Genomic DNA, 56,808 nt, shown 5'->3' with positions numbered 1-56,808 from the left:
TTATTCTCAGATTACGGCCAAGTAGTATCAGTGCGTTTATTGAAAGATAAGCAAACCGGTAAACGTCGCGGCTTTGGTTTTGTTGAAATGGCAGCTAAAGATGCACCAAAAGCAGTTGAAGCCCTAAACGAACAGGAGTTTCAACAACGCACTTTAAAGGTTCGTGAAGCGAATGAGCGTAAAGAAGCCTAAGTAAATAGTTGCAAGCTACTTAGTTGGTAAGCTTGTAGCTGTTTTAACAACGAAGAATTAGCGGGATGCATAGTGCAGTAAGCATGAGCTTCCGCTTTTTTTTGGCTTAGATTCAAGGCTTCGTTAGTTGATAGCAAACTGTGTACACGATTGGCTATCGCGGCGCCGGAGTCAACCAAACATACTCGCTCACCCAATACTTGCTGGATTTCATCCTTTAATAAGGGGAAATGTGTGCAACCTAATACCACGCAATCTAGATCATCAAACAATAACCACGATGCTAACGCCTGCTTTACATCTTCAAGCGCTATAGATTCACCTGCTAGTTTTTGTTCTGCCAATTGCACTAATAATGTAGAACCGAGTAACTCAACGCGACAATCTTTAGCAAAGTCTGCAATAAGTTGTTCAGTATAACTGCGCTCTACGGTACCGGGAGTCGCCAAAACACCAAAGTGGCGAGTGATGCTTTTGTTCGCAGCAGATTTTATCGCAGGCACAACGCCAACTATTGGTATGGAGAGAGTTTCGCGCAAAGAAGGAAGGGATAAGGTACTGGCAGAATTACACGCCACAACCACCAGATCGGGGTTAAACTTATTTACTGCCTTAGTAAGCAGTTCGACCACACGGGTAATCAGTTGTTGGTCGTCTAACTCCCCATAGGGAAAATAAAGGTTATCGAACAAGTAGCTGTATTGCATATTAGGATTTCGCTGCTGCAGTTGCTCTAAAACAGATAAACCACCCACACCAGAATCAAAAACAAGAACGTGCATTACTCTACCAATAAGCCTTTAAAATAATTCAGCCCTAGTTTAACCAAAGCTAGGGCTGAGAGCTATGTTAAAGCGTAAACCTTAAAACTGGTAACTTGCGCCCAACTCAAAGGTACGACCTTGTGCTTGGTAGTCGTTTACTGTTGAGTACTGCTTATCAAATACATTTCGTAGTTTCGCATCAACACGTAACCCGCTAGCAAACTTATAGTTAGCACTTAAATCCCAAATTGAATGGCTATCAATGGTTGTAGTATTTGCTGCATCTTCATACGAATCTCCGCGCCATAGAAAATCGACGACAACTTGCAGGCTCTGCCAATACATATCAGCTTTATACTTAACTTGCTCCTCTGGACGGCGAATCAAGTTTTTATCGGTACTACGATCCTTTGGATCTAAAAACTCTACAATTACCCTATGGTTTACCCAAGCTGTAGAAAACTCACCTTGGAACTCGATACCCTGAATGCGCGCATCACTTACATTGTCTGGTGTCCATAATGGCCATGTATCAGGCGTTCCAGTGTAGTCGTTATCACAACGCGCTACACACCCCCAAGCAATAAGATTATCCACGTCATTACGAAATACATTAAGCTGCCATTGGCTTTGCAGTAAATTAAGCTCTAAGCCCAACTCACTATTAGTTGACGTTTCTGCTTTTAAACTAGGGTTTTCGCTACCTGGGTAGTAAAGATCGTTAAAAGTTGGTGCTCTGAAGGCGGTGCCATGCAATGCATTAAAGCGCATTGACGGTTGGAACTGCCAAGCCCAACCTAGGTTATAGGTAGTGTGGTCACCGTAATGTTCGTTATCATCATAACGTAAGCTACCCTCGAGAGTATGCTGGTCGTAGTCTGCTCGCGTACCAATATGGGCCGCTTTGTTATCTCGGCTTTCTTGTTGATAAATCAAGCTTGTACCAGAAATATCATCTTTTTGATAATCAAGCCCGCCTTGCAATAACCATTGCTGGTTAAGTTGGTAGCCCAGTAGCCAGTTAGCAGCAACTCGTTCTGTAGAATAGCGCTGGGGATCAACAAAATTATCGGCTGGAGCTGTATCCGATTGGTCTTGTTGGGAGTTTAATGCGAACTCACTATTGATTCGGTCTTGAGCGTAATTAACACTAGCACCGTAAACGGTCTGCTTGTGCTTGGTTAAAGCTTTACCACCTTGAATAAATTCGGACTCGCTATCATTTAGGAGTAAAAATACTCGTCCACGCCAAGCTTGGTTGAATTCATGATCCAAGCTTAACAATCCTCCAAAGGTATCGTAGCCATAGTCTTCGTCTAAGTTATCTTGTGGACGAATATCATAGCCATTGCTCTTATCTTTGCTAAAAATAACATTGTACTGAGTAGCATCATCTAGTTGTCCGCTTGCACGAGCGGCAAGCTTCACAGTTTCTTGAGTACCAACTGCAGCTTTCAAGCCGTGATACTCGCTGCCAAAACTAGGGCGAGTAATAATATTGATTACCCCGCCTACGGCATCGGCGCCGTAAATCGAAGCTCTCGCACCACGTAAAATCTCAATACGCTCAACAAACTCCAAAGGTAGTAATGACAACTGCGCGCCGCCATTTGTAGCAGTATTGATTCGCACGCCATCGATAAGAAACAAAGATTGTGCCGAGCTGGTACCACGAATAAACACACTTTCGGTATGTCCTTTACCGCCATTACGGGTAACGCTAATACCCACTTGCTGACTTAGCACATCAATAATGTCTTGAGCGCCGCTGCTTTCAATTTCGCTACGGCTAACCACAGTAAGTGGCGCAATAACACTGGCTTCGGTTTGTTCCATGCGGTTGGCGGTAACAACCATAGTAGCTGGCTGTTCTGTTTGGGGTGCTTGCTGGGTTTCTTGGGCATAGCCAAAAGCTGGCGCTACTGCGGCCAGTAATATGAACTTCTTCATCGATGTAATCCTAATCGTCGCGTAGTACTTTGCTGTTATAAGCATGTGCGATGTGGCAGGTATTCGGACTTAGAGGCGTATTACTTGTACTACGGCTGCGACTTCCCGTTTGGCGATACAAACAGTGTCTGGAGATCCTTGGAAAAGGCCAATCCTTGAGCTTTCGTTCCTCATTACCGCTGCGCGTCAGTTCCGGATTTGCACCAGATTCCCTATTAAGCTTGAGTATTTACTACGCAAGCACCACAGCGGGCGAGATTATAAGCGAGGCTTAATGTGATTGATAGCACAAAAAGCCGCCCTTTTACCCAACTTGAAATTAACTAATGTTGTCGGCTGCGTTATTCGCAGTAGCAGGTGTGTTGTTAAACATCGCCAAAGCTTCAGCCATGCGGTCGGCAAAACCTTTAAAGCGTTCTACATCTGCTTGTTTGTTTTCTTCGTCGCTAGGGCTAGAAATAGGCAGTATTCCAGCCAATAGCGTTTCGGTGGCAGATTCAGGTTGAGCAAACAAAGCACTCACCTTGGCTTGAATATCTTGCCAAGAACTCAAAAACTCACTTAAGTCTGGTACCAGCTCAGAGCCACCAGAGGATTTGTCATTAGCTTGTTGATAGGCTTGCGTAACCGCTACGCTTTGTTGTTGCTGAAAGTTAACCGCAAAGCCAACTAGCTGCTGTTCGTCGAAACCAATATTTAAGGCTTGATCAAAGGCTTTATCTAAATCGCCCGAGAAAAACTGCTGGCCAACCTCATCAACCTGTTTAATCAAATCTGCAATTGCCGCCAATTCATCACCATTAAGGTCACCCTCAACCGAAAAGCTGAATTGTTGCTGCGAGGAAAAAGAGGCTTGGATAGAAGAACGCCCTTCACTATAACTGGCGGCTAATTGCGAGCCATAGCTAATAGTGACTTTATCGCCTTCTGCTGTTTCTAACTCCATAGTGGCGGATTGCGAACTAGACATTGCCAGTTGGCTATAAAGAGGAGCAGATTGAATTTCGTAATCACCTTCTTCAATCTTTTCTAAACCTTCTTGAATTAGGTCATAACTCTTATCGATGCCTTTTTCTAACTCTTCATTAAGAATACCCGCATCACTAAGTTCCTCACGGGCACCTTCAAAACCCATATCTACCCCTTTTCGGGCTTGGGCCATCATTTCGGCAAGCTTATCTTCCGACATCCCCGACTGTTTAGCACTATGCAGGGAACTGGCAACAAAATTAAGCACGTTTCGAGCGACTTCTTCAGCATCAAACACGCTCACTTGCTGGGGTTTAGGGAGGCTTACTCCACCCGTTGCCATAGACAAGGTATGTTTTTCAATAGAACTTAATAACACATGGCTAGCTACCGCACCTTGTTGGTTTAAGCTTGCCTTGTCATCAGCCAAGTTATTGCGTTTCTCAATCGTCGGTGCCGACTGCTGCAACAAGCGCTCGGCATACTGTTGTACGGGGGTTTTGCCCACGCCATTCAGTTCGTTCATAAAGCCTCCACGGATTTACCCTAGTCACAGCTTATCGGCGACCAAAATTAAAACTTTAGAAATATTATCACTATTATTGTAGATAAACTGGACAAGCAAGCCACGCCCCTTTAAATTGCGCTGCTTGCTAGAACAGAGGAACGGCCATGAGCGCTATTGCATACTACCCAGAACAGTACCAACAACTATTGGCCGACAAAGTGGCAAAACGCTTAGAGCAGTTTGCCGAATTTTCGCCTGCTCAACCGAGTGTATTTGCATCACCGACGAAACATTATCGAATGCGTGCCGAGTTTAGAGTGTGGCATGAAGGTGACGATCTCTTCTACATAATGTTTGATCAGCAAACCAAACAAAAATTTAGAGTAGACAGCTTTCCTCCGGCTAGCGAAATCATCAACCAGCTTATGCCAATTTTAGTTGAGCAGCTAAAACCAAATCCGCTGCTGCGCCACAAACTGTTTCAAGTGGACTTCTTATCTACTTTAAGCGGCGAAGTGATAGTAAGCATGCTCTACCACAAGCCTATCGACGAGGCATGGCGCTTAGAGGCCGAAAAACTAAAAGCAGAGCTAAGCAAGCAGTTTTCCATTCAGCTAATTGGTCGCTCACGTAAACAAAAAATGTGCTTAGACCAAGATAGAGTAGATGAAGTACTTACTGTTAATGGTGAAAAACTTATTTACCAGCAAATAGAAAACAGCTTCACTCAACCTAACGCAATAGTAAATCAACATATGTTGGAATGGGCGCAAAGTGCCACCAGCGATAGCCGAGGTGATTTGCTAGAACTGTATTGTGGCAATGGTAACTTCTCATTAGCCTTAGCCAAAAACTTCGATCGCGTGTTAGCCACCGAAATCGCCAAACCCTCGGTTGAAGCAGCGCAATACAACATTAAACATAACAACATCGACAATGTAAAAATCATTCGTTTGTCGGCAGAAGAATTTACTCAAGCCATGTTAGGTGAGCGCGAGTTCCGCCGCCTAAAAGAAGCAGATGTTGATTTAAGAACCTATCAATGCGATACCATTTTGGTAGACCCACCACGAGCGGGTTTAGATGATGCTACCTTAGGCATGGTGCAAGGCTACGACAACATTGTTTATATCTCGTGTAATCCTAATACACTTTACGACAATTTAAGTGAGTTAAGCCGTACTCACAAAATTAGCCATTGGGCGCTGTTTGACCAGTTTCCCTATACCGACCACATCGAAGTAGGCATGTACCTGCAGCGTCGCTAGCACAAGTATTCACCCGCAACTTAAAGCCGCGTTAATTGACGCGGCTTTTTACTATTTGAAATAGTGCTCTGCTAAGCACGGTCTCCATTTATGGCTTACTCAGCATCTAGGGAAGATTATGAAACAGACTATATTTGCCACCACTTGCTTGATATTCAGTTTAAGCAGCTTTGCCAATGAGCCGGTAAGCACCAGCTTTTGGAGCGACAAAGCCATAGGCGGAATCGACATAACCAGTTACCAACTTGCTCAAGAACAAGCCAATCGCAACATTCAGCAGGGCAATAAAAAGTATACCGTGAGGTGGAAAGAGGCAAACTGGCAGTTTGCCAGTCAACAAAGCGCCGACAAATTTGCGGCTAGTCCCGAGACCTACCAAGCTAAATACAACGGATTTTGTGCCAATGCGCTGTCTTTAGGCGAGGGCTTAATTGCAACCGATGGCCAAGTGTGGGAATTTTTTGATAACCAACTGCATCTATTTTTTGCAGAAAAAGGTCGCCAACGCTGGTTAAAAGGAGATTGGAAAGCCTACCAACAACAGGCCGATTTAGCATGGAAGCAGGCTTTACAATAACTTAAAAATTCAAACCTTAGCGTTTAAAGCCACCTAACTTAAACATCAACCATAAGCCAATAAACAAACAGATGATTAGCAATACTAAGTTGCTACCGATGTCGGGGAACTGAGCACGCAACATGGCCGAATAACCCAGCGCGCCCAGCAAAAAGGCGGCTACACTCATTAAGGGTGAGTCTTCACTTAAGTCTTTCTCAGTATATAAGTGGTACAGCTGCATAATGGCCAGTACAAAGGCAATGATTGGAAACACCGAAAACTTTAACTCAGGCACCGTAAACAGGGCCAAGCTGGCGTTACCACATAAGCCTGCAATAAAAGCTAGCAATAGCAGCGATTTTCTTACCTTCATATTCACCTCTTAACTTAAGGCTTCCGAGCGATTGTAGAGTGCCGCTCCCTTGGCAACAATGCGTAACTGTTTAATGGTTTTATCGGCCAACAATTGGCGATCAAACTCGGCTAAATCTAAAGCAGATGCTCCAGCATTAAAAACAATGATCACCATTGCCTCGGCTTGCATTTGCGCATCCTCTCGCGGGCAGCGATATTGCAGCTCTAAATAGTCGGTAAGCTCGGCAATAAAATGGGCGATCTCCCGCGCCACAGCGGCCCTAAAAGCCGGAGATGTCCCTGAACGCTCACGCAGCAACAAACGAAACACATTAGGATTGTTATAAACAAACTCCATAAAGGTTTCTACCGAGGTGCCAATAACACTGCCACCACTGGCAATAATGCGCTGGCGCGCTTGGCGCATAAGCTGGCGTAAGGTTAATCCACCTTCATCTACTAAGGTTAGTCCCAGTTCTTCCATATCGGAAAAGTGACGATAAAAAGAAGTGGGTGCAATACCCGCTTCCCTAGCCACTTCCCTCAAACTTAAGCTCGACAAACCACGTTCAGCACTTAGCTGACTAAACGCAGCATCAATAATTGCTCTACGTGTTTTCTCTTTTTGCTGGGCCCTAACGCCACTCATAAACCTGCCACTTTCTTTCTATTTGTAGGGCTATCATACCGTGAGTAGTAAAAAACCCAAATCGAACAATGCAAATCCTCACAAACCAAGTTTTTAACCATGAATCGTTTCTTGAACAGAATAATCAAAATGAAAACCATTTCATAAAAAAACAATATTCTCAATTAAACGAAAGATGCGAGCTGGGTCAATTTTCCATCAATCTGAAAACGCTATCAAGTATCTAGTCTACAGACGCTGTGATTAACTGAGCTCATATAAGTTGTATTTAGCAAGGATGAATAATGAATTGGTCCAAGAGCGCCATCTCAATGGCAGTAGTATTTGGTTTAAGTGCTTGTGGCGGTGGCGGCGGTGATGGCGGCGGCAACGGCGGAACACCTGATTATGAATACCAAGCTTATGCTTGTGATGCTGAAATTTATGAAAAAGCCAAAGAACTGCGCATCTATCAAGTGATGACCGAAGCGTTTATCGATGGTGATTCAAACCACGACTACAACGACGGTTACGGTACTAGCCACCACAAAGGTGACCTGCAAGGTATTATTGACTCGCTTGATTACATCCAAAGCTTAGGCATGAATGCCGTTTGGATGACGCCTATCTTTGACTCAGAAGGCGATAGCAAGCTAGATGCTACCGGTTACTTTACCCGTAATTACTTCGCCATCGATCCTAACTTTGGCACCATAGAGCAAGCTCGCACATTAGTAAATGAAGCACATGCGCGTGGCATGTACGTAATCTTTGATGGCGTATTTGGTCACCATAAAGGCAATGTAACTCCTTCTCCAAATGGCTTAACGCCTTCAGGCTCTGATAACCCTGTTAGCTACCCAGGTACCGATAACGATACCCTTGAGTTTTATAAAGAAGTTGCTAGCTACTGGGTAACAGAACTGGGTATCGATGGCTGGCGTCTAGACCAAGCTTATCAAGTACCTGTTGGTGCATGGGGCGAAATTCGTAAAGCGGTTGAAGATGCATCTAAAGCAACCACCTACACCATGAATGGCGAAACTGTTAATCCTATGGGCTACCTAGTTGCCGAAATCTGGAGAGGTGAATCTGAAATTGCAGAACAGGCTTATGGAACAACAGAACAGCCCGGTTTATGCTCAGCCTTTGATTTCCCAGGTCGATACCGCATTGTTCAGTCTTATGCTGTGGAAGAAAGTGGCGGCAATAATCACAGCGCGGGCAACCTAGCCAGTGTATTTAGCACACATTCTGCTTACCCTGAACACGCCGTTCCTAATGGTTTTATCTCTAACCACGATTTAGTTCGCTTAGGCGACTTACAACAGCGCGGCAACATCGCAGAACCGAATGAATCAGAATACTGGTTACGACATAAAGCAGCAAATGCGTTTTTGGCTGCCTATTCAGGACCAATTACTTTCTACTATGGCGAAGAAATTGGCGATGAAGTACCTGGCTTTGCCGACCAAGAAGACAACACTACCTGTGCAGCAGTTGGTTTGTGTGATGACCACGTAGCTCGAAACAGCGGAAAAGTTGAAGGCTTGCCAACTGGCGCCCGAACCAACGGTGATATATTTACAGCTAATACTGAGCAAGCAGATTTGCGTGACTACATATCAACGCTAATGCAAATTCGTTCAGAAAACCCAGCCTTATATAAAGGCGAACGCACTGCAATCGTTACCGACGAAGCAGTCAATGTTTATTTTGACCACAAGTTGTCTGGAGATAACGTAGTATTATTCCTAGCCAATACTAGCACTTCAGCCAAAACTGTTACCGTTAGCGATGCGCAAATTGGTAGCAATGGCGACCTGAAAGACTTAGTTAGCGATGCCCTTATTTCTCAAGCTTCTGGTGAATATGAAATCACATTAGGAGCCCTAGAGTCTCGCTTCTTAGAAGTTGTAGATCCTTCTCCAGAAGGCCCAGATACAGGCGGCATTGTGGGAGAAGGCGAGTTAGCAGATTGTACCCTACCTGATTCAAGTGAAGTTGGGCCAATCGGCGAAGATGTATTTGCTCGTGGTTCTCACAACGGCTGGGCTGCGGTCGATTCTCACAAACTAAACTACAAAGGTAACAACCTCTATCAATTGGTATTTGATGAGCCTAGTGATACAGCCTTTGGCTTTAAATACGCAGTTGCTGAGTGGAGTGACGACAGTACTAAGCGTTTCGAAGTGTCGACTCCGAGTCAAACTGTTGTATTAGGAACAACACTCCCAGTATCACGCATTGAAGGCTCTGGTAAAGAAATGAACGTAACGATTCCTGAAGCAGGTAAGTACGTTTATAGCCTTAAAATTGACAATGCAGATCCTGTGTCAGCTGCTGGCACAATGATGGTAAGCAAGTGTGAGTAAAAATTGAGGGGTGGCTTCATGCCACCTTTTCTTGTGCGGAAGGTTTTCTAGCAACCCTTAAAACTAGAGTGAAGGTAGCAACCTTCAAGCGTTTGTAAACACCCTTAATATCCTATTTGGCCTCTTAGTTTAAGAGGCCTTTTTTTATCCAACATCAGCTTATTTAAGGCTTTTACAAAGGCTAACTAAATCAGCTTGAATAGCCCCTGCTGTCACTTCTCTGCCCGCGCCTGGCCCTTGAATCACCAAAGGGTTTTGCTTGTACCATAAGCTCTCAATGGCAAACACATTGTCACAAGGTTTAAGGTTAGCAAAAGGATGAAGTGCATCAATTGCCGATAAGCCAACTTCAGCCTCTCCCTTTTGATTCACTTTGGCTAGAAAACGAATCACTTTGCCTTGACGTTTAGCGTCATTAAAGGCTTCTAACATGCTTTGGTCTAGCTCGCTCATCGAGTCTAAAAACTGCTCTACCGTTAAGGCCGCTAAATGCTCTGGCACTAAAGAGCTAAGCGCAATATCGGCTAGCTCCAACTGTAACCCCGCCTCTCTAGCTAAAATAAGCAACTTGCGCTGCACATCTTTCCCAGAAAGATCCTCGCGAGGATCTGGCTCGGTTAGACCTTGATTTAAGGCATCGGCGAGCAATTCAGAAAAGGCCACTGTTCCGTCGTACTGTTGAAACAACCAACTCAAGGTACCAGAAAATATTCCTGAGATAGTATGAATCTCATCGCCAGAGTCGCGCAAACTTTGAATACTTTTTTGCACTGGCAAGCCCGCCCCTACTGTGGCGTTGCTTAACCATTGCGCACCATGGTCACTAAAGGCCTGCTGCAAGGCTGAATAATTAGCTTGCTCACTCGCCCCTGCATGCTTGTTAGTGGTAATAAGGTGGAAACCATGTCGAGCAAACTCACCATAATAAGCGCTTAATGCCTCACTAGCGGTAATGTCTAACACAGCAAGCTCGTCATAGGGATGACGCTTTAGCTTATCAAATATCTCTGGCCAAATAAGTGCAGTATCGGCCTCACTGCTGTTTAGCTGCTCAAGCGCTAAGCCAGCAAAATCTAAATGGCCAGCTTTACTAGAAAACACACCCGCCAAACACAACTCAATTTGATGTTGCTGCTCCAACTTAGCCTGTTGCTGGCTAAACAACTCAAGCCACTGGCTACCGATGTTACCTTTACCAAATACCACCAAACCCAACTTGGTTTTTTGCTTGAATAAGTGGCTATGCAAGTCTTTTAATAGCGGCTCTAAGGTGATTTTTCTCACCACCGCACACAAACTTAATTTATCAGCACTAGAGTGAATAAACTCTAATGGCTGTTCAGCCAGATGCTGAAAAAACTGGTAACACTGCTGCGGGTTATCACACACGCCCGCACCCACTAGAGCCACTAAACTGTAACCTTCGCTACGTTCAATTTTTTGGATATGAAATTGGCTCGCCAGTTGGTCTATTTTTGCTAAGGCTTCATCCACAAGCTCACAGGTGTAAGCCATACGTAAAGAACCGGTTTCGCTATGTTTATGGCGAGTAGCAGGTGCTAAATGGCTACAGGCCAAAGCTTCTAACAACGCGGTGGCATTGTGAGAAAAATCTTCGGTAAAAGTAAGCTCCAGCAATACCACATTGTCTACCGAGGTAACAATTTTAGCGCTGTGGCTGTTTGCGCCCTTACGGTGAATTAAGGTTTGTCCATCGTTGGGAGCGTAGCTGCAACGCAAGTTCACTTTTTGGCGAGAGCGCGCCAGTGGCTCTAAGGTGCGCGCATGCAATACCGAGGTACCAATTCGCGATAATTCTGCAGCTTCATTCAACGCAAGGTTTTCGAGCAATACCGCATCTTTCACTAAACGTGGATCAGCACTATAAATACCAGCTACATCACTCCAAATCGTAGTAGACACTGCATCGGCCAAGGCGGCTAACTCGGTAGCCGAGTAATCACTGCCGTTGCGACCTAAAGTCACGGTACGCTGCTCACTATCACTACAAATAAACCCCGTTACCACTATACGGCAAGCGGCTTTTTCAGCTAAACATTTAGCTAATAACGGTGTACTTTGCGCAACATCTACTTGCGGTTGAGTAGATAACTCCGCTTTAAAAAACTGGCGAGAATCTAACCACTCGGCTTGGCAATCTTGAGCACTTAACAAAGCAGCTAATAAACGTGCAGACCAACGCTCGCCAAAAGACAATACTTCATTACAGGTAAAGGCTGTAAGCTCACCTTCAAGAATACTAGCGATTTGGTGATGTTCGCCATCAAGCGCTGTTAGGATCAGTTTGGCAGCGGCTTCATCAAGAAGCTCATTCACCAACTTGCTTTGGAATTCAATTAAACCGGTTAGCGCATCGGCTGCAGCATTATCGGCCTGTTTAGCCAACTCAATAATATTGATTAAACGGTTAGTGGTTTTACCCGCTGCCGATACCACAATTAAATCCTGTGCTTGGGTATGCTCGGCCACAATGGCCGCCACCCGCTTAAAGCACCCTGCATCAGCTAAGCTGCTGCCACCAAATTTATGCACATGTCTATTTACCGACATGACTTACCTCTCTACAACGCTGGTAAAACTACAGTTGGGCAAAGGCCTGCTGTAAATCATTAACTAAATCTTGCGAATCTTCCAAGCCTACCGATACCCGCAATAACTGATTAGAAATGCCAGCCTCTTCTAGCGCTTCCGCCGACATCGCAGCGTGTGTCATGGTAGCCGGATGAGCAATTAGACTCTCTACGCCACCTAAAGATTCCGCCAAAGAAAACAACTGTAAGCTTTTTAAAAACTTAACCATTTGGCTTTCTTCTAAATTCAATTCAAAACTGAACATAGCACCAAAGCCTTTTTGCTGGCTTTGCGCTAAAACATGCCCAGGATGCTCTGGTAAACCAGGATAGTAAATCGCGCCTACCGCTTCTTGTTGCTGCAAACATTCCACCAGGGCTTGGGCATTTTGTTGGTGTACATTCATACGTGCTTTAAGGGTACGCAAACCTCGCAAAGTAAGGTACGAATCAAAAGCAGAACCCGTTAACCCTAAACAGTTTGCCCACCACGCCAATTGCTCGGCCAGTTCTTCGTTGGCTGCAACCACCATACCGGCCACCACATCCGAGTGGCCGTTAATATATTTAGTGGCCGAGTGCACCACAATGTCGGCACCTAACAAAATTGGCGTTTGCAAGGCAGGCGACAAAAAGGTGTTGTCTACCACTACCAACGTGCCAGCAGCATGTGCTTGCTCGGCAATGGCTTTAATGTCTACAATTCGAAGCAAAGGGTTACTTGGGGTCTCTAACCACACCAATTTAGGCTTCTTAGCCAATAGCTGAGCTAGAGCTGCGTCATCGTTTTGATCAACAAAAGCCACTTCAAAGGCATTCTTTTTAGCTAGGCTGTCGAATAAACGGTAGCTACCACCGTAACAATCATGCGGCGCAACCAATAAATCGCCAGGCTCAAGCAAGGCAGTAACAAGGTTAACCGCCGACATACCGGTGTTAGTAATTACCGCACCAGCGCCATGTTCTAAATCGGCAATCGCCTCGGCTAAAATGTGGCGAGTAGGGTTACCTGAACGGCTGTAATCAAACTGGCGTTTTTGGTTAAAATCAGCAAAGCTGTAGTTACTCGACAAATAAATAGGCGGTACTACCGCACCGTGTTGGGTATCACTTTCAATACCGCTGCGCACTGCTATAGTAGCCGCTTGTAGATCTTTTAAAGACATTGCTGATTTACTCCCTCAATTTATCCTGCCACTTTACCACTAGCAAAAAAGACGTCAACACTTCTAGACGTCTAAATGTCTTTGCTGTTGGATTGCTAAGTCGCATTTCCCCCGTTACAATAGGGTCTCTTTAGTTTGGTGTGTATTGCAGAATGTCTACAGATTGGAATGGTGAGTGGATCAGCCCTTACGCTGAGCACGGTAAAAAAAGCGAACAAGTAAAAAAAATCACAGTATCTATCCCACTAAAAGTGCTAAAGATATTGACCGATGAGCGAACCCGTAGACAAATAAATAACCTACGCCACGCCACCAACAGTGAGCTACTTTGCGAAGCATTTTTGCACGCCTACACAGGCCAGCCGCTCCCCGACGACGCCGACTTGCAAAAAGACAAGCCCGACCCGGCCTTAGAGAAAGCCGCCCAAGCGGAATTGGATAAAGAAGAATAAGAAACTAGGAAGCCGCTCATTGAGCGGCTTTTTTGTTGCCTAAACCCAGCGTACGACAAATTATTTTCACCAACTTTTACTCATAAACTGTAATCAAATTGAGGGCTTACCGGTCTGTAAACAGGCTCTTAACTTAAAATAGGTAAAAGGATGAAAACGTCGTACCCTCCTCAGTTAGCCTCAAAACTATCGCTTGGTCTTTTATGTTTAAGGCTAAGCATTGCCCTCGTGTTTACAATATGGGCCTTAGATAAAGTACTTGTGCCAGAGCATGCAATAAAAGTGTTCTCTGGCTTTTACGGATTAAATTTAACCACCAATACACTTATTGCCATGGGGCTTGCACAACTGGCCTTTATCGCAGCCTTTACCTTAGGTTTATGGAAAAACATCACCTACCTTGCAGTATTGGTACTGCATGCTGGTTCAACATTTTCTTCATTTGCTAAGTATCTAGACCCATTTAATAACTTATTGTTCTTTGCTGCTTGGCCAATGCTCGCTGCATGCTTAGCTCTCTATTTGCTGCGAGATTATGACACTTGGACTTTGGGTAAAGCTCACTCTTTAGAGCAGAGAGAAGAAGCCAACAACTAAGTACTAATTGATAAAACGAAGCCGCTGATTAAGCGGCTTTTGTTGCTTTATCTTACCTAAGGCTACGCTTGCCTCCATTTGCTTTATTTCTCATCTGTTAGCTAAACGCTCCCGTTTCGCCTAACTGCGACGTCATTTTCTTTGAACAACCAAAGAAAATGAAGCAAAAGAAAGGTTGCCCCGCATTATCTGAACACTCAGGAGACACTAAATATGAAGTGAAAGTTTGTACTGCGTTTGCTAATGAGTTCAGCTGCGTATGTCTAACTTCGAAAGAAAATAAGCTCAGCAAAACATTAAGCAATCGACTTTCTAGTTTAGTTAGTTATCATCCTCAAAAAAATTTCTATTTTAAGTCAGTTAATAACGTCAAGGATGATCATGAAAAAGCTATACACAGCTGCGCTAATTCTATTAGCAGGATGTGCCAGTACTGAATCAAATACCGAAGTAACTTCAACAATTCTCGACTACGGGATTTACGGGCAATCAAGTCTCACAGGAGAATACTCAGCAAGCAATACGCCAAACGATTCGGTACTAACGGGTAAGAGTGGAAAAGTCACTAAGCAAACAACTGAGATAGCAGCTCAAGTGGGTACAACTTTTGGTTATTGTTTTGAAGTAAAAGCTGGACAAAAAAAGGTTGAAGTAACTAAATCGATTACCAGCCCTGAAATGATAGATGATGACGGGAAAATCTATACTTCGATGTCATACAGTAAAACGCTAAAACTAAAAAACGGGACAACGAGTAATTGTCATTTCTACTTCATCGAAGAAAAATGGGAAGCTGTTACTGGTGACTGGTTATTTGAAGTATTCCATGAAGGTAAACTTCTAACTAAAAAGCAATTTAGCTTAATCTAAAAACTATTAAGCCCCAGACACAAAAAAAGCGCCCTTAGGCGCTTTTTGTTTGCTGTGTAGCGAAAATAAGGCTGGCTTATTTTTTGCCCAATACAGCGAATTTCTTGTTGAAACGATCAACACGACCACCGGTATCAACGTTACGTTGCTTACCAGTGTAGAACGGGTGACATTTGTCACATACGTCTAGGAACATTGCGCCAGTGCGAGTAGATTTAGTTTCGATTACGTTACCGCAAGAACAAGTAGCAGTAAGTACTTCGTAAGTTGGGTGGATATCAGTTTTCATGGATTACCTCAATACTTGGGCCGTATCGCCATCTGGTCGCCACAATTGACACCAAACACCATACGAAAGCAACTCTATCAGAGCCTATAAATTTTAGGTGGCGGATCATATAAGAAGCCACCTAGCATAGCAAGCACCCAACAACAAAAAGCGGGCAAAAATTCGCCAAACGCTTGATTTGCTCCGCAAGGTGCTCTGCCAGTAGAATGAGACAGGTTTTTTGCTTGAGTTTATTCATTAGTGTCGATTGTTCGTGTTGCCTTAGCTATTCCCCTGCGTCGCCTTTTTGATTACAGCGTGCCAGCAAACACCCCCATGCCAGCCATTGGTACTCGGGTAAAGGTGCCTTTTGGTAAAGGCGAAAAAGTGGGTTTGGTAATAGAACACCCCAGCGATAGCGACATTGCCGAAGATAAACTCAAACCATTTAGTGAATCACTCGATCAACAAGCATTATTACCAGAAAGCCTATTTAAGCTACTTAATTGGGCTAGCTCTTATTATCACCACAGCTTAGGAGATGTTATCAGCCAAGCCTTGCCGGCACTTTTACGCAAAGGTGAGCCAGCCAAAGCTAAAAGCATTGTTGTGTGGCGTTTAAGCGAGCAAGGCAAAGCGGCCGATCTAGCTAACTTTACCCGCGCCCCCAAGCAAGGGGTTGTATTAGGCAGCTTGCAACAGCAAGAAGATGGCCAGCTGAGTGACGAACAATGCAAGCAACAAGAATTATCCCGTACTGCCATTAAAGCGCTAGTAGATAAAGGTTTTATCGAAAAACATGAGATTACGCCCGCACCAGCGCTGTGGTCGAAAAGCGATACCAACAACCAAGCCTCGCTGAAGCTTAATGCAGAACAAGCCATTGCAGTGGCGGCAGTCAATCAAAGCATTGGCAGTTTTCAGGCCTTTCTTATCGAGGGTATTACCGGGTCGGGCAAAACCGAGGTGTATTTAAATATTATTGCCGAAGTGCTTGCTAAAGGTAAACAAGCCTTAGTATTGGTGCCCGAAATTGGCTTAACGCCACAAACCTTAGCGCGCTTTGCCGAGCGCTTTAAAGTGCCGGTTTATGCGATTAACTCTGGGTTAAACGACACCGAACGTTTTACCGCATGGCTTAAAGCCAAACAAGGCGAAGCAGGCATTATTATTGGCACGCGTTCGGCAGTATTCACCCCCATGAAAAACCCTGGGGTAATTATTATCGATGAGGAGCACGACAGCTCTTTTAAGCAGCAAGACAGCTTTCGCTACCACGCGCGCGATTTAGCCATAGTGCGTGCCCGCTTAGAAAAAATGCCGGTGGTGCTTGGCTCTGCCACCCCATCGCTAGAAAGTTTGCACAATGCGCTAAGCGGCCGTTACTCACACTTAGAACTAAAGCAACGCGCCGGTAATGCAGTATTGGCCGAGCAACAATTACTGGATATTCGCCAGCAACCTTTATCCTCAGGTTTATCACCAGCACTAATTAAAGCCATGCGCATTGAGTTAAAAGCTGGCCGCCAAGTAATGCTGTTTTTAAATCGCCGAGGTTACGCCCCTGCGTTGCTGTGCCATGAGTGTGGCCATGTATGCGAATGTGAGCGTTGTGAGGCTTACTTTACCTATCATCAGCAGCCTCGCCATTTAGCTTGTCACCACTGTGGCAGCCAAAAAGCCGTGCCACACCAATGTGAAAAATGTGGCTCTACCAACTTGGTAACAACAGGTTTAGGCACCGAGCAGTTGCAAGAAGCCTTGCTGGAGATATTTCCCGAATACAAAGTGGCGCGTATCGACCGCGACAGTACCCGCCGCAAAGGCAGCTTAGAACAGTTACTGGACGATATTCACAACAACCAATACCAAATATTAATTGGCACCCAAATGTTGGCCAAGGGCCACCACTTTCCAAATGTAACCTTGGTTGCCTTATTAGACATAGACCACGCGTTGTTTTGCTCTGATTTTCGTGCGCCAGAACGCTTAGCCCAACTTTACGTTCAAGTAGCTGGCCGAGCTGGTCGAGCGAACCTGCTGGGCAAGGTGTTGTTGCAATCTCACCACCCTGAACACGAGCTGTTGCAAGATCTTATCAACAACGGTTACCAACATTTTGCTCGCTTTGCCTTAAACGAGCGTAAAGATACCGAACTACCGCCCTTTAGCTTTCAGGCGCTGTTTCGCTTTGAAGCTGCCGATGGCAACGCAGTTAACGAGCTTAGCCAACAGCTATACCAACTTGCTCAACCGTTACAGCAGGGCGAAACGTGGGTATTTCCGCCCTGCCCTGCGCCACAAGCTCGCCGTGCGGGTAAGTTTCGTATGCAACTGTTGATTCAAGCCGAACAACGCCCGCAATTGCACCAATTGGTTTATCGCCTGTTACCTCAACTAGAAAGCTTAAAACTAAGCCGCAAAGTACGTTGGTCACTGGATATCGACCCTTACGACATGCAATAAATCTAAGGCTTTTTGTAAGGCTTAAAAGATCAATCTCTCGCCAAGCAGCACCTAGGATCTTCGGTGATTTCCCCTAGCTTCCAAAACTAAGGCTAATTAGCCCAGATAAGAGATAGTTTTCGTCACAAATTGTCGGTAAAATGCCCGCTTTGTACAATTTATTTACGCGAGATTGGTGCCAACCTACATGAAAGAGCTTATTCAACAACTTCTGGAACAAACGGTCACAGCCCTAAAACAACAGCAGGTGCTGCCTGAAGGATTCGAACCACGTATCCAAGTAGACCGAACCAAAGATAAAGCTCACGGTGATTTAGCCACCAACCTTGCGCTAATGGCTGCTAAGCCTGCGGGCAAAAACCCACGCGAGTTGGCTCAACTCATCGTAGATAACCTACCGGCTTCAGCCTTGGTAGAAAAAACTGCGATTGCGGGACCAGGCTTCATTAACTTCTACCTAAACAATGATTGGTTAGCGTCGCAAGTTGAAGCTATGGCTAGCTCGCCAACCGCTAACGTTAAGCCTGCTGACAAAGCCCAAACTATTGTGGTGGATTACTCAGCGCCAAACGTAGCCAAAGAAATGCACGTAGGCCACTTGCGCTCAACCATTATTGGCGACGCTGTTGTTCGCACCTTAGAGTTTTTAGGTCACAAAGTGGTTCGCGCTAATCACATTGGCGACTGGGGTACTCAGTTTGGCATGCTAATCGCCAACCTAGAAGAAGTAGAGGCGCGTGGCACCGATGCTGGCGATATTGAATTAGCCGACTTAGAAGTATTTTACCGCGAATCTAAAGCACGCTACGACAGCGACGAAGTATTTGCCGAACGTGCCCGTAACTATGTAGTAAAACTGCAAAGTGGCGACGAGTACTGCAACACTATGTGGCGCAAACTGGTAGACATTACCCTTAGCCATAACCAAGCCGTTTACGACCGCTTAAATGTATCGTTAACTAAAGACGATGTTATGGGCGAAAGCATGTACAACCCCATGCTTAACGACGTGGTAGCCGATTTAAAACAACAAGGTTTAGCAGTAGAAGATAATGGCGCTACCGTGGTATTCCTTGATGAATACAAAAACAAAGACGGCGACCCAATGGGTGTGATCATCCAGAAAAAAGATGGCGGCTTCTTGTATACCACCACCGACATCGCCTGTGCTAAATACCGCTACCAAAACCTTAATGCAGACCGAGTACTGTACTTCATTGACTCACGCCAGCACCAGCACCTGATGCAAGCTTGGAACATTGTTCGCAAAGCCGGTTACGTGCCAGAGGAAGTTCCATTAGAGCACCACGCCTTTGGTATGATGTTGGGCAAAGATGGGCGCCCATTTAAAACCCGTAGCGGCGGCACTGTTAAGTTAGTGGACTTATTAGAAGAAGCTGAGCAACGCGCGCAAACCATCGTGGCTGAAAAATCTCGCGATTTAGATGCCGAGCAACAAGTGGTAGCCGCTAAAGCGATTGCTATGGGTGCAGTAAAATACGCCGATTTATCGAAAAACCGTACTACCGACTACATTTTTGATTGGGAAAACATGTTGGCCTTTAACGGCAATACAGCTCCTTACTTGCAGTACGCTTATACCCGTATCCAATCAATTATTCGCCGCTCGGAAGTGGATGTAGCCAATTTGCAGCAAGCAATTAGCTTAGAGCAAGATGCCGAAATTGCATTAGCACAAAAACTTATTCAATTTAGCGATGCGGTACATAACGTGGCTAACAAAGGTATGCCACACATGATGTGTAACTATCTCTACGAGCTAGCGGGTGCCTTCATGACCTTCTACGAGGCCTGCCCAATTCTTAAAGAAGACGTAGCAGCCGATACTAAATCTAGCCGTTTACGCCTAGCCTCGCTTACCGCCAAAGTTCTTGACCAAGGCCTATCACTACTAGGAATTGAAACCCTGGAACGTATGTAAGCATGGCCAAGGATTACGTAGGGCGTAGTAAGCCCAAGAAGCGCGCGGCTAAACCTAGCCGCGCGGTATCTAACAATAAACGTTTCCCTTTACCGCTAGCATTAGCGGTAATTGCGGCTATTGTGGGATTTGCAGCGTTGCTCTTTAATATTAAAGGCACAGCCCCAACCCCCGCACCAGAGCTAAGCGAGATAGTAAAACCTAAAACAGCCACGCCCACTAAACCCAAAACAACGCTGCCCGAGCCACCTAAAGAACGTACTTACGTTAAAGAGCTAGAAGAGAAAAAGGTTGAAGTAGAGATTGCCGAGCAGTCCTCTAAACCAAGCAAGCCTTATCAAATGCAGTGCGCGTCTTTTCGCAGCCGAGATAAAGCCGAAGAAAGCAAAGCGCTTATCGCCTTTGCCGGCCTAGAAAGCCAAATTAGACGCACCGAAGGGAAAAACGGCGCATGGTATCGAGTGGTTTTAGGTCCTTACCCCACTAAACGCGACGCAGAACGTGCTCGACACATACTGCAGCGAGCCAAAATTAATGGCTGCCAAATTTGGCATTGGAACTTCTAAAACACCTCCCACACTAAATAAGCTGAATAATCCTAATTCAGCTTATTTTTTAATTAGTTAGAATCAAAGTAGTATTAAAGTTTTGTATTAACAATCGACCGTTAAAACAACTACTTTAGGGCACTATTTCAGCAAAAAATCCTCACCCTTTAGTGAAAAAGACAGAAAAAAACAACGCTAAGCAATTAAAAATATTAGTTATTTGAACTAGTTCTCAACTATGTTATAAAAATGTAGCTAGGCTAGTATGTTAGGAATAACTAAAATGCGGAATATCTATAAGCTTCAATCCGCGACTCGTAATAGGAACGCGATGAAATGGAAAACACGGAACTAGAGCAGCTCGACCGTCGTCGCTCAATGCGACTGGATTTAGAGAATGAGCCAGTGCAACTAACGTGGAAAGACGGCGAAGGCGAAGATCAAAGCATTGAAGCAACCTGCATAGATATCTCTCGACGTGGCATGTTGGTAAAACATAGCAACGATCTGCAAATAGGAACCAAGCTAAAAATACAATTTTCTGCGGGGCATAGTGATACCTCAGAAATGAAAGCCAAGGTTGCACGCTGTCACCGTAAAAATTTCTCCAGCTATCATATGTTTTTGTTATTACTATAGAAAAACCACCTGCACGAGCAAAACTGGCGAACTGTCTTATACTTATTATTACTTGTAGCAATCTTAACGAGATAAAAAACAACAAGTAGCGATAACAAGGAGCAGCCATGCTAATACTAGTAGGTGGAGAAAAAGGCGGCAGTGGCAAAAGCTGCCTCGCACAAAACATTGCTGTACACCTTAAAACCAGCCTAAATGCCAACATCTTGATGGTGGACTGCGACCCACAGCGCACTACTTCTGATTGGATTCAAGCCCGTAATGAAGATGAATCGCTACCAGGTATCAACTGCATTCAACTTTACGGCAAGATCCGCAAAGACCTATTAAGCCTAGAAGGTGGCTACGACTTTGTAATTGTTGATTGCGGCGGCCAAGATAACCTCGCAATGCGCGCCGCTATGTCGGTCGCAAAATACGTACTTATTCCATTGCGTCCAAAACGCCGTGATTTAAAAACCCTACCGCACATGGAAGACATGCTTAGCACCTGTAAAATGGTTAACCCAAAAATGGTGGCCAGTTTTGTTATTACCCAGTGCCCTGCCTTACCTAGCCAAGTACAACGGATACTTGATGCAAAAGACGTTTGCCGCTCCTTTGGTCTACACGTACTAGACTCTGTCACCTTCTCTCGCAACATTTATGACGATAGCGAAGAAAGTGGCCGCTCGGTGATTGAAATAGAGCAGGATGGTAAAGCCGCGGCGGAAATAGCCGCCATTGTTGATGAGTTATTTGCGATCCAACAAGAAGACTCTCATGAGTTTAACTGATCTTAAAAAGCGCTCTAAACAAACTGTTAAGCGCAACAAAGTAAGTGTTGATCAATTTATTGAAGACGCCGATAACTATGCACAGGGTAAACCTAGCACCGTAAATAAACTGACAAGCGAGGCTAAACCTACAACAAATTTCCGCCACTGTACTTTTACCTTCGATGCATCGGCAATTAGCCACTTACAACAAGCTTCCCAGCAACATAAAGTGGCTAAATCTAAACTACTTAGGCTGCTACTAAAGCAATTCGACTCACTCAGCCCTCAGCAGCAACAAGCCCTGTTAGAGGAGAACCAAGAGCGCTAAAACCGCGCTGTTTTTTAAGTTACACCTTGAAAACTCTGCGACTCCCCCCCATTTCACAGTTATAGCCAAGCTAACGCTGCAAGTTAGCTCAACAAACTGAGGAAATAACGTGACTACTATCGTCTCCGTACGCCGCAACGGCAAAGTGATCATTGCTGGCGATGGCCAAGTCTCCCTTGGCAACACCGTAATGAAAGGCAACGCCAAAAAAGTGCGCCGCCTATACCACGGAAAAGTACTCGCAGGGTTTGCAGGTGGTACTGCAGATGCTTTCACCCTATTTGAGCGTTTTGAAGCTAAGCTAGAAATGCACCAAGGCCACTTAACTAAAGCAGCAGTAGAGCTTGCCAAAGACTGGCGAACCGACCGAATGCTGCGCAAGCTAGAAGCGTTGCTTGCAGTAGCCGACAGCGAAGCGTCGCTAATTATCACCGGCAACGGTGACGTAGTGCAGCCAGAACACGACCTGATTGCTATTGGCTCTGGCGGGCCATTTGCCCAGTCTGCTGCATTAGCATTACTTGAAAATACCGAGCTAGGCGCACGCGAAATTGCTGAGAAAAGCCTTACCATCGCTGGAAACATCTGTGTGTTTACCAACCTAAACCACACTATTGAAGAATTAGACGCCAAAGCCTAAAGCTTTGCAGGAAGAAATTATGTCGGAAATGACCCCAAGAGAAATTGTCTCAGAATTAGACAACCACATTATTGGCCAAAGTGACGCTAAGCGTGCGGTAGCGATTGCTCTGCGTAACCGCTGGCGTCGTATGCAACTTGATAACGAGTTGCGCCAAGAAGTGACCCCAAAAAACATCTTAATGATTGGCCCAACGGGTGTAGGTAAAACCGAGATTGCTCGTCGTTTAGCCAAACTAGCCAACGCGCCGTTTATTAAGGTAGAAGCGACCAAGTTCACCGAAGTGGGCTACGTGGGTAAAGAAGTTGAGACCATCATTCGTGATTTAGCTGATGTTGCGTTTAAAATTACCCGCGAACAAGAAACCGAAAAATTCCGTTTTCGCGCCGAAGACCAAGCCGAAGACCGCATACTAGATGCCTTACTTCCGCCCGCTAAAGACACTTTTGGTCACGAAGAAGACACCAAAGAAAACTCGACTCGCCAAACATTTCGTAAAAAACTACGTGAAGGCCAGCTCGATGATAAAGAAATCGAAATCGATGTGGCTCAACCACAAGTTGGTGTAGAGATCATGGCGCCTCCTGGTATGGAAGAAATGACCAACCAGCTGCAAGGCATGTTCCAAAACCTTTCGGGCAACAAAGACAGCAAGAAGCGCAAACTCAAAATTAAAGAAGCCTTTAAGCTGTTGGTTGAAGAAGAAGCAGCCAAAATGGTTAACCCAGAAGAGCTTAAAGAAAAAGCCCTGCATGCGGTAGAAAACAACGGCATCGTGTTTCTAGATGAAATTGATAAAATTTGTAAACGCGCCGATACCTCAGGCCCAGATGTAAGCCGCGAAGGTGTGCAGCGAGACCTATTACCTTTGGTAGAAGGTTCAACGGTAAGTACCAAACACGGCATGGTGAAAACCGACCACATTTTGTTTATTGCCTCTGGTGCTTTCCAAGTGGCTAAACCTTCAGATCTAATCCCTGAACTGCAAGGCCGTTTGCCGATTCGCGTAAACCTTAGCGCTTTAAGTGCCGAAGATTTTGTCCGTATTCTTACTGAGCCAAATGCCTCTTTAACCGAGCAATACAAAGCCTTAATGGCCACCGAAGGTTTAGACATCGAGTTTACCGAAGACGGCATTCGTCGCATCGCTAATGCGGCATGGCAAGTAAACGAGCGTACCGAAAATATTGGTGCTCGCCGCTTGCACACGGTAATGGAAAAGCTGATGGAAGAGCTAAGCTTTGTTGCCTCAGACAATGCAGGACAAACCATCGTAATTGATGCCGATTACGTGACTAAGTACCTAGACGACTTAGTAGCAGATGAAGATTTAAGTCGCTTTATTTTGTAAGCATCGCGTTAAGTCTTTTATCAAGCCGCCAGATTGGCGGCTTTTTTGCACCTGCCATTTACTTCAACGCTCATTAAGTCCTAAGTAAAAGACTTGATATTTCTTAATTGAAAACGGCAACTTAGGGTTTATACTGGTAGCGATTATTCGGGCCAATTTAGGATCCAGACCATGGAATATAATACCTCTGAACTTTGTGACCTTTATGCAGATACGGTTGACGTTGTTGAACCGATGTTTGCCAGCTATGGTGGCAGAAACGCTTTTGGGGGCGAAATTACCACCATTAAGTGCTTTGAAAATGCCGGCTTAATTGCTCAGGTAGTTCAAGAGTCTGGAACTGGCCGAGTATTGTTGATTGATGGCGGTGGTTCGCTACGTCGCGCCTTGGTAGATGAAAGCATCGCCGAAACGGCCGCCGACAATGAATGGGACGGTATTATTGTTTACGGTTGCGTTCGTGATGTAGATGCACTGGAAGACTTAGACATAGGCATTCAAGCCCTAGCCTCTATTCCGGTAGGCGCTGATGCAGAAGATGAAACCGGCGATGTGAACATTCCGGTTAACTTTGGTGGTGTGACCTTCCTTCCAGAAGATCACATTTATGCAGATACCACCGGGGTAATTTTATCGCCAGAGCCGCTAGATATAGAATAAGCTCTCAAGTAACTAATTATTCGGCGTGAACGTCTTCAATACGGCCTAGTAAGGCTTTAAGGCGTTCTTGCCAAGCTTGTTGCTCCTGCACTAAACGGCCATTCTCGTCGTTTAACTTGCTGTTTTGCTCTTTAAGCTCGTCAATTTCCATACGTAATAGTTCGATGCTATCAACTGCAACCTGCACTTTTGCTTCTAATTTTTCTAATACATCAAAAGACATTAATATTTCTCCCGTTAATTCCGTCTCAAAGCCAACTCAGCTTATTTTTGTTGAGTCAGTCATCATGGATATATGAACGCTAGTTAGTGTTCACCTACTGATGGTGACTGCTTTTAAAGCAGCATACTCTTGTCATCTATAGCCAACAAGGGTAGAAATGTATTTCCCTAACTAGTTGTTGAATAAATAATCATGAATTTACAAAAAGGCCGTTATCGTCACTACAAAGGCCCAGAATACCAAGTTATTGATACTGCAATACACTCAGAAACAGAAGAAGTATTGGTGCTTTACAAGCCTTTATATGGTGAAGGGAAACTATGGGTGAGACCCTACGATATGTTTTTTGAAAACGTGGAGTTTGAAGGTAAGCCAGTGCCTCGATTTTCATTAATCGAAGCACAAGAGTAGCCAGGTTAAATATTTTGCCCCATATCAATGGCTGGCATGTCGCAGCTAGGCGTGCCAACCACTTTTGCCGGTACGCCAGCAACTGTAGTATGAGCCGGAACCGACTCTAATACTACGCTACCCGCACCTACTTTAGCACCGCGCCCAACTTCGATGTTACCAAGGATTTTAGCCCCAGCTCCAATCAATACACCGCGACGAATTTTTGGGTGGCGGTCACCACGATCTTTACCGGTACCACCTAAAGTTACCGACTGCAAAATTGAAACTTCGTCTTCAATAACCGCAGTTTCACCCACTACAATACCGGTGGCATGATCGAGCATGATGCCTTTACCAATGGTTGCAGCAGGGTGAATATCAACCGCAAATACCGCTGAGATTTGATTTTGCATATAACGGGCTAAGGCTAGTCTGCCTTTGTGCCAAAGCCAATTTGCAACTCGATGGCCTTGCAAGGCATGAAAGCCTTTTAAGTAAAGTAACGGGATGGCGTAGTATTTTACTGCCGGATCTCGGTCTTTTACCGCAACAATATCTGCGGCTACGGCTTCTAAAATACCAGGATCGGCCAACAAAGCTTCTTCAATAAACTCTCGCAGTAAAATCGCTTGAACCGTTGAGCTGTCAAGCTTACTAGCAAGCTGAAAACTTAATGCAGAAGACAAGCTGTGATGATTTAGAATGGTGGAGTAAAAGAAACTCGATAGCATTGGCTCGTCTGCCGCCATGCGGGTTGCTTCATCACGGATTTGTAACCATACCGTCTCAGCTAGAGTTTGTTTGATTTGATAATCCTTTACCTTTGCCACTACTTCACCTTACTCAAGATCTAATTTCTTTTCTTGCGGAACCACCGATTGAGGGTCTTGGTGGATCAATACATCAGCTTCCGGCCACTCGGCCATAAAAGCAGCTTCAACCTCATCGGCAATTCTATGCGCCTCATACAGGCTAAGCTTATCATCAAGCTCTAAATGAAGTTGTATAAATTTTGTATGCCCAGATTGGCGAGTACGAATATCATGAGCACCTAATACCCCTTCAATCGCTAAAGCAGAGCTAAGCACTTGTTTTTGAAAGGCCTCTGGAAGCTGCCTATCCAATAGATTTTGTACCGACTCTTTACCAATGCCAAAGGCGCCGTAACAAATATAAATGGCAATAAGCACAGCGAACAAGCCATCAGCCCAATACCAACCATAAAAGCTAAGTACTAAGGCCACCAGCACTGCAATATTCATGTATATGTCCATGGCATAGTGCATCGAATCGGCTTTAATTACTGCGTTATTGGTTTTAGCGATAACGTAGCGCTGGAACATGACTAAGGCAAAGGTGATAACAGTAGAAATTACCATAACCGTAATACCAACAGTGCTGTGCTCAATGGCTTTGGGGTGTAGCAATTCACTCACGCCGCCAAACATCAGCATTAAGGCCGAACCGGTAATAAAGGCCGCTTGCGCAAGACCAGCTAAATGCTCTGCCTTACCATGGCCAAAACTGTGTTCTTTGTCGGGGGGTTGCAGGGCATAGCGCACTGCTAGAAGGTTCACTAACGACATAGCAATGTCCATTAGTGAATCAATTAAGGAAGCAAGAATACTTACCGCGCCAGTATATAAAAATGCGGCGCTTTTAATAACAAGCAAGGTCACCGCTACACAAGTTGCAACCCATGTAGCTAAGGTGACCAAGCGCTGATAACGTTGCTTATCCACTTTACAAATTCTTTGGAAGATTTTGTAAAGTATAACGTTTAGTGCATGTTAAAGTTGAGCTTTTTTATCGCCCTTCTGCATACGCTTTTGCTGTTTTTCCATCTTTTTAGCACTTAACTCTTGGTATTTCTGCTGTTGCTCAGGGGTTAATACTTGATAAATTTCCTGTTGAGCTTGCAGCATATTCATCATGCGAGTTTGATGATTAGCTTGCTGCACATCAATAAACGCTTGAGCGGCACCTTCGTCAAAACTGGCTGCGGTGATAATTTCCATACGCTGTTGATACATCGCTTGACGCTGTTCCGCATTGGCTTGAGGTTTATGCTGCTGCATAATCTCTTTTACTTGGGCCTTTTGCTCATCAGTTAAATCTAACTGCTTCATCATCTTCATGGCTGGATGGCCGCCACGTTGCTTACCTTCACCATTAGATTTAGCAGCAAAGGCTACAGGAGCAACAACAAGTGCGCCAACAAGGGTAGTAACTAGTAACTTTTTCATTTTCTTTCCTCGGGTCTATTCGGTCATTTGTAGTCTACAAAAGCCAATGCAAACTAACCGCAGCAAAGTGTAAAGCTATGTAAAAGGCGAACATTAAGCACGGCAAAGCGCTGTGAGTTTTGTACAATTTGCTTATTAATGTTGAATAGAGAATCGCCCAGTGGATTTACTACTTATAGATGACGACAAAGAACTGACCGAGTTACTCGGCGAACTCTTAGAACTAGAGGGATTTAGTTGTGAGGTATGCAACGACGGCTTGAGCGGCCTAGCCAAGCTAGCAGAAAAGCGTTACGACTTAGTTCTGCTCGATGTAATGATGCCGGGTAAAAACGGCTTCGAAGTATTAAAAGAATTACGTAAAGACAACCAACAACCGGTATTAATGCTTACTGCCAAAGGTGATGAGATAGACCGAGTACTGGGTTTAGAGTTAGGCGCCGACGACTACTTAGCCAAGCCCTTCAGCGAGCGAGAATTGCTAGCGCGCATAAGAGCCATTTTACGACGCACTCAAAACAGTCCGCCAGCCGACCCTAAACAAGACCTTATTTGCCACCAAGATCTGACCCTCTCGGTTGCTAAACAGCAAGTACACTGTGATGAGCAAGAGTTAGAGCTCACCAGTACCGAGCTGTTATTGCTACAACACTTGCTGGAGCAGCCAGGCAAGCTATTAGAAAAAGATAGCCTGAATCAAAAAGTATTGGGTAAACGCCTACAAGCGTTTGATCGCAGCTTGGATATGCACATTAGTAATTTACGTAAAAAGATCCCTGCTCGCAAAGACCAACTGCCGCGTATCAAAACGGTGAGAGGCAAAGGTTACATGTGGTTAGAGTGGTAATAATGAAGCGCTTAATCAACAATCTGTTTGTAAAAATCTTCATCTCATTTTGGATGATTTTGCTGGTTACGGCTTTTGTGTCGATTAACCTGTCCAGAATGCTTAGCGAAGACAACTTCAAAGCGCCTAAATGGGCGGTAAAAAACTTACATGAATTTGCCCTACGTATAGAGCGTAACCCTGAACGCATGTTAAGCCCGCGTTTAGAGCCTCACCTTAAATCACGTTTTGGTAAGCCCTTTATCGTTAATAGCGAAGGCGAAGTGGTAAACCGTGAAAACATCAGCCGGGGCATGAGACGCTTTTTAGTTAACCACGACAATATTGAAGACCCTCGAATCATGCTCGATAAAAAGCATATTTTGATTGGTCCGCAAGCGCTTACCATCGATAACCAGCGTTACCTACTCTATGTAGAGCGCCGAAGTAACCCAGAACAGCTGCACGCTATCCGTAACTTTGGTGTATCGCCGTGGTTTTTGTCGCTAGTAGCCGTAGGTTTGAGTTTAGCGCTTTGTTTCTTACTTACTCGCCACATCGTAAGGCCACTTAAAAAACTGCAATCTGCCGCGAATAAGGTGTCACTGGGATATCTAGATACACCATTACCGGAGATCAATCGTGGTGATGAAATTGGTCAACTATCTGATAGCTTGCAGAGAATGGTAGACACCCTTAATCAAGCCATTAGCAACCAACAACGCCTGCTTAGTGATATTTCTCACGAGCTGCGCTCGCCACTTACTCGCTTAAACATGGCACTCGCGCTACATAAAAAGCGCCAGCAAGTAACTCCCGAAGTGGAGCGAATAGAGCGAGAATCGCAACGCCTAGCCGAAATGATTGACGCCTTGCTATCTTTATCGCGCATGCAAGTTAACGCCAAACAACAAAAAATGACCTTGCAGGAACTCATTGAAGACTTAGTTAGCGATTGTGAGTTTGAAGCAGAACAGTTAAACAAACAGTTTAGTGCCAACTACCCGCAGCAACTGAGTGTGATTTGTTACCCAGAGCTACTCGCATCGGCACTTGAGAACGTTTGTCGCAACGCTCTTAAATACGCAGACCGTAAGGTTAAACTAAGCGCGAGTGTGCAAGACAACCTGCTCACCTTGATTGTGCGAGATGACGGCCCAGGCCTTCCTGATGACGAATTAAACAGCATTTTCCGACCATTTTATCGTAGCGGTGAAGCACGAGACCGTGACAGTGGCGGGGTGGGTTTAGGCTTGGCGATTGCCGAATCGGCGATTCGCCAACACGGCGGCAGCATTAGCGCCAGCAATCATTCGCGTAAAGGGCTAGAAGTTAGCCTACGCTTGCCACTACAATAGCGCTTTTCGCAGCCACTTGGATTAATCATGATTAACATTGTGCTATATCAACCAGAAATACCGCAAAACACCGGCGCAATTATCCGTTTAGCGGCGAACAGCGGTTGTAACTTACATCTTATCGAGCCTTTAGGTTTCGCCTGGGATGATAAAAAAGTTAAACGTGCCGGCTTGGACTACCACGAGTTTGCCGAGGTAAAACGCCACCCCGACTACCAAGCCTTCTTAAGCAGCGAGCAGCCTAAGCGCTTGCTTGCTTGTACCACCAAAGGCAGCGGTTTTCATAGTGACTTTGCTTTTGAAGCGGGTGATTATCTAATGTTTGGCCCTGAAACACGCGGCCTACCTGATGAAGTGCTAAATGAGATAGATGGTCAATTTAGGCTGCGCATTCCAATGTTGGCCGATAGCCGCAGCATGAACTTATCTAATGCAGTATCGGTATTTGTTTACGAAGCTTGGCGTCAACTAGGTTATGTAGACGGTGTGTAACTAAGCTACTACTAAAGGTGTTCAGGCCGTGCAAATACGTGATTACCAACATAGCGATCTGAACTCCATTATTAACATTTACAATCTTTCTAAACTCGACGAGTTACGCTTTGAGCAAAATACATTTAGTCTTCTACCATTAACTCAAGATCAGCAACGTTTCGCCTCTCTTAAACAATCAACTATTTTTGTCTATCAAACCGATAAGGTAGTGGCTTATGGCGCGCACCAAGGCTCGGTGATAAGCGCTTTGTTTGTCCACCCCGACGCACGAGGTAAAGGGTTTGGCAAACAGCTGCTAGAGCACCTATTAAACAATATCAACGACACTACCTGCTTATATGTTGCCAAAAGCAATTGGCCTGCCAAAGCGCTCTACCAAGATTATGGTTTTATTGTCAGCGATACCTTTCAAACCAGCTACAATGGCGTTGCGGTAATAGCCAACGAAATGCTTCGCTCAGTTAAGCCTCATGCTTAAACCAGCGCTGGCTCTTTAGAGCCTGGTAATAAACCCACCCCAAGCTCATTCCTCTAATCGCCATAAAACCACACATCGCCAACCATAGAGCGTGGTTCCCCCAACTTTGAGTAAACCACCAAAGCGGAAAGAACCCGGCGAAACTAGCCAACAACATCGAGTTGCGCATAATGCGCCCCTCAGAAGTAGCAATGAAAACTCCATCTAAGATAAAGCACCATACCGAGACTAACGGCAGCAAAATCATCCAATTAAGGTAGCTAGCCGCAGTGCTGCGGATTTCAGGTATATCGGTAAGCAACGCAACCAGTTGCTCACCCAGTACTCCAAAAACCAAACTAAAGCCAATGCCCGCCACTAAGGCTAACTGCAAACACTGTTTAATCGTTACCACAAACAAAGCGCGGTCATTTTTGCCTTTGGCTTTACCCGCTAAGGCTTCTACGGCGTAAGCTAAACCATCTAAAGCAAAAGAAACAAACATCAAGAAGTTAAGTAATACTGCGTTGGCCGCAACAATGTGGTCACCCAAACGCGAGCCTTGAAAAGTGATGAAAGCAAAACAAGCTTGCAAGGCAAGTGAGCGCAAAAATATGTCTCGGTTTAGCGAGAATAATCCCGCCAAATGCTGGCGATTAAAATCGGCCCAACAAACCTTTAACGACGGTAAGGCATTAAATCGCGTTAAAAACTGCTGGCGGCACAACGCCAAGCCAACTGCCAATGAAAAATAGTCGGCAATCACACTGGCTAAAGCAGCACCCTGCACTTTCCAATCTAGTCCCACCACAAACAGCACATCCAAGGCAATGTTAGTGGTATTGGCTACAATCAGCAGTAACATGGGGGCTCGAGCGTTCTGCATGCCCAATAACCACCCCAACAGCACTAAGTTAAGCAGTGCCGCTGGTGCGCCCCAAATACGGGTAGAGAAATACTGCGCCGCATAAAATTGAACCTGCTCACTACCGCCGGCTAAAGCCAAACCAAGTTGCAATATTGGTTGGCTAAGTAGCAGTAAGGCCAATCCAATAAGCACAGCAATGCAGGCAGAGTTAAAGCCTATTCGCTGTAACGCTAGCTGGTCATTTGCACCAAAAGCTTGCGCACTTAAGCCTGTGGTCGACATGCGCAAAAAACCACATAACCAATACACCAGGCTAATCATCATTGAGCCTAAGGCAACCCCGCCAAGATAATAAGCATGATCTAAATGGCCAATCACAGCGGTGTCCACCAGCCCTAATAAAGGAATAGTGATATTAGATAAAATCATTGGCACGGCAATGGCCGCAATGGCGGAAAAACGCGAAACAGACATGAAAGGGAAACTAAGCAGGCGATAGCGAGAGTGTAAGAGTTAGTTACACTCTCGGCAAGCCTTTAAAGGCTAGGGGCTGTTTATAGCAAAGCAAACAACCAATGGTCTGCCAACAAGGCAACAAACAACAACATCAAATACACTATCGAGAAGGCAAATAGGCGCATGGCGTCACGCTGGTTATCCCCCTTATACAGTCTCCAAGCTAAGTGCATAAAACGTAGGTTAAGCGCACAACTTAATACGAGATAAAGCACCCCACTCATACCTACTAGAAAGGGTAGCCAAGCAACAGCGAATAGCAGCAGAGAATAAAGAACTATCAACTTTTTGGTAAAGCCAACACCGTGGGTAACCGGCAGCATTGGAATATTAACCTTGGCGTAATCTTCACGGCGAGCAATGGCCAAGGCCCAAAAGTGTGGCGGGGTCCAAGTGAATATCAGCATAACTAGCAATAAGGGTTCAGCCGATATGGCGTTGTTTACTGCCGTCCACCCCAACAATGGGGGCATAGCGCCAGCCAAGCCGCCAATTACAATGTTTTGCGGCGTAGCTCGTTTAAGCCAAAGGGTATAAATCACCGCATACCCCACTAAGCTAGCTGCAGTTAACCAAGCAGTCAGTGGATTGACCCACCAATACAACATGGCAAAGCCCACCACCGATAAAAGTGAGGCCCATAACAAGGCCTGCCAATTGGCTATAGCACCAGTAGGCAAAGGGCGTTTATGAGTGCGTGCCATTGCGGCATCTGCTTCGCTATCAATGTAGTGATTAAAGGCGGCAGCGCCCGCAGCCATTAAACCTATGCCTAAGTTACCTACTAGCAGAGCTTGCCAAGGCGGCAAACCAGAAGTTGCCAAGCATGCTCCTACCACCGCAGTGAGCACAATAAGGGCTACCACTTTGGGTTTAGTAAGTTTGTATAAGGCGCGCCAATTAATGCCTTTGTTGAGTGAACTTGGCGGGTTAAGCGTGTTCAACTTCGCCATAATGCGTCTCCTTTTGCTCAACGAATGTTGCTACGGCCGCACCCTGATAGTGAGCCAAGATTAAACTTATTAGACTTAACAACAGCATGGCAGCCACTAAGTTATGTGCCACAGCTATCGCCAAGGGTACTTGCCAAAGCACATTGGCAACGCCTAAACCGACTTGAGTAAACAATATAAAAATCAGCCTAGAGGCGCGCCCTCGTTCCATATCACTATGCCGTCGCTGAATGTAACTTAGCGCCAGTATGAACAAGTAGATGGCTGTTACGCCTGCCCAAATACGATGAGTAACATGAATGGTTTTGCGCTGTTCATGACTAAGCACACCAAATTCGTAATCATTGCCAGTAGCAAGCGGCAGCGGATCAAATGCATCCAGCTTATAAGAGCTTAGCCACTCTTCATGGCAAAGCGGCAAGCCCTGACAAGAAATGGCCGAGTAGTTAGCCGATGTCCAGCCACCTAATGCTATTTGCACAACTAGTACCAACAAACCTAGCCACAACCAACGGCCACTTCGCTGGGGCTTAGCTAAAGGACGTTTTGCAATCATCAACCACGTAAACAATAAAGCCAGCATTGAAAAACCACCCAATAGGTGGCCCATAACCACAATGGGCATTAAACCAAGTGTCACCGTGAGCATGCCTAATATGGCTTGAAAGCCAATAAGCAGCACCGAGGCTAGCGCCCAAAAGCGGTGTTGCTTTTGCCAAAATGCCAACGCAGCTAGTCCCACCACTAGCAAACCTAAGCCACCAGCAAAGTAGCGATGAATCATCTCATTCCAGGCTTTGTGCGCTTCTAGCGGCCGCTCAGGATAAGCACTAGCCGCGTGTTGAACATGCTCTTCACTCTGTGGAACCACTAACTGCCCATAACAGCCAGGCCAATCAGGGCAACCTAAACCGGCATCAGTTAAGCGGGTAAACGCGCCTAAACCAATGACAACAATGGCAAGTAAAATAGCGGCAATTAATCCCTTTTGCATATGCTGTCCTTAAACTCTATTGAAACCGCGAATTTTTAATCAGTCGCTTCAAATCGGTGATTAGCCCTTTGATCTGCTCATCACCTTGAGCTGGTTGGTAGCTCATTATCACCCAACCTGTTGGGTCTATCACTAACCACTGTTGATCGTAATCGGCCAGTTGCTGATTAGCTTGTCCCAACCTCATTTGCTCAAGGCCATCGTTTATTTGATTGAGCTGTTCGCCGGAAATAAGCGCAACTTTTTGAGTTTGCTGTTTGGCGATGCCCAAAGCTAACCAAGCATTATTGAGTTTGCTAAGCTGTTGCAAACAAGCTTGCGAGCAGTCGCCATCAATAACCTGAGCAATCGACCACTTACCTATGGGATAGTTTTCCAGCTGTCTTGGCGGCTCTAACCATTCACCATGACTTAGTGCGCCCGGTTCATACCAACCCATTTTAAGTACCACCCAAGCCAAAATAAGCGGCACTAAAAATACCGAAGCAAGTAACAACATGGTTTTTTGGTGACTTCTCATAAACCTTCCTTGTTTCTATTTTGCACGCAAAAATAAACGGTTAAGCCAACGGCAACTAAGGCCATTAACAACCATTGCAGCGCATAACCTTGGTGTTTTTGCGGCGATATTGACACTAGCTGTTCAGAACTATGCTCAAGTTGGCTATCTAGCACAAAAGGCAATAATTCAAGATTCCAATAATCGGACAAAGCCGCAATATTGATTTGCTGAACCCGCAATCCCTGCGGAAACTCTTCTAACCAGTGCTGCTGATTAAGTACCACTGGCAAGCTTATTTCTCTTAATCGATAGCGCGAAGGTAGCTCTTGAGCACTTATGGCTTCTGGTAGCAAACGCCTATCTGTTCCAGCGGGCTGCCAAGCAAGACGCACTAGTACATTGCCTTGAGGGGTATCTGCTAAGGTATAGGCGTCGTACCCCACTACTCCTTCATTTACTTTATTGTCTAACCACAAAAACTTACCCGAACTTGCAATGTCACTTAGCGTAACTAATTGAAACGGCTGCACACCCGAAGCAAGGGCCTGTTCTAAGCTGGTTTCGAGCTGTGATTGCTGCTGGTATTGATCTAATAACTGCTGTTTTTGTTCACTGCGTTGCCATTGCCACAAGGAAAGCTTGACCATTAGCCCTATCAGCGCAACCATAAGCACAACAAACAGTATCAAGCGGTAAGAAACTGTTTTTTTATCAGCCTTTTGAGAGAGCTTAGTTATGGTCATAAAACTGCTAATTACCGCGTTAATCCTGTTTGTAGTGGTGAACATGCTGTTTGCTTTACGGGTAATGCTAAAGGGCGGAGAAAAACCAATGACCCATTACTTAGGTAAACGCTTAATCTTTAGCGTGTTGGTTATCCTATTGGTTTTACTCGCCATGGCCTTGGGCATCATTCAGCCCAACCCACGCCCTTACTAAAGCACATAGACAAAAATAAACAGACACAACCACACCACATCTACAAAGTGCCAATACCAACTCGATGCCATAAATGCAAAGTGACTCTTACCGGAGAAGTGGCCTTTTAGTACTCGCAAAAACATCACCGTAAGCATAATGGCGCCTAACGTAACGTGTAAGCCGTGAAAACCTGTGAGTAAGAAAAAGGTATTGCCATAAATACCTGAATCAAGGCGCAAGCCTAATTCCTGATATGCATGAATGTATTCTTCAATCTGGAAAAATAAGAAAGCAAAACCTAGCACCAAGGTAATGGCTAACCACGTTTTAAGTGGCCCACGTTTATCTTTTTCTAAACTCACATGAGCAAAGTGCAATGTCACTGACGAAATCACCAGTATTACGGTATTCAACAATGGCAAGCCAAACCAGCCCATCGCTTGGGTTGTTGTACCGCCGGGCGTTTCAACTAGCGGCCACATGGCAGTAAATTCTGGCCATAACACCGCGCCAGTCATTTCATTGTTACCTGCGCCCCCCAACCAAGGCACAGCAATCATTCTGGCGTAGAATAACGCTCCGAAAAATGCACCAAAGAACATTACCTCAGAGAAAATGAACCAACTCATGCCTTGGCGAAAAGAGCGGTCCATTTGGGCACTATATAAGCCATCCATACTCTCCTGGATAACATTGCCAAACCAACCAAACATCATGGTAACAATTACCACAAAGCCACATGACAATATCCAAAGGCCGTAGCTTTGTTCACTGCCCATTTGTTGAACAGAAAAACCAGCGCCCATGGCGATTAGGAATAAACCCACCGCGCCAACAATTGGCCATATACTTTGCGCAGGAACGTAATACTTCTCATAAGGCTGCGTCATTGCTCACCTCTCCATCGGCACTTACTTGTGCAGTTTCAGATTCAATCGGCTCGCCCTCTACGGCAAATAAGGTGTAAGCCAAAGTTAAGGTATTTATATCTTTAGGTAACTCAGGATCTACATAGAAAAACAATGGCATGTCTTGTTGCTGACCCGGAGCTAGGGTTTGCTGCTCAAAACAAAAACAGCTGACTTTTTTTAGATGATTGGCCGCCAAACCAGGGCTAACCGAAGGAACCGCCTGCACCGTGCCACGTTTGGGAGTAAGGTTACTAGCACTAAAATCAACCTGTAGTGTCTCACCTGGATGGACTTTTACTTGGTTAACCTTAGGGCCAAACTTCCAATTAAGCCCTTGCGGTACATAGCTAATAAACTCCACGGTTACGGTGCGCTGTTGGTCGGTAACAGGGCTTATTTCACTGGCTTCTGTAGCTGTTTTGCCGTTAATGCCGGTAACCTGACAAAATACGTCATACAGCGGCACTAAGGCGTAACCAAAGCCGAACATAGCCACTACTACAAGCAGCAGCTTTGTGACTAAACGGCCATGGCCAAGCATATTATTTAATCTCCGGCGGTGTAGAGAAACTGTGGTAAGGCGCTGGCGATGGCAATGCATCCCATTCTAAGCCCTCTGCGCCTTCCCAAGGTTTAGCCGGCGCAGGTTCACCGCTTCGAATACACTTAATCACCATGTACAAGAAGATGAATTGCGACAAACCAAAGGCAAAGCCACCAATACTCACAATGGCGTTAACATCGGCAAACTGCAGCGCATAGTCAGGAATACGCCGTGGCATGCCACCTAAGCCTAAGAAGTGCATAGGGAAGAACAACACATTTACCGAGATAAGCGAACACCAGAAATGTAGCCGGCCCAGGCCTTCGTCGTACATATTACCGGTCCACTTAGGTAGCCAATAATAAGCAGCGGCCATAATCGAGAATACCGCGCCTGTTACTAGTACATAATGGAAGTGTGCCACCACAAAATAGGTATCGTGATATTGGAAATCCACCGGCGTAATCGCCAACATCAATCCCGAGAAACCACCAATGGTGAACAGCACAATAAAGGCCAGTGCGAATAACATCGGCGTTTCAAAGGTCATTGAGCCGCGCCACATGGTGGCTACCCAGTTAAATACCTTCACCCCAGTAGGCACCGAGATCAGCATGGTGCAAAACATGAAGAACAACTCAGCCGCAACCGGCATACCAGTAGTAAACATATGGTGCGCCCACACAATGAAGCTTAAACCAGCAATAGATGCAGTGGCGTAAACCATCGAGGCATAACCAAATAACCTTTTACGAGAGAAGGCTGGAACAATCGCCGAGATAATGCCGAATGACGGCAAAATCATAATGTAAACTTCAGGGTGGCCAAAGAACCAGAATATGTGCTGGAACAATACGGGGTCTCCCCCACCAGCAGCATCAAAAAACGACGTACCAAAATACTTATCTGTAAGCACCATGGTCACTGCACCCGCTAATACCGGCATCACAGCAATCAGCAAAAATGCAGTGATAAACCAAGTCCATACAAACAGCGGTAACTTCATGTAAGTCATGCCGGGTGCACGTAAGTTCATAATGGTAACAATCACATTGATCGCCCCCATAATCGAACTAATCCCCATAATATGCACCGAGAACACAAACAAAGCGGTACTGTCTGGGCTGTAGTTAGTAGAAAGCGGCGCGTAGAAAGTCCAACCAAAGTTAGGGCCACCACCTTCCATAAACAACGAGGCTAACAGCATGGTGAAAGCAAAAGGTAAAATCCAAAAGCTCCAGTTATTCATGCGTGGCAAGGCCATATCTGGCGCCCCAATCATCATCGGAATCAGCCAGTTAGCCAAACCGGTAAAGGCCGGCATTACTGCACCAAACACCATGATTAAGCCGTGCATGGTGGTCATTTGATTGAAAAAGTTAGGTTCTACTAACTGTAAACCTGGTTGGAACAGCTCGGCGCGAATCACCATCGCCATCGCGCCACCGGTAATAAACATGGCAAAACTAAACCACAAATACATTGAACCAATGTCTTTGTGGTTAGTGGTTAATACCCAACGCATTAAACCGCGCGGGGCACCGTGATGGTGCTCATCATGGTCAGCATGAACGTCACTAATCGTGCTCATTATCTCTCTCCCTACTGCGCTGCGTTTTGCACGGCCACAACATCCTTGGCCTGCACTAAATCACCGGTATCATTACCCCAAGCGTTACGCTCGTAAGTAATTACGGCAGCCAGCTCTTTTAAACCTAGCTGTTTACCAAAGGCTTGCATCGCAGTGCCCGGTACACCATTCACAACTACTTCAATATGTTTGCCCACATCACCAATAGCGATTGGACTGTCTTTCAAACCAGGGAACACACCTGGTAAGCCTTCACCGTTAACTTGATGGCAAGCCGCACAGCTTTTGTCGTAGACTTTTTTGCCCAGCGACATCAGTTCGTCTTGCTCCATAGTCATAGCAACCAGCTCTAACTCTTGAGCTTGCTTGGCTTGATAAGCGGCTTCTTCCTCGGCTAACCAAACATCATAATCGGCCTGCGTTTTAGCGATAACCACAATCGGCATAAAGCCGTGGTCTTTACCACATAACTCAGCACACTGGCCGCGGTATATGCCGGGTTTATCAATGATGGTCCAAGCCTCATTAATAAAACCTGGGTTGGCGTCTTTTTTAACTGCAAAATCCGGTACCCACCAGGAGTGGATAACATCTTCCGAAGTCATCAAAAAGCGTACTTTTTTATCGATGGGCAATACCAGCGGACGGTCTACTTCAAGCAAGTAGTTTTTGCGTTTTTCCAGCTTGCCGTTAACTTCATCCATATCAGATGCCAGCACACTGTAGAATTCCAGTTCACGGTCAAAGTATTTGTAATGCCACTTCCACTGGGAACCTGTTACTTGAATCGTGATATCGGCATCGGAAGGATCTTCCATGGCCAGCAGGGTTTTAGTGGCAGGAATCGCCATCCCTATCAATATAATGAAAGGAACGATGGTCCAAATAATTTCTACTTTGGTACTTTCATGAAATTGAGCCGGCTTGGCCCCTTTAGATTTGCGATGATGAAAAATAGCCCAGAACATGGCGCCAAACACCAGCACCCCAATAGCACAACAAATATAAAAAATTGTCATGTGCAGGCCATAAACCTGCTCACTAATGGCGGTAACACCCGGACGTAAGTTGAATGACATTTCTTGCGCAAATACTTGCGACGAAAAGAATGTCAGCATTATTAGCTGAATCCATCGGCCCACAGCGCTCTCCTTTGCTAGTAGCCAACGACAACAACTCTCCAAACTAGGAAAGTAGCTGCAGAAAAAGGGAAATCCCCCACCCCAAAAGTAGTAGACAGCAACAGCTAAATACAAGCTACTGCTTATAAATTAACCCCTAAGTTAAAGAAATGTAAATATATTGTTGAGATTTTTATGGATAAACACAAAAGATGTGATGCTAACGACAAAAGCCCAAATCGGGCTGATTTGGGCTTAAAAAGGGCGGAACTTATTGCTATATAGGGCTTACATCCAATCGGCAGTGCGAATAATACCTACCGCCAAGCCTTCGATTTCGATGCTTTGATATTCTAAATCAACTTCAATAGTTGAGAGCTCTTCATTCTCTGGGTGCAAGTAAACCATTTTACCGTCGCGCTCAAAACGCTTAACTGTAACATCGTCTTCTAAACGTGCCACCACTACTTGTCCATTATGAACATCATTGGTTTTGTGCACTGCTAACAAGTCACCATCCATAATGCCGATGTCTTTCATACTCATTCCCTGCACCCGCAGTAAATAATCAGCATGAGGATTAAACAAGTTAGCATCTACCGCATAGTGCGATTCTACATGCTCCTGCGCCAAAATAGGCTCGCCGGCAGCCACTTGGCCAATTAAAGGTAAACCGGGTTCTAAGTCTTCGGCTACTGGCTCATTAGCGCTGGCTGGCAAATACTCTTCACTAATGCGAATACCACGCGAAGCACCAGGGATCATCTCAATAGCCCCTTTCTTAGCAAGTGCTCTTAGGTGCTCTTCTGCCGCATTAGCGGAACGAAAGCCTAATTCTTTAGCGATCTCTGCACGGGTTGGCGGCATACCCGTTTCGGAAATATGACGACGAATTAATTCAAATACTTCTGTTTGACGGGGTGTTAAGGGCTTCATAGTCTACCTGTAAGTTTATACAGCACACTGTTAGTATATACAGCATGAGCAATGAAGCAAGGATTTATCTAAATCAGTGACTTATTGTAGGTTTCAGTTTCTTTGGAATTCTTTTCGCTACTTTAAAACTACACCCCATATTTAGGGACGTACTTCACAAATAGATAGAAGTTAGGGTAAAAGAAGGATACAAAGAGTCTAACTCACTTTTGGACAAAAGCGTGTTTGGGTGATGACTTATTCAATGGTGTTTCGGATTAGCGAAAGTATGGAACAGTTGGTGTTAACGCCTTGTTATGAATCTCGTACAGCTAGCTTTGAACGTTTCATGTACTTTGTCAGAGTGTTCAATGTATCGTGTATTTCAGCAACACAATAATTGTATTTTAGAACTTCAAGTGTTCCAGCTTCAGGAGCTGGAAGTAAGGAACGACCACCATCAACAGCGACTAAGATCAACCTATCGATAAAAGAGCCGTCATAATACAAATCACACCAATAACCTCGAGCTTTAGTATCTGCATGACAATTCGCCCAAGGCTCAACAAAATTGCTATTTTGTAAACCATCTTCGAGATAGTTCATTCTAAACCTAAGGCGTGGGTCTTCAGTTAGGAAATATTCACTTGACCAATCCGTAGATATTCCTTTCCAGTCAACTTTCGCATCTGTTGTAGTTATAAAATCAAGTACCTCTTCAAAAGTCATGTCACGTACAGCTTTTCTGTCTGGTACAAAGTATTGAGCAACCGAAGGACTAGCGAGGAATAGCGATGATAAAAGACCAAGTAGGAACGCTACTGGCTCAATCTCTTTACCCGCAATCCAAAAATACCCCAGCTAATAATGCGAAACCAAAAAACACGCCTCCCAAAACCCTGAGTGGATGCGTGTACCTCTTTATCCAAAGATAAATTGAAACAATTACTTTATCCATTTCCACCTGATTCATAACGCCCAAATAACGGGCTTAAAAAGTTTGGCTATTAAAGCGAGCCACGAGCTGAGCCAAGCTTTTTAAGTCCATTCGTTGATTTGTTTGTTATGTGTGTTTGGCAAACAAATCTAATTTTTTAATGATAATTCGATACTCGTTTTTAATTGACCTAGTGTCACGATGCAGTCACGTTGCCCCACTGCCAAGTTATTCAAGTGAATATATATTTCACCATTATTATCGTTGTATTCTATTTTTTTAGATTTATTAATAATTGAAGCCAAGACCATTTCGATATTTGCGTCATTCACTTTGATATAACTCCTGTACTTATACACATAACGCCGCCATTTGCGGCAAATTTGGAGTGGTTTGATTTGTGCCAGCGTAAGCGAAAAGCACAAAACGAACCACGGAAAATTTGTCCAGCCCGCTTGCGGGCGATGCAAGATGGCTTTGTTAAGTGGACAATACCATTGAACAAAAAACTGCCCTTTTGACCGCAGTATGCAGGTAAAACCTACTATTTGAAAGCACTACAAATACCGCACGTATTTGATAGATTGAGCCAACCTACAACGACGAATTGTGGAGGATCTAACTACCCAACCTTTGGAATGCGATTGGCTATGCCTGGGCACCACCATCTCGCTTTAGCAGGCTGTATGAACACCGAACCTGTTGAAGCACCCGCCCATTTTGCGAATGGATACATACTGCAATTTATTTACCCAAGCTCTACGTTTTTTGAGACTTTGGGGCTTTGCACTTAACGCCGCCATAAGCAGACAAGTAATAGCTTGCTAAAATGTGAAGCGAAGCGGAACCGAGCAAGCTGTTGCGGGTCCGCTCTTAATGGCCTTGTTAGGTATTTTTATTTGCCAATGAATGAGAAACCATATTTACACCTATTGCAGCAAACACAAAAGGAGCTAAATACTTTAGGTAAGAAGCAAAAAGCCCTACAAGTATCCAGAACTGGGAAACTTCAGGGGTATTAACATTATAAGTAGTTGTAGCATCATTTAAAAATTGAGCCGCACCTACCACTAACGTTGAGTAAAAAATTAGAATAGTTCCTTGCTTAAGAAATTCTCCGTTAGGTGGCTTCTCTGCTTTGTATAGAGCATAGACCCTCTTTCCACCATAAAATATAATTGCTATTAATCCTATTAACCACAATACAACTGATACCAAAATTTAGACTCCTTCTTGATAAATACCTAACGCCTCGTTAAGAGGCAAAAAGTTGTTGGCTAAAATAAGCGACGAAGGAGCAAAAGCCAACTGTTTTTTGTCCTTTTAAACGACTTGTTATAAGCCGATTACACTAAGGCATTTAGCCTAAATATGGAAATGCACACCAAGCTAATATAGAAAAAAATAATAAGTTGGCGACATATCCTGCGATTTGACTCTCTTTTTTGATAGCCCAGAAGCAAATTCCTAATACCCCAGAAAATCCAACTAAATTTTCTATAGCTACTATTTTAGTGTGTAACTCACCTTGATATTTATACCCGTATTCCCAAGAGACCCAAAAATATTTGATACTTAGAAGTGAAAGCAAAAATGTTAAGCCCGTTACAATTTTAAGAAAGTGCTTACTTTGAGAGATTAGCTTAAATTCAATCAGGTAAATTATTGGAATAAATAACAAATAGAAAAAGGAAACGATCCAAGCAAGAATTACTTGATAAATTGGTATTGGATTCCAAGGTTTCATAACGCCAGTAGCCATCATAAGGCTTGAAATTGCAACAAGCAGAATTGCCCCACCGAACATCCATTTATGCTGAAGATTACTCATATGTACCTTTAGGCTTATAACGCCCACGTTAAGGGGCGGCTAAAGCTTGGCTATAATTTGTGAGGAACGAACGTCAGCCAAACTTTAGACGTCCAATCCTTTAACTGCTTGTTATGTGTAATTGTATAATTGGACGCTGTCGCTATGTCTTAAATACCCGTAAATTCTAACACCTTCTTCTGTTATCGAGAATTTAGCTGAGTTATCAATGCATATTTGAATTATTTTACCAATATGATCCACTACTTCATCGTTTAGTAAAGCGCCTCTAGAGTGACTAATTTTGGCATTGATATCAATGAATTCTAGAGCCAAGAAGTTACCCCATATTTGAGCTAACTCTGACGTAAATGGAAAAGTGGCTTCTGGCTCTGGCCAAGTAGTACCATCAATATAAGTAACTTTGAAACTTATTAGTTCATCGACTTCATTAAGATCATGAAACAGCTTATTCCATTTAGTGTTATTCATAACACCATTTAATTTGTGTTGTTCGATAAAGTTAATTATTTGAAACTTTGAATTATGATTTAACACCGAAGCTTCCATTACACATAACGCCGCAAACAGGGGCAAAGGCCAGCGGCTCGCAGCGTTGTGGCCTTTGTCCACGCGAGGAGCGAAGCGACGAGTGCTTGCTGATTTGCCTTGTTAGAGTACATGCAGCCCGGTGTTTTGTGCGATTTGCTGAACTGCATTCAGATATTTGTTTTCCTGACCAAAGATGTGGTGAGTGAAGTCGCTGCCTTCCACATAAACAGCATCAAGATCTGGCAGAACCACGATAAAACGACACATGTCTCCGTACCTGTAAGACAGGGGCTTCACGGATTTAGCGCGCCCATGGTCATTTGCGAACTTTCTGAAAGTGATGCGTTGCTTATTGCGACCGATGAACTTCACCAGGAAGCCATTGAACTGAGCCGTAAGCTCCAGTGCAAATTGGTGCAAACGAGCATCTCTTTCTTGCTGCACAGAACCAGGCACATCGTCCAATTCACGCAGCGCTTCATTTTGTGAGAGCCAATGGTCAAACACGGAAACGGCTCTTGCTTCATGGCTTTCCAGTTCAGAAACCACAGCTGAGAACTGTGCGCTTAAGGCTTCATTCTCAGCTTTACTAACGTTGAAAAATCGTCGATTACGCAATTTCCCTACCTGTACTCTAACGCCCGCATAAGGGGCAGCAAAACGTAGCGGCGATTGGTTTAAAATTTGCGAAGCACCAAAACTAAATCGCCGGTAGTTTTGATGTCCCAACCGCGCTTTTCAGCGGTGACTTGATGCGTTTGTTATGTGTATTAAATTGATGCTTCACAAATAAGCTGATACAGCTCTTTACGCTTTGGCATGTTAGGTTTTCCAGACACTTTAATCGCTTTGTCTAGATCGTATAGAAATCCTTTCCCTGGCGCACTTCTGCCAGTTTTAAGGCCATCAACAATTATATCCAACCACTTTTCTTTCACTTCACCTTCCATGTAGTAAGAAGCGAATTGGTACATTGCATCATAGCAATCTTCATTACTAGGGAAATCCATCTTTGCTTCCTCTATATACATATAACGCCCCAATAAGGGGCTAAAAATTGTTTGCTAAAATGTGAAGCGAAGCGAAACTAAGCAAACTGTTTTTAGTCCCGCTTAATTGCCTTGTTATATGGCGCTATAACCAATGCTTTTATTAATGTATTAGCGCCAAAAGCTAAGCCTACAATTAACAAAAAACTTAAAGCACCTGAAATCAAACCGTAAGGCAACCACGCTAACCAATTTATTTGGTTGTTACAATGAAACTCGCATTGAGGGTTGTGTTGCCAAGTAATATACAAAATACCAGAACAGACTAACAATGAGATTAATGTGCTAATTAAGAAAATTGCTTTAGATGATTTAACCATAACCTTTTAGCCTTATAACATTTGTATATTGCGCATGTGCGTTTACCTCATTAGACCAGTGAAAACGCGCATACTTAATCTTTTGAATTTAATGAAGAAACAAGAAAAAGGCTCAATACACCTTTGGGCAAAATGCGCATGCACAGTTAATAAACCTATTATTTATTTCAACACTAAGCTAAGTTATTGATACTACTCTTGTAATTTTTCCACCTCAAGGCAAGACGCGCAAAGATCAAACAAGTTTATTGGGCAAAAACTGAAAATCCAAATAACACTGTATAAAATCACATTAAAAAGAACGTAAACCCTTTTGGCTAAGCTACTACCAAATTCTCTAGTTACCTAGAAAAGTCGAGATGTAAAACCATTAGTTTTGGTATGGTAAAAGACGTGTGTGCCGATGTTGTTCGTAAGAAGACCTAGCAAACTTTGGGGCAAAAACGTGTTTCAAGTTGACCTAGTGAATGTCCGGAAATGTTACAGAGATACCGCCTTTAGCAACTAAATCTCTACTAAGCTCTTCCCCTGATAGTGATAAAATCACAGCATCAGAACTACCGAGAAACTCTATGTTTATCCATCATGTTAACGGCATCGACTGGCTGGTGATTACAGCTTTTGAAGAACTGAAAACACTGTTTATCGAAGAAGCGGGTGCGATCCCCTCATGCTTCTCTACTGCCAGCGAGCTGAGCCTGATTGATCAAGCCAAGCGTACCCATGGATACTTGCCTACGTTCAGCGGAATTATCACCGATACTGGCACTTTTCAAAGCCAATATAACGAAGAAGATTTAAACCCACAGCTTGCTTGCCTCGTTGAAGGACGCGGACGGGTGTTTATCTACCACGGCGGCTTTGTCGCTTTTGTGGATGACGAGCAAACCTTTATTACTCGATTGGACTGAAAATTATTTTGTAAGTTGAAACCAACGAATTGGAATCGCTAAGCATTCATTCGCATGCGTTTCGTTTATTAACAGTGTACGAATTGAATGGAGCTGGGCTCTATATTTAGAGAAAAAAGCAATGTTGCGGTTAACTGGCGAGCAATCCCCCTAGACAAACTGACTTAGAAAGAGTTTTAAAAAAGAGATTTTTGACACTAAAGCATGACGCTCAAACATAGCAAAAATTGTTATTTTCACCCTAAACCAAAAACCAATAAGAAATAAGAAATAAGAAATAAGAAATTGAAAAATATAGATAAAAGTTCGATCTCTGACACCAAAACTATAAGTAATTTCACTGTTAAGCGGAATTCTCGGCCGCGCTAAGCTTGCTAAAATTGAAAGCTACAAGAGATTCCACGAAATGGCTGCCTTCATTTTTCTAAATGATTCTATCCTTAAGCGATGCTTAGACTAAAGCACGATGACTTATAATTCGGAGCTTTTAATCGAACAGATCTTAGAGGTAAAGCCTGCTTCATCAACATGAAAAACTTTCATTATTTAGTTGCATTATCTGAATTAGACTCATTTATGGTAATTAGGGTAATGCGTACTGGTGGTATAGAAGTAATGAGTAAACATGTAGCGGTGTTAGATGGTGGAATGGGCCGAGAACTTAAAAGAATGGGAGCGCCTTTTTCACAACCTTTATGGAGTGCTCAAGCACTGATCGAATCACCTTCCTTAGTACGCCAAGCTCATCAAAACTTTATAGATGCGGGCGCCGAAATAATTACTGTAAACAGCTACGCTTGTGTGCCTTTTCATCTAGGTCAGGAATTATTCGAACGCCAAGGGGCAGTACTTGCGCAACTAGCGGCTAAGATCGCAAACTCTGTAGCAAAGTGTGCTATAAGCAACAGCCAGCGCCCGATTACGGTTGCTGGGGCCATCCCACCGGTACTAGGCAGTTATCGACCCGATCTGTTTGAACCAAAGCAAGCAATGGGCATACTCGACACTTTGGTAGCAGCTCAAGAACCCCATGTAGATATGTGGATTGCCGAAACAATTTCTAGCATTGAGGAGTTTAGTACTATTCAACAGGCACTTAAAAACAGCACTAAGAAAAAGTACTACTCTTTCACCCTACAAGACGTCCCCAATGAGCAGGCAAGCCTAAGGTCTGGCGAGTTACTTGCTGACACAGTAAAACAAGTTTGCGATACCGGCGCTGATGGTATGCTATTTAACTGTTCTATTCCTGAGGTTATGGCCGAGGCAATAAAGCAGACTAAGGCGCTAAGTAAAGCGTTCGGAAAAGAGTTAGAAATAGGCGCTTATGCCAATAGCTTTGGTCCCATTCAAGCGGGTCATAAAGCCAATAACTCATTAAATCAAACTAATGCTGTATCGGCTGAAGAGTACCTAGAGTTTGTAAAACAGTGGCACCAGCTTGGAGCCACCATCATAGGGGGTTGCTGTGGTATTCATCCTGAACACATTCAAGCAATTAGCCACTGGAAATACGCTGAGCATTAAGCGCTCGAAGCAATAGAACCTGTTAAATTAATGACCTTGGCTCAACATAAATACCACTGTTGCCGCCAAAGTAAGCCCTAAGCAGCGATTAACAATCAGCATTTGCGAAGAGGATTTTAGTAAGCGTTTTAGCGCCGCGCCAAAGTAGGCCCACACCATGGTACACAAAGTTGTGACAACTAAAAAAGCTACGATGATAACACTCACCTGCAATAGGTAGTTTCCCGACACATCGGTAAATTGCGAAAAGACGGTCATGGCAGCAATCCAAGCTTTTGGGTTCAACACCTGAATTAGGGCACCAGCCCCAAACCCCGCTGAGTGCTCTACTCTATCTTGCTCGGCCACACTATGCTGGCTGATGCCCCAAGCAATATACAATAAGTAAGCTGCTCCCAAGTATTTGAGAGCGCTATATAACTCAGGATTGGCGGTAAGTAAGCTAATTAGCCCTGCACTGGTGCCCGCAAATACAATCAGCACTCCGAATGAGGTGCCTGCAATAAATGGCAAAGCTGCAGCAAAGCCAAAGCGATTGGATATGCCCAATAAAGCTAAATTACCAGCTCCAGGTGTAATAGACATGGATGTAGCAAACAACAAAAAAGCGACTGCAATTTGAACACTCATAAACATCCACTCCACACAAATTCGATATTCAGCATAGTTTTAATAGCGAGATGAATAGTTTATTTGCTTATGCAGGAAGAATTTTGCTTTATGCGTTAAAATACACTCTATTAAAGGCAGAATATTTTAAAATTAAATATGAGAAGACAAGAAAACACCCAAGAAATACTTGATGATACCGATATTGCGATCCTGAAGCATATTCAACGTGAAGGTCGCATTAGCAATAGTAAGCTGTCTGAAAAGGTTAACTTAAGTGAAACACCTTGTTGGCGGCGCTGGAAAAGACTCGAAGAAGCCAATTACATCAGTGAATACACCGCAGTGCTTAATCGCAAAAAACTGGGCTTTAGCATGGTAGGCTTTACCTTAGTTTCACTAGGTAGTCATGATGTTGAAAACACCGATAACTTCGAAGAATTTGTATCAGCCACCGAGTGGATCCCACTGTGCCATTGCATCGCAGGTGGGGCTGATTACATGGTGCAAGTAATTGCCAAAGACTTAGATGAATATTACGAACGCATCAGCCAATTGCGAAGAGTAAACGGTGTAAGTGCCTTGCACTCCAATATCTCGGTTAAAGAGATAAAGAACAGCTACTCCATCCCCTTAGAGTAAGGCAGAGCAGAGTCTTAGGAGATTAGCGCATTAGCAACAATGCACACTTAATAAACCAAAGGTATTCAACCAAAAATCAGTTCTTGGTTGAATAACACAAGCTTAATTCCCGGCACGGTGTACTACGTAAATAACAATGTCTTGATTGTTATGATTATCGCTAGGAACAAGTGTCCTCCTTCGTTAATCGCCCCTAAATGTTCTGGAGTATCTGACTTTTTAACCGCAATCATCGCAATGTGGTATAGGCCCTTCATCATTGCCTCAACGTCATAAACCAAGCTTGAGCTCATGGCTGAGGCACAAAAATGAAGAATCAACCTTGACGGTTCCAACCCTCGCATTCTAGTCGCTAGGTCGGCACCAAAGCGCTTGTAATAAAAAGCGAACTAAGTACTAAAAGCGGAAAATTAAGGTTTGTTGGCTTTATGGAATTTCTGCTTAGAGGGCAATAAAGGACGGCTTTTGTACGATCAAAATCAAATAATTCGTACTTTAAGATAAATAAAAGCCGCTGGCCAATTGCTTAAAAAGTGACTGAGGTATATGCTTAGCCCCTATTAATAATACAATATGATTTACTGGAGTTGAAAATGACAAAACCTGTCATCGGTTTCATCGGCCTTGGTCTTATGGGCGGCAACATGGTTGAAAACCTGCAAAAGCGCGGTTACCAACTAAATGTAATGGACTTAAATAAAGAGGCTGTTGCAACGTGTGTTGCTCGTGGTGCTAAAGAAGCAAGCTCAGCAAAAGAACTAGCAGCAGCTAGTGACATTGTAATGCTTTGTTTAACCACTTCTGCAGTAGTTGAAAAACTTATCTACGCTGACGACGGCATTTTAGCTGGTATTAAAGAAGGCGCGGTATTAGTAGATTTTGGTACTTCTATCCCAGCCTCTACCCGTAAGATTGGTGAAGACCTAGCCGCTAAAGGCGCAGGCATGATTGACGCACCATTAGGTCGTACTCCTGCTCACGCTAAAGATGGTTTGCTAAACATTATGGCAGCTGGCGATATCGATACCTTTAACAAAGTTAAACCGGTATTAGACGAGCAAGGTGAAAATGTATTCCACCTAGGTGCTCTTGGCGCTGGTCACACTACTAAATTAGTAAATAACTTTATGGGTATGACTACTGTCGTTGCTATGTCGCAAGCATTTGCTGTAGCCGACCGCGCTGGTGTAAACCGCCAACAGTTATTCGACATTATGTCAGCAGGCCCTTCTAACTCACCGTTCATGCAGTTTTGTAAAAATTACGCTGTGGATGGTGTTAGTGACTTAGGTTTCTCTATTGCTAACGCAAACAAAGACCTTGGCTACTTCTTAGAAATGGTTAAAGACTTAGGTACTGAGTCTAAAATCGCTGAAGGTTCTTCTGCTAACTTAGCCGCTGCACTAGATGCAGGCCTAGGCAACGGCAATGTACCAGAGATTTTCGATTACTTTCTTAAACTAGAAAAGTAACTCGAGCTCTTAATGACAAGGGTGTAACAGTTAAACTGTTACACCCTTGTTTGTTTTAAAGCCAGCATTTCTCCATGCTAGCATCAACAGAATACCGGCAAACAAACCTGCCGATAGCGGCTCACTAACTCTGGTAGCTTCTGCCACAATCAACACTGGATTAATGTCTATCCAATAGTAATCTTCATCGCCTTGCACTAAGGGGCTGTTAAAAATACGCGTGACTTCATCAGGCGTAATCAGGGTTTGATTGTTCAAAGATGGGTTCATCAAAAACGCACCATTCATATGAGGCAAACCTAAATTATGACCGAGCTCGTGTGCTAATAGCTCTCCACCAAAAGATCCTGCAGCATAGGAAGACTCAACCACAAAATCGTTACCAAAGTACTCACCACAACCAACAATCCCCGTAAGCACAAAGCTACCACAGGCACTAATCGTGTCGATGAAATAGAAGTTAACTACATTGGCTGGGCCAACGTGCTGATTAAATAGCTGGGTGACTTCTGCGCTAGTGGTTATATCAAGCAGTTCAGGAAACACCAACTCGCTGGCCGTACCAATACGAATATCGATGATATTTTGGCCAAAGCTAGCTTGCGAATATATTTCATCCATTGCCGCTTCATTGGTGGTAATAAAGGCCGCCTGTACCATTGATGAAACAAATAGCAATAAGGCGAATACTGAGCTTTTTGTGGGCAGAGTCATAACATATTCCTTAGCGTGGTAAGCCTAATGAAAACCTTGAGTAACATATTATTAACAATAGCATCCACAACTGAATAAACTAATTTTTGCAGCAAGAATAACCTACCCAGAGTAACTCTTGAGCCTTATTTCAGTTATTTATCCAGATTCTTAATTATTTAAGATATTGCATCAAATCAAAGCCAAATTTAGATAAGTCTGCTACCCTATGCCCTGTATCAATTCACCACTATAAGCTCTTGAGATGTTACATTTACCCTCTCCAGTTTTAGCCGTTTTGCGAGCAATAATTGGCTTTTTTACTCGCGGAAAATTTGTCCCAGACAATCCCATCGCTGAGTTCAATTTAGATTTAACTCAGCCGATTATTTATGTGATCCCTAGTCATTCATTGGCCGATGTATTAACTCTACAGCTAGCCAGTAAAGAACTTGGCTTACCCGATCCCTTTGAACCGGTAATGTTTGCTGGCGAAGCGCATAAACGGGTAGCTTTTTTAGTTGATGGCAATGGAGAAACCCTAGAGCAAACCATTGAGCAATTCACCTCCGCCTTGGCCATTCACCGTAGTGACGAAAGCCACAACGCGCAGTTAGTGCCAGTTAAATTGTTTTGGGACCGTTACCCGGGGCGCGAGAGTGTAGACGACTTAATGGGCGGCAAGCCAGAACGCCCTGCAGGGGTGTTAAAGAAAACCTGGCAGGTTATCTTTAAAGGCCGCGAAAACTTAGTCCGTTTTAGTCCACCGGTATCACTTAAAGACATGGCGCAACGCCAAGGCTCCGACAAACGTATTGGCCACAAACTGGCACGTGTAGCTCGGATTCACTTTAGCCGCATGCAAATGATCGCAACCGGCCCTAAATTACCTAACCGTCGCCACATGTTTGAGCAACTACTGGCTTCGGCAACCATTCGTGAAGCGATTAATGAAGAAGCAAAAGCCAAGAACATCGACAAGGCTGCTGCTCGCCAAGCCGCCTTAAAATACTTAGAAGAAATTGCTGCCGACTTCTCGTACCGTAACTTACGTATGGCCGACGCGGTACTCAGTTGGGTTTGGAACAAAATCTATTCCGGCATTGAAGTAAACCACGCAGAAAAAGTGCGTAAACTGGCCCAAGAAGGCCATGAGATAGTTTACGCACCTTGTCACCGTAGCCACATGGACTACCTACTGCTGTCTTATGTTTTATACCACCAAGGCATGGTGCCGCCGCACATTGCAGCGGGGGTAAACTTAAACTTCTGGCCTGCCGGTCCGTTCTTTCGCCGCTCTGGCGCGTTTTTTATTCGCCGCAGCTTCAAAGGTAACAAACTCTACTCCACCGTATTTAGAGAGTACTTAGGACAGCTATTCAGCCGCGGTTACTCGGTAGAATACTTTACCGAGGGCGGTCGCAGCCGCACTGGACGTTTATTGCCACCTAAAACCGGCATGTTAGCCATGACCGTGCAAGCCATGCTAAAAGGCTTAGAGCGCCCGGTAACCATTGTTCCCGTGTACTTTGGTTACGAACACGTAATGGAAGTAGGCACTTACTACAAAGAGTTAAAAGGCAAATCTAAAGATAAAGAGTCGTTATTTTCACTATTTGGGATGCTGCGTAAATTGCGCAACTTTGGCCACGGCTACGTAAACTTTGGCGAGCCGATTAATGTAAACCAAAGCTTAAACAAACTAGCACCGGAGTGGCGAGAACATCCAGAAGAAGGTTTAAAACCCAACTGGTTGGTACCTGCGGTTAACGATATTTCCAATCAATTGATGGTGAATATTAACAGCGCCGCTGCGGTAAATGGTTTGTGTTTAAGCGCCACTATTTTATTGGCCGCCGAGAACCGAGCCCTGCCGCGCAAGCAACTGGTTAAGCAGATAAGTTTATACACATCTTTAATCGAAAACGTGCCTTATAGTGACCATGTAACGCTACCGGAAGTGGATGCAGAAACACTGTTGGATCAGGCTATTAGCCTCGACAAGTTTGAAATTCGCAGCGACTACCTAGGCGAAATTATTGCTCTAGATGAAAAACAGCAGGTACTGCTTAATTTCTATCGCAATAACATTATCCATTTGCTAATTATTCCAGCCTTTATCGCCACCGCGTTATTGCAACATCGCAGCCTGTGCCGTAGCCAATTAGTCGCCTTACTTGAGCAGCTTTATCCTTTGCTAAAAGGTGAATTATTCCTGCGTTATCAAGTAAGTGACATGAGCAACTTGGCTGACCGCTACTTAGAAGAATTTGCCGCACTAAAACTAATTAGTGATCAAGGCGATTGCTTTAACATTGACAGCCAACGTCGTGGGCGTTTGTTGCTGCTAGCTCAAGTGGCTCAAGAAAGTTTGCACCGCTACGCCATTGTTGCGGCATTGCTAGCCAAGCGCCCTCACCTAGAGCGTGCAGAGTTAGAACAGCAAGCATTGGCCGGCGCACAACGTTTAGCGCAGTTACACAATATCGACGCGCCGGAATATTACGACAAGCGCATTACCACCAACTTGCTCTCACTAATCCGCGAGCAAGGCTTAAGTGACAGTCAATCGGCAGAGGGTTTGTTCAAGCAACTCTCGCCATTGCTGGCCGATGGGGTGTACCAATCAATCAGTGAATTGTTAGATTTAGAAGCTTAAGCCGCACTAATAGCCAGCCATGCATAATGGCTGGCTATGCCTATAAACACCGCCAAACCTACATAGTTGTTGTTTAAAAAAGCTTGGAAACACGCTTCTCGCTCACGATACCTAATCAATTTTTGCTGATAGACAAACAATACCGCTGCAGCGAGCAAACCAAGATCAAAGATAAAACCTAATTGCTTCACATGACCTAAAAGCGCCAAACACAACAAACTGGCAGCCTGTAACAGCGCCACAATGAGTTTATCGAAACGGCCAAATAAGATAGCGGTAGACTTAATACCCACTTTTAAGTCGTCATCACGATCAACCATTGCGTACTTAGTATCGTAGGCCACTGTCCAACACACATTAGCCACTAATAGCAACCACGCCTCGGCAGGTACAGTGTTGGTTTGCGCCGCGTAAGCCATGGGAATACACCAACTAAAGGCCAAGCCAAGAAACAACTGCGGTAAATGGGTATAGCGTTTCATAAACGGATAAATTGCCGCCAATACTAGGGCTGCAAAAGATAGCAAAATGGTAAGGGTGTTTTGACTTAGTACCAACAGAAACGACAACACCACCAAACCAAAAAATAAGGTGAGCGCTTCACGCTCGCTGACCACTCCAGTGGCCAACGGACGCTGAGCAGTGCGTTTCACATGAGCATCCACTTTACGATCGGCAAAATCATTGATCACACAGCCAGCCGAGCGCATAAAAAACACCCCTAATACAAACACCAGCAAAATAGAAAAATCGGGTAATCCTTCGGCGGCTAACCAAAGTGCCCACAAAGCCGGCCACAGCAACAATAAAGTGCCAATGGGTTTGTCCGCCCGCATTAACTGCCAATAGGGTTTTGCGTTAGCTAGCTGCAACACCACTTTCTCCTTGATAGGCAATACAAGATGGCAAAAAAATCTCAGAAACCAACAATGGTGCCGAGGCTAATAAAAAACGTGAACGTCGCCCCCACAAAGGCTGCGGATCTTTAACATGCTGGTAAATTGCCGAGCTTTGGTCAATTTGAGCTAACTCTAAAGTTTGTCGTTGGCCTTTATCAGTAAACAGTAACTCACCTAGTGGTTTATTAGCGAGACGGCTTACCTCGGCGGCATCGCCTTCTAAGGAGCTTTTAGGTATCACGCTACGCGCAAATACCCACGGCTCGCCATCACAGCATAGCAGTACTTCACGCACCCAATAGGGTCCTGCGCAGGCCAAGGTCTTAAGCTCATGATTGGCTATCTCGGCGTAACCCTCAAACAACACTTGAATAGAGAATTGCTGGCAATGTTGGCGTAAGCGCGCGGTCAACGAACCTGGGTACTCTAGCCAGTCACGCAACTGTAGTGCTGTCATGCTTACTTGTTGTGGCAATTGCCACTTACCATCGGCCCCGCAAGGCTGCTGTTGATTTGGTTTCACGCGATCACATTGCAAAGAATTAGACTGGCATTATCCAGTAAACAGCGGTTTAAAGTAAACTCTACTTTGTACGAATGCTTCGCTGATTTGCCTTACATTTATCAGTAATATTTGTGGGGTTAAGCTAAGTTACCAAACTGCTTTACTTGGGGTTTCTGTCTTTCACGGTTAGATTTTGTTCGAGAGAAAATCGCTTTAAGCGCGGCAAGGCCTGTGCAGGCTAGGTAAACATTAGAGCCGCTACCTTGTATAAATAAGCCATAAATTGGCGCAAAATCAACTCGAAAGGCCAACAGCCCTTAACAAGTCTTGTATTATTTTCCATCACCAGCTTGACCTAGTGCCCGCTAACAGAAACAATAAAGCTAGGACTACCAAGGAAATACACCGTCGCATGAAATTTGTTCACAGCTTGCTGTTATGTTGCAGCTTATTCTTCTCCTCGCTGGCCTACAGCCAAGAAGCAGGAAACTCTAGTTATGCATATTTTGGCTTCGAACCCGATATCATTACTAACTACATTAGCACTGGCAAGAAGCTTGGTTACGTGCGCATTACTGCCGAAGTAATGGTCGAGAACCAAAGTGCTTTAAGCAGCATTGAGCACCACGCACCACTCATTCGCGACGCAATTATCGAGATACTGGGTCATCAACGTGAAGAAGACATTAAGTCTTTAAAAGGCCGCGAAGAAATTCGCATTTTATGCCAAGAAGCGGTTAACGATTTATTAGTACAAGAAACCGGTAAAAAGCTAGTGAGCAAATTGCTGTTCACTAAGTACTTATACCAATAAAGCTCGTTGATAGATTAAACCCAAAAAGCCCATCGTCGATGGGCTTTTTGCTTATTAACAACTGATGTTAATTGGGCTGCTGCTTGTCGAAAAATTTATCTAACAGCGCCTGAGCACAGCCAACAAACAAACCAAATAAGTGGGCCAAGTTAGCGGTAGAAGGTCCCACCACGTCCATAAAACCAATGACCAGCCAGACTAACATAAAGCCAACAATAGCCGGGCTAAGCTGCAAACCAGCCTGCGGGCGTAACCAGCCGGTAAACCAACAGTATCCCAGTAAGGCGTACACTACCCCCGACAAACCGCCAAAGTAGGGGCCAGTTGCCAGCAGTTGTGCCACGTTAGGTATCACCGCAGCCACAAGGGTAATCAGCAACAATTTAGAGCTACCTAGCTGGCGTTCAATTTCGCCCCCCAACTGCCACCACCACAAACCATTAAAGACAATATGGATCACCGAGAAGTGCAGAAAGATAGGTGTTATCACTCGCCAAAACTGATCTGAGGCTAACATACTCAACTGTGGCGTAATGGTAAGGTTGAGCATCAAATAACGCTCAAAACCAATGTTCATAAACAAATAAACCACGGCGGAAATCAGCAAAACCGCCAAAGTAACTGGGCCAGCATGCGCAAAAAAAGCACTTTTAACCAGCCCCTTTCCACCATAAGAGAATTTAGCTTTACGGCTATCGGCCACAGTCCAAGAAGCTGCTAGGTATTTTTCAT

General features: G+C 44.5%; 62 protein-coding genes and 1 riboswitch (2 of these 63 cut by a window edge). Of the genes, 28 read left to right on the top strand and 34 right to left on the bottom strand.

Annotated elements, in window-relative coordinates:
• Positions 1-192: the 3' end of an RNA recognition motif domain-containing protein gene (locus K5620_RS02035; protein WP_016399689.1), read on the top strand. Its footprint begins 270 nt before the window's first position; only the last 192 of its 462 coding nucleotides appear in the window; its start codon lies off the left edge, out of view; the stop codon is at positions 190-192.
• Here the strand turns inward: K5620_RS02035 and murI are convergent.
• From murI to K5620_RS02020, 3 genes are all read right to left on the bottom strand, one after another.
• A complete protein-coding gene (gene murI / locus K5620_RS02030; RefSeq protein WP_016399690.1) occupies positions 189-974 on the bottom strand; it encodes a glutamate racemase in 786 nt (261 codons plus the stop codon). The two genes, K5620_RS02035 and murI, sit on opposite strands and share 4 nt — an antisense overlap.
• An 81-nt stretch (positions 975-1,055) precedes the next feature.
• Entirely contained in the window at positions 1,056-2,906 is a 1,851-nt protein-coding gene (locus K5620_RS02025; protein WP_016399691.1) for a TonB-dependent receptor domain-containing protein, read from the bottom strand.
• 37 nt (positions 2,907-2,943) lie between these two features.
• Positions 2,944-3,169, bottom strand: a riboswitch (cobalamin riboswitch).
• 56 nt (positions 3,170-3,225) lie between these two features.
• Complete coding sequence (locus tag K5620_RS02020; RefSeq protein ID WP_016399692.1) at positions 3,226-4,401, bottom strand: DUF5610 domain-containing protein; 1,176 nt, start codon at positions 4,399-4,401, stop codon at positions 3,226-3,228.
• Positions 4,402-4,547: 146 nt separating this feature from the next.
• On the opposite strand from K5620_RS02020, the gene trmA reads away from it, so the two are divergent.
• Both trmA and K5620_RS02010 read left to right on the top strand, forming a co-directional pair.
• On the top strand, positions 4,548-5,651 hold the full coding sequence (gene trmA / locus K5620_RS02015) for a tRNA (uridine(54)-C5)-methyltransferase TrmA (RefSeq protein ID WP_016399693.1): 1,104 nt from the start codon (positions 4,548-4,550) through the stop codon (positions 5,649-5,651).
• Positions 5,652-5,769: 118 nt separating this feature from the next.
• Positions 5,770-6,228 (top strand): YHS domain-containing (seleno)protein, encoded by a 459-nt coding sequence (locus tag K5620_RS02010; RefSeq protein ID WP_016399694.1) that lies wholly within the window; start codon positions 5,770-5,772, stop codon positions 6,226-6,228.
• Positions 6,229-6,244: 16 nt separating this feature from the next.
• On the opposite strand, the gene K5620_RS02005 is transcribed toward K5620_RS02010, so the two are convergent.
• A complete protein-coding gene (locus K5620_RS02005; protein ID WP_016399695.1) occupies positions 6,245-6,583 on the bottom strand; it encodes a DUF1422 family protein in 339 nt (112 codons plus the stop codon).
• 9 nt (positions 6,584-6,592) lie between these two features.
• Positions 6,593-7,213 (bottom strand): HTH-type transcriptional repressor FabR, encoded by a 621-nt coding sequence (gene fabR / locus K5620_RS02000; protein ID WP_016399696.1) that lies wholly within the window; start codon positions 7,211-7,213, stop codon positions 6,593-6,595.
• 284 nt (positions 7,214-7,497) lie between these two features.
• On the opposite strand from fabR, the gene K5620_RS01995 reads away from it, so the two are divergent.
• Positions 7,498-9,567 carry an alpha-amylase family glycosyl hydrolase gene (locus K5620_RS01995; RefSeq protein ID WP_016399697.1) on the top strand — a complete coding sequence of 690 codons (2,070 nt, stop codon included), beginning with the start codon at positions 7,498-7,500 and terminating at the stop codon, positions 9,565-9,567.
• Positions 9,568-9,726: 159 nt separating this feature from the next.
• On the opposite strand, the gene metL is transcribed toward K5620_RS01995, so the two are convergent.
• Together metL and metB are read right to left on the bottom strand one after the other, a co-directional pair.
• Positions 9,727-12,138, bottom strand: coding sequence for a bifunctional aspartate kinase/homoserine dehydrogenase II (metL, locus tag K5620_RS01990; RefSeq protein WP_016399698.1), 2,412 nt, complete (start codon positions 12,136-12,138; stop codon positions 9,727-9,729).
• Positions 12,139-12,166: 28 nt separating this feature from the next.
• Positions 12,167-13,324 (bottom strand): cystathionine gamma-synthase, encoded by a 1,158-nt coding sequence (metB, locus tag K5620_RS01985; protein WP_016399699.1) that lies wholly within the window; start codon positions 13,322-13,324, stop codon positions 12,167-12,169.
• 152 nt (positions 13,325-13,476) lie between these two features.
• On the opposite strand from metB, the gene metJ reads away from it, so the two are divergent.
• The 3 genes from metJ to K5620_RS01970 all read left to right on the top strand — a co-directional run bounded on the left by metJ (position 13,477) and on the right by K5620_RS01970 (position 15,243).
• The gene (gene metJ / locus K5620_RS01980; RefSeq protein WP_016399700.1) at positions 13,477-13,776 is read left to right on the top strand and encodes a met regulon transcriptional regulator MetJ; all 300 of its coding nucleotides are present in this window, start codon (positions 13,477-13,479) and stop codon (positions 13,774-13,776) included.
• Between the two features lie 228 nt (positions 13,777-14,004).
• Positions 14,005-14,373 carry a hypothetical protein gene (locus K5620_RS01975; protein ID WP_246612308.1) on the top strand — a complete coding sequence of 123 codons (369 nt, stop codon included), beginning with the start codon at positions 14,005-14,007 and terminating at the stop codon, positions 14,371-14,373.
• A gap of 381 nt (positions 14,374-14,754) precedes the next feature.
• Positions 14,755-15,243 carry a DUF3859 domain-containing protein gene (locus K5620_RS01970; RefSeq protein WP_016399702.1) on the top strand — a complete coding sequence of 163 codons (489 nt, stop codon included), beginning with the start codon at positions 14,755-14,757 and terminating at the stop codon, positions 15,241-15,243.
• Positions 15,244-15,319: 76 nt separating this feature from the next.
• Here K5620_RS01970 and rpmE read toward each other — a convergent pair whose 3' ends face one another.
• On the bottom strand, positions 15,320-15,532 hold the full coding sequence (gene rpmE, locus K5620_RS01965; protein ID WP_016399703.1) for a 50S ribosomal protein L31: 213 nt from the start codon (positions 15,530-15,532) through the stop codon (positions 15,320-15,322).
• A gap of 240 nt (positions 15,533-15,772) precedes the next feature.
• Between rpmE and priA the strand changes: the two genes are divergently transcribed.
• The 9 genes from priA (at position 15,773) to rraA (ending at position 24,843) form a co-directional block, all read left to right on the top strand.
• Positions 15,773-17,977, top strand: a complete 2,205-nt coding sequence (gene priA, locus K5620_RS01960; protein ID WP_016399704.1) for a primosomal protein N' — start codon at positions 15,773-15,775, stop codon at positions 17,975-17,977.
• 187 nt (positions 17,978-18,164) lie between these two features.
• A complete protein-coding gene (argS, locus tag K5620_RS01955; protein ID WP_016399705.1) occupies positions 18,165-19,919 on the top strand; it encodes an arginine--tRNA ligase in 1,755 nt (584 codons plus the stop codon).
• 2 nt (positions 19,920-19,921) lie between these two features.
• Entirely contained in the window at positions 19,922-20,485 is a 564-nt protein-coding gene (locus tag K5620_RS01950; RefSeq protein ID WP_016399706.1) for an SPOR domain-containing protein, read from the top strand.
• 318 nt (positions 20,486-20,803) lie between these two features.
• Complete coding sequence (locus K5620_RS01945; RefSeq protein WP_016399707.1) at positions 20,804-21,106, top strand: PilZ domain-containing protein; 303 nt, start codon at positions 20,804-20,806, stop codon at positions 21,104-21,106.
• 107 nt (positions 21,107-21,213) lie between these two features.
• The gene (locus K5620_RS01940) at positions 21,214-21,882 is read left to right on the top strand and encodes an AAA family ATPase (RefSeq protein WP_016399708.1); all 669 of its coding nucleotides are present in this window, start codon (positions 21,214-21,216) and stop codon (positions 21,880-21,882) included.
• The gene (locus tag K5620_RS01935; RefSeq protein WP_016399709.1) at positions 21,869-22,192 is read left to right on the top strand and encodes a hypothetical protein; all 324 of its coding nucleotides are present in this window, start codon (positions 21,869-21,871) and stop codon (positions 22,190-22,192) included. Before K5620_RS01940 ends, K5620_RS01935 begins: the two co-directional genes overlap by 14 nt.
• 109 nt (positions 22,193-22,301) lie before the next feature.
• Positions 22,302-22,832: an ATP-dependent protease subunit HslV gene (gene hslV, locus K5620_RS01930; protein WP_016399711.1), complete on the top strand. Its 531-nt coding sequence runs from the start codon at positions 22,302-22,304 to the stop codon at positions 22,830-22,832.
• Positions 22,833-22,851: 19 nt separating this feature from the next.
• Positions 22,852-24,183: an ATP-dependent protease ATPase subunit HslU gene (hslU, locus tag K5620_RS01925; RefSeq protein WP_016399712.1), complete on the top strand. Its 1,332-nt coding sequence runs from the start codon at positions 22,852-22,854 to the stop codon at positions 24,181-24,183.
• A gap of 171 nt (positions 24,184-24,354) precedes the next feature.
• A complete protein-coding gene (gene rraA, locus K5620_RS01920) occupies positions 24,355-24,843 on the top strand; it encodes a ribonuclease E activity regulator RraA (protein WP_016399713.1) in 489 nt (162 codons plus the stop codon).
• A gap of 16 nt (positions 24,844-24,859) precedes the next feature.
• Here rraA and K5620_RS01915 read toward each other — a convergent pair whose 3' ends face one another.
• Positions 24,860-25,066, bottom strand: coding sequence for a cell division protein ZapB (locus K5620_RS01915; protein ID WP_016399714.1), 207 nt, complete (start codon positions 25,064-25,066; stop codon positions 24,860-24,862).
• Positions 25,067-25,258: 192 nt separating this feature from the next.
• Here K5620_RS01915 and K5620_RS01910 point away from each other — a divergent pair, with 192 nt between their 5' ends.
• Entirely contained in the window at positions 25,259-25,477 is a 219-nt protein-coding gene (locus tag K5620_RS01910; protein WP_016399715.1) for a DUF1653 domain-containing protein, read from the top strand.
• A 5-nt stretch (positions 25,478-25,482) separates the two neighbouring features.
• On the opposite strand, the gene cysE is transcribed toward K5620_RS01910, so the two are convergent.
• Genes cysE through K5620_RS01895 form a run of 3 tightly spaced genes read right to left on the bottom strand, consistent with a single transcriptional unit; the run spans position 25,483 to position 27,705 of the window.
• Positions 25,483-26,289, bottom strand: coding sequence for a serine O-acetyltransferase (gene cysE, locus K5620_RS01905; RefSeq protein ID WP_016399716.1), 807 nt, complete (start codon positions 26,287-26,289; stop codon positions 25,483-25,485).
• Between the two features lie 9 nt (positions 26,290-26,298).
• Complete coding sequence (locus tag K5620_RS01900; protein WP_016399717.1) at positions 26,299-27,201, bottom strand: cation diffusion facilitator family transporter; 903 nt, start codon at positions 27,199-27,201, stop codon at positions 26,299-26,301.
• A gap of 48 nt (positions 27,202-27,249) precedes the next feature.
• Positions 27,250-27,705 carry a Spy/CpxP family protein refolding chaperone gene (locus K5620_RS01895; RefSeq protein WP_016399718.1) on the bottom strand — a complete coding sequence of 152 codons (456 nt, stop codon included), beginning with the start codon at positions 27,703-27,705 and terminating at the stop codon, positions 27,250-27,252.
• Positions 27,706-27,865: 160 nt separating this feature from the next.
• On the opposite strand from K5620_RS01895, the gene K5620_RS01890 reads away from it, so the two are divergent.
• The 4 genes from K5620_RS01890 to K5620_RS01875 are packed head-to-tail and all read left to right on the top strand — an operon-like array spanning position 27,866 to position 30,862.
• Positions 27,866-28,552, top strand: coding sequence for a response regulator (locus K5620_RS01890; RefSeq protein WP_016399719.1), 687 nt, complete (start codon positions 27,866-27,868; stop codon positions 28,550-28,552).
• A 2-nt stretch (positions 28,553-28,554) separates the two neighbouring features.
• Positions 28,555-29,889, top strand: a complete 1,335-nt coding sequence (locus tag K5620_RS01885) for an ATP-binding protein (protein WP_016399720.1) — start codon at positions 28,555-28,557, stop codon at positions 29,887-29,889.
• Positions 29,890-29,916: 27 nt separating this feature from the next.
• A complete protein-coding gene (gene trmL / locus K5620_RS01880; protein WP_016399721.1) occupies positions 29,917-30,381 on the top strand; it encodes a tRNA (uridine(34)/cytosine(34)/5-carboxymethylaminomethyluridine(34)-2'-O)-methyltransferase TrmL in 465 nt (154 codons plus the stop codon).
• Between the two features lie 28 nt (positions 30,382-30,409).
• Positions 30,410-30,862: a GNAT family N-acetyltransferase gene (locus K5620_RS01875; RefSeq protein WP_016399722.1), complete on the top strand. Its 453-nt coding sequence runs from the start codon at positions 30,410-30,412 to the stop codon at positions 30,860-30,862.
• Here the strand turns inward: K5620_RS01875 and dinF are convergent.
• From dinF to K5620_RS01850, 5 genes are all read right to left on the bottom strand, one after another.
• Positions 30,846-32,183 carry an MATE family efflux transporter DinF gene (gene dinF / locus K5620_RS01870; RefSeq protein WP_016399723.1) on the bottom strand — a complete coding sequence of 446 codons (1,338 nt, stop codon included), beginning with the start codon at positions 32,181-32,183 and terminating at the stop codon, positions 30,846-30,848. The two genes, K5620_RS01875 and dinF, sit on opposite strands and share 17 nt — an antisense overlap.
• Before the next feature lie 80 nt (positions 32,184-32,263).
• Positions 32,264-33,178 carry a heme o synthase gene (cyoE, locus tag K5620_RS01865; protein WP_016399724.1) on the bottom strand — a complete coding sequence of 305 codons (915 nt, stop codon included), beginning with the start codon at positions 33,176-33,178 and terminating at the stop codon, positions 32,264-32,266.
• On the bottom strand, positions 33,156-34,172 hold the full coding sequence (locus tag K5620_RS01860) for a COX15/CtaA family protein (RefSeq protein WP_016399725.1): 1,017 nt from the start codon (positions 34,170-34,172) through the stop codon (positions 33,156-33,158). The genes cyoE and K5620_RS01860 overlap by 23 nt, the downstream gene beginning before the upstream one ends.
• Positions 34,173-34,188: 16 nt before the next feature.
• On the bottom strand, positions 34,189-34,692 hold the full coding sequence (locus tag K5620_RS01855; protein WP_016399726.1) for a hypothetical protein: 504 nt from the start codon (positions 34,690-34,692) through the stop codon (positions 34,189-34,191).
• Complete coding sequence (locus K5620_RS01850) at positions 34,689-35,417, bottom strand: SURF1 family protein (protein WP_016399727.1); 729 nt, start codon at positions 35,415-35,417, stop codon at positions 34,689-34,691. The genes K5620_RS01855 and K5620_RS01850 overlap by 4 nt, the downstream gene beginning before the upstream one ends.
• On the opposite strand from K5620_RS01850, the gene K5620_RS01845 reads away from it, so the two are divergent.
• Positions 35,410-35,613, top strand: coding sequence for a DUF2909 family protein (locus tag K5620_RS01845; RefSeq protein ID WP_016399728.1), 204 nt, complete (start codon positions 35,410-35,412; stop codon positions 35,611-35,613). The genes K5620_RS01850 and K5620_RS01845 overlap by 8 nt on opposite strands.
• Here the strand turns inward: K5620_RS01845 and K5620_RS01840 are convergent.
• The 12 genes from K5620_RS01840 to K5620_RS01785 form a co-directional block, all read right to left on the bottom strand.
• The gene (locus K5620_RS01840; RefSeq protein WP_016399729.1) at positions 35,610-36,485 is read right to left on the bottom strand and encodes a cytochrome c oxidase subunit 3; all 876 of its coding nucleotides are present in this window, start codon (positions 36,483-36,485) and stop codon (positions 35,610-35,612) included. The genes K5620_RS01845 and K5620_RS01840 overlap by 4 nt on opposite strands.
• Positions 36,469-37,047 (bottom strand): cytochrome c oxidase assembly protein, encoded by a 579-nt coding sequence (locus tag K5620_RS01835; RefSeq protein WP_016399730.1) that lies wholly within the window; start codon positions 37,045-37,047, stop codon positions 36,469-36,471. Before K5620_RS01835 ends, K5620_RS01840 begins: the two co-directional genes overlap by 17 nt.
• Position 37,048: 1 nt before the next feature.
• Positions 37,049-38,641: a cytochrome c oxidase subunit I gene (ctaD, locus tag K5620_RS01830; protein WP_016399731.1), complete on the bottom strand. Its 1,593-nt coding sequence runs from the start codon at positions 38,639-38,641 to the stop codon at positions 37,049-37,051.
• 11 nt (positions 38,642-38,652) lie between these two features.
• Positions 38,653-39,759: a cytochrome c oxidase subunit II gene (coxB, locus tag K5620_RS01825; protein WP_040306634.1), complete on the bottom strand. Its 1,107-nt coding sequence runs from the start codon at positions 39,757-39,759 to the stop codon at positions 38,653-38,655.
• 291 nt (positions 39,760-40,050) lie between these two features.
• The gene (gene lexA / locus K5620_RS01820; RefSeq protein WP_016399734.1) at positions 40,051-40,698 is read right to left on the bottom strand and encodes a transcriptional repressor LexA; all 648 of its coding nucleotides are present in this window, start codon (positions 40,696-40,698) and stop codon (positions 40,051-40,053) included.
• 294 nt (positions 40,699-40,992) lie between these two features.
• Positions 40,993-41,406, bottom strand: a complete 414-nt coding sequence (locus K5620_RS01815) for a hypothetical protein (protein ID WP_215426308.1) — start codon at positions 41,404-41,406, stop codon at positions 40,993-40,995.
• A 357-nt stretch (positions 41,407-41,763) separates the two neighbouring features.
• Positions 41,764-41,946: a hypothetical protein gene (locus K5620_RS01810; protein WP_215426309.1), complete on the bottom strand. Its 183-nt coding sequence runs from the start codon at positions 41,944-41,946 to the stop codon at positions 41,764-41,766.
• A gap of 553 nt (positions 41,947-42,499) precedes the next feature.
• Positions 42,500-42,832 (bottom strand): hypothetical protein, encoded by a 333-nt coding sequence (locus tag K5620_RS01805; protein ID WP_040306570.1) that lies wholly within the window; start codon positions 42,830-42,832, stop codon positions 42,500-42,502.
• Positions 42,833-42,974: 142 nt separating this feature from the next.
• On the bottom strand, positions 42,975-43,445 hold the full coding sequence (locus K5620_RS01800; protein ID WP_040306571.1) for a hypothetical protein: 471 nt from the start codon (positions 43,443-43,445) through the stop codon (positions 42,975-42,977).
• 111 nt (positions 43,446-43,556) lie between these two features.
• Positions 43,557-43,982, bottom strand: coding sequence for a DUF6678 family protein (locus K5620_RS01795; RefSeq protein ID WP_040306636.1), 426 nt, complete (start codon positions 43,980-43,982; stop codon positions 43,557-43,559).
• A 114-nt stretch (positions 43,983-44,096) separates the two neighbouring features.
• Positions 44,097-44,594, bottom strand: a complete 498-nt coding sequence (locus tag K5620_RS01790; protein ID WP_040306573.1) for a hypothetical protein — start codon at positions 44,592-44,594, stop codon at positions 44,097-44,099.
• Between the two features lie 152 nt (positions 44,595-44,746).
• Complete coding sequence (locus tag K5620_RS01785) at positions 44,747-44,986, bottom strand: P-II family nitrogen regulator (RefSeq protein ID WP_016399738.1); 240 nt, start codon at positions 44,984-44,986, stop codon at positions 44,747-44,749.
• Between the two features lie 931 nt (positions 44,987-45,917).
• Between K5620_RS01785 and K5620_RS01780 the strand changes: the two genes are divergently transcribed.
• Positions 45,918-46,256: a hypothetical protein gene (locus tag K5620_RS01780; RefSeq protein ID WP_016399740.1), complete on the top strand. Its 339-nt coding sequence runs from the start codon at positions 45,918-45,920 to the stop codon at positions 46,254-46,256.
• Positions 46,257-46,784: 528 nt separating this feature from the next.
• The gene (locus tag K5620_RS01775; protein ID WP_016399741.1) at positions 46,785-47,783 is read left to right on the top strand and encodes a homocysteine S-methyltransferase family protein; all 999 of its coding nucleotides are present in this window, start codon (positions 46,785-46,787) and stop codon (positions 47,781-47,783) included.
• Positions 47,784-47,810: 27 nt separating this feature from the next.
• On the opposite strand, the gene K5620_RS01770 is transcribed toward K5620_RS01775, so the two are convergent.
• Positions 47,811-48,413, bottom strand: a complete 603-nt coding sequence (locus K5620_RS01770; RefSeq protein WP_016399742.1) for a LysE family translocator — start codon at positions 48,411-48,413, stop codon at positions 47,811-47,813.
• Positions 48,414-48,551: 138 nt separating this feature from the next.
• Here K5620_RS01770 and K5620_RS01765 point away from each other — a divergent pair, with 138 nt between their 5' ends.
• The gene (locus K5620_RS01765) at positions 48,552-49,034 is read left to right on the top strand and encodes an Lrp/AsnC family transcriptional regulator (protein WP_016399743.1); all 483 of its coding nucleotides are present in this window, start codon (positions 48,552-48,554) and stop codon (positions 49,032-49,034) included.
• A gap of 593 nt (positions 49,035-49,627) precedes the next feature.
• Positions 49,628-50,506 carry an NAD(P)-dependent oxidoreductase gene (locus K5620_RS01760; protein ID WP_016399745.1) on the top strand — a complete coding sequence of 293 codons (879 nt, stop codon included), beginning with the start codon at positions 49,628-49,630 and terminating at the stop codon, positions 50,504-50,506.
• A gap of 30 nt (positions 50,507-50,536) precedes the next feature.
• Here K5620_RS01760 and K5620_RS01755 read toward each other — a convergent pair whose 3' ends face one another.
• Positions 50,537-51,220 carry a zinc metalloprotease gene (locus K5620_RS01755; protein ID WP_016399746.1) on the bottom strand — a complete coding sequence of 228 codons (684 nt, stop codon included), beginning with the start codon at positions 51,218-51,220 and terminating at the stop codon, positions 50,537-50,539.
• Positions 51,221-51,464: 244 nt separating this feature from the next.
• Between K5620_RS01755 and plsB the strand changes: the two genes are divergently transcribed.
• A complete protein-coding gene (gene plsB / locus K5620_RS01750; RefSeq protein ID WP_016399747.1) occupies positions 51,465-53,858 on the top strand; it encodes a glycerol-3-phosphate 1-O-acyltransferase PlsB in 2,394 nt (797 codons plus the stop codon).
• On the opposite strand, the gene ubiA is transcribed toward plsB, so the two are convergent.
• Both ubiA and K5620_RS01740 read right to left on the bottom strand, forming a co-directional pair.
• A complete protein-coding gene (ubiA, locus tag K5620_RS01745) occupies positions 53,855-54,730 on the bottom strand; it encodes a 4-hydroxybenzoate octaprenyltransferase (protein ID WP_016399748.1) in 876 nt (291 codons plus the stop codon). The genes plsB and ubiA overlap by 4 nt on opposite strands.
• A complete protein-coding gene (locus K5620_RS01740) occupies positions 54,717-55,280 on the bottom strand; it encodes a chorismate--pyruvate lyase family protein (RefSeq protein ID WP_016399749.1) in 564 nt (187 codons plus the stop codon). Before K5620_RS01740 ends, ubiA begins: the two co-directional genes overlap by 14 nt.
• A 394-nt stretch (positions 55,281-55,674) precedes the next feature.
• On the opposite strand from K5620_RS01740, the gene K5620_RS01735 reads away from it, so the two are divergent.
• Positions 55,675-56,076 carry a flagellar basal body-associated protein FliL gene (locus K5620_RS01735; RefSeq protein ID WP_016399751.1) on the top strand — a complete coding sequence of 134 codons (402 nt, stop codon included), beginning with the start codon at positions 55,675-55,677 and terminating at the stop codon, positions 56,074-56,076.
• 67 nt (positions 56,077-56,143) lie between these two features.
• Here K5620_RS01735 and glpG read toward each other — a convergent pair whose 3' ends face one another.
• Positions 56,144-56,808, bottom strand: partial view of a rhomboid family intramembrane serine protease GlpG gene (gene glpG, locus K5620_RS01730; RefSeq protein WP_040306577.1) — the 3' portion only. 184 nt of this gene lie beyond the right edge of the window; the window shows 665 of its 849 coding nt (coding positions 185-849); its start codon lies beyond the right edge, outside the window; it ends in the stop codon at positions 56,144-56,146.

Origin of the sequence: Agarivorans albus, assembly GCF_019670105.1 — a bacterium.
Classification (GTDB): Bacteria; Pseudomonadota; Gammaproteobacteria; order Enterobacterales; family Celerinatantimonadaceae; genus Agarivorans; species Agarivorans albus.
The sequence above is the reverse complement of the archived record's forward strand: the minus strand, read 5'-3'. Positions and strand labels throughout refer to the sequence as shown.

Excerpts from the sequence above, each read along its gene's own strand:
- K5620_RS01800 (WP_040306571.1), bottom strand. The coding sequence starts at position 43,445 with ATGAGTAATCTTCAGCATAAATGGATGTTCGGTGGGGCAATTCTGCTT.
- rraA (WP_016399713.1), top strand. The coding sequence starts at position 24,355 with ATGGAATATAATACCTCTGAACTTTGTGACCTTTATGCAGATACGGTT.
- trmL (WP_016399721.1), top strand. The coding sequence starts at position 29,917 with ATGATTAACATTGTGCTATATCAACCAGAAATACCGCAAAACACCGGC.
- K5620_RS01780 (WP_016399740.1), top strand. The coding sequence starts at position 45,918 with ATGTTTATCCATCATGTTAACGGCATCGACTGGCTGGTGATTACAGCT.
- K5620_RS01835 (WP_016399730.1), bottom strand. The coding sequence starts at position 37,047 with ATGCTTGGCCATGGCCGTTTAGTCACAAAGCTGCTGCTTGTAGTAGTG.
- rpmE (WP_016399703.1), bottom strand. The coding sequence starts at position 15,532 with ATGAAAACTGATATCCACCCAACTTACGAAGTACTTACTGCTACTTGT.
- lexA (WP_016399734.1), bottom strand. The coding sequence starts at position 40,698 with ATGAAGCCCTTAACACCCCGTCAAACAGAAGTATTTGAATTAATTCGT.
- K5620_RS01910 (WP_016399715.1), top strand. The coding sequence starts at position 25,259 with ATGAATTTACAAAAAGGCCGTTATCGTCACTACAAAGGCCCAGAATAC.
- K5620_RS01785 (WP_016399738.1), bottom strand. The coding sequence starts at position 44,986 with ATGGATTTCCCTAGTAATGAAGATTGCTATGATGCAATGTACCAATTC.
- K5620_RS01940 (WP_016399708.1), top strand. The coding sequence starts at position 21,214 with ATGCTAATACTAGTAGGTGGAGAAAAAGGCGGCAGTGGCAAAAGCTGC.
- K5620_RS02020 (WP_016399692.1), bottom strand. The coding sequence starts at position 4,401 with ATGAACGAACTGAATGGCGTGGGCAAAACCCCCGTACAACAGTATGCC.
- K5620_RS01935 (WP_016399709.1), top strand. The coding sequence starts at position 21,869 with ATGAGTTTAACTGATCTTAAAAAGCGCTCTAAACAAACTGTTAAGCGC.
- K5620_RS01970 (WP_016399702.1), top strand. The coding sequence starts at position 14,755 with ATGAAAAAGCTATACACAGCTGCGCTAATTCTATTAGCAGGATGTGCC.
- K5620_RS01845 (WP_016399728.1), top strand. The coding sequence starts at position 35,410 with ATGGTCATAAAACTGCTAATTACCGCGTTAATCCTGTTTGTAGTGGTG.
- fabR (WP_016399696.1), bottom strand. The coding sequence starts at position 7,213 with ATGAGTGGCGTTAGGGCCCAGCAAAAAGAGAAAACACGTAGAGCAATT.
- K5620_RS02010 (WP_016399694.1), top strand. The coding sequence starts at position 5,770 with ATGAAACAGACTATATTTGCCACCACTTGCTTGATATTCAGTTTAAGC.
- K5620_RS02005 (WP_016399695.1), bottom strand. The coding sequence starts at position 6,583 with ATGAAGGTAAGAAAATCGCTGCTATTGCTAGCTTTTATTGCAGGCTTA.
- K5620_RS01755 (WP_016399746.1), bottom strand. The coding sequence starts at position 51,220 with ATGACTCTGCCCACAAAAAGCTCAGTATTCGCCTTATTGCTATTTGTT.
- K5620_RS01950 (WP_016399706.1), top strand. The coding sequence starts at position 19,922 with ATGGCCAAGGATTACGTAGGGCGTAGTAAGCCCAAGAAGCGCGCGGCT.
- K5620_RS01760 (WP_016399745.1), top strand. The coding sequence starts at position 49,628 with ATGACAAAACCTGTCATCGGTTTCATCGGCCTTGGTCTTATGGGCGGC.
- K5620_RS01775 (WP_016399741.1), top strand. The coding sequence starts at position 46,785 with ATGAAAAACTTTCATTATTTAGTTGCATTATCTGAATTAGACTCATTT.
- K5620_RS01770 (WP_016399742.1), bottom strand. The coding sequence starts at position 48,413 with ATGAGTGTTCAAATTGCAGTCGCTTTTTTGTTGTTTGCTACATCCATG.
- K5620_RS01735 (WP_016399751.1), top strand. The coding sequence starts at position 55,675 with ATGAAATTTGTTCACAGCTTGCTGTTATGTTGCAGCTTATTCTTCTCC.
- cyoE (WP_016399724.1), bottom strand. The coding sequence starts at position 33,178 with ATGGCGAAGTTGAACACGCTTAACCCGCCAAGTTCACTCAACAAAGGC.
- metJ (WP_016399700.1), top strand. The coding sequence starts at position 13,477 with ATGTCTACAGATTGGAATGGTGAGTGGATCAGCCCTTACGCTGAGCAC.
- murI (WP_016399690.1), bottom strand. The coding sequence starts at position 974 with ATGCACGTTCTTGTTTTTGATTCTGGTGTGGGTGGTTTATCTGTTTTA.
- K5620_RS01860 (WP_016399725.1), bottom strand. The coding sequence starts at position 34,172 with ATGCAAAAGGGATTAATTGCCGCTATTTTACTTGCCATTGTTGTCATT.
- coxB (WP_040306634.1), bottom strand. The coding sequence starts at position 39,759 with ATGCTGACATTCTTTTCGTCGCAAGTATTTGCGCAAGAAATGTCATTC.
- dinF (WP_016399723.1), bottom strand. The coding sequence starts at position 32,183 with ATGTCTGTTTCGCGTTTTTCCGCCATTGCGGCCATTGCCGTGCCAATG.
- plsB (WP_016399747.1), top strand. The coding sequence starts at position 51,465 with ATGTTACATTTACCCTCTCCAGTTTTAGCCGTTTTGCGAGCAATAATT.
- K5620_RS01945 (WP_016399707.1), top strand. The coding sequence starts at position 20,804 with ATGGAAAACACGGAACTAGAGCAGCTCGACCGTCGTCGCTCAATGCGA.
- hslU (WP_016399712.1), top strand. The coding sequence starts at position 22,852 with ATGTCGGAAATGACCCCAAGAGAAATTGTCTCAGAATTAGACAACCAC.
- ctaD (WP_016399731.1), bottom strand. The coding sequence starts at position 38,641 with ATGAGCACGATTAGTGACGTTCATGCTGACCATGATGAGCACCATCAC.
- trmA (WP_016399693.1), top strand. The coding sequence starts at position 4,548 with ATGAGCGCTATTGCATACTACCCAGAACAGTACCAACAACTATTGGCC.
- K5620_RS01840 (WP_016399729.1), bottom strand. The coding sequence starts at position 36,485 with ATGACGCAGCCTTATGAGAAGTATTACGTTCCTGCGCAAAGTATATGG.
- K5620_RS01850 (WP_016399727.1), bottom strand. The coding sequence starts at position 35,417 with ATGACCATAACTAAGCTCTCTCAAAAGGCTGATAAAAAAACAGTTTCT.
- K5620_RS02025 (WP_016399691.1), bottom strand. The coding sequence starts at position 2,906 with ATGAAGAAGTTCATATTACTGGCCGCAGTAGCGCCAGCTTTTGGCTAT.
- K5620_RS01995 (WP_016399697.1), top strand. The coding sequence starts at position 7,498 with ATGAATTGGTCCAAGAGCGCCATCTCAATGGCAGTAGTATTTGGTTTA.
- metB (WP_016399699.1), bottom strand. The coding sequence starts at position 13,324 with ATGTCTTTAAAAGATCTACAAGCGGCTACTATAGCAGTGCGCAGCGGT.
- K5620_RS01895 (WP_016399718.1), bottom strand. The coding sequence starts at position 27,705 with ATGAAAAAGTTACTAGTTACTACCCTTGTTGGCGCACTTGTTGTTGCT.
- K5620_RS01765 (WP_016399743.1), top strand. The coding sequence starts at position 48,552 with ATGAGAAGACAAGAAAACACCCAAGAAATACTTGATGATACCGATATT.
- argS (WP_016399705.1), top strand. The coding sequence starts at position 18,165 with ATGAAAGAGCTTATTCAACAACTTCTGGAACAAACGGTCACAGCCCTA.
- K5620_RS01815 (WP_215426308.1), bottom strand. The coding sequence starts at position 41,406 with ATGACTTTTGAAGAGGTACTTGATTTTATAACTACAACAGATGCGAAA.
- K5620_RS01885 (WP_016399720.1), top strand. The coding sequence starts at position 28,555 with ATGAAGCGCTTAATCAACAATCTGTTTGTAAAAATCTTCATCTCATTT.
- metL (WP_016399698.1), bottom strand. The coding sequence starts at position 12,138 with ATGTCGGTAAATAGACATGTGCATAAATTTGGTGGCAGCAGCTTAGCT.
- K5620_RS01855 (WP_016399726.1), bottom strand. The coding sequence starts at position 34,692 with ATGAGAAGTCACCAAAAAACCATGTTGTTACTTGCTTCGGTATTTTTA.
- K5620_RS01915 (WP_016399714.1), bottom strand. The coding sequence starts at position 25,066 with ATGTCTTTTGATGTATTAGAAAAATTAGAAGCAAAAGTGCAGGTTGCA.